Below are 56,907 nucleotides of genomic sequence, written 5' to 3' on the forward strand. Positions count from 1 at the left end.
GGTCAACGTCAACGGCGGGGCCATCGCGCTCGGCCACCCGCTCGGCGCGACCGGCGCGATGATCCTCGGCACCGTCATCGACGAACTGGAGCGCCGCGACCAGCAGTTCGGCCTGGTCACCCTCTGCGTCGGCGGCGGCATGGGCGTCGCGACGATCGTCGAACGCATCTGACCGTTCTGCCCCGGCCACCCCTGCCTACGGAGAAGACACCGACATGACCGAGAGCACCACCATCCGCTGGGAACAGGACGAGACCGGCGTCGTCACCCTCGTCCTCGACGACCCGAACCAGTCCGCCAACACGATGAACCAGGCCTTCAAGGACTCCATCGCGGCCGTCGCCGACCGCGCCGAGGCCGAGAAGGACTCCATCCGCGGCATCATCTACACCTCCGCCAAGAAGACCTTCTTCGCCGGCGGCGACCTCAAGGACATGATCAAGGTCGGCCCGGAGAACGCCCAGGACGCCTTCGACGCCGGCAACGCCATCAAGGCCTCGCTGCGCCGCATCGAGACCCTCGGCAAGCCCGTCGTCGCCGCCATCAACGGGGCGGCCCTCGGGGGCGGTTACGAGATCGCCCTCGCCTGCCACCACCGCGTCGCCCTCGATGCCCCCGGCTCCCGCATCGGCCTGCCCGAGGTCACCCTCGGCCTGCTCCCGGCGGGCGGCGGCGTCACCCGGACCGTACGCCTCATGGGCATCGCGGACGCCCTGCTCAAGGTGCTCCTCCAGGGCACCCAGTACACCCCGCGGCGGGCCCTGGAGAACGGCCTGGTCCACGAAGTCGCCGCCACCCGCGAGGAGATGACCGAGAAGGCCCGCGCCTTCATCGACGCCCACCCGGAGTCCCAGCAGCCCTGGGACGTCAAGGGCTACCGGATCCCCGGCGGCACCCCGTCCAACCCCAAGTTCGCCGCCAACCTCCCCGCCTTCCCGGCCAACCTGAAGAAGCAGCTCGCGGGCGCGCCCATGCCCGCCCCGCGCAACATCCTCGCGGCGGCCGTCGAGGGCTCCCAGGTCGACTTCGAGACCGCCCTGACCATCGAGGCCCGGTACTTCACCGAGCTGGTCACCGGCCAGGTCTCCAAGAACATGATCCAGGCGTTCTTCTTCGATCTCCAGGCCGTCAACTCCGGCGCCAACCGGCCGGGGGGCATCCCGGAGCGCCCGGTCCGCAAGGTCGCCGTGCTCGGCGCCGGGATGATGGGCGCGGGCATCGCCTACTCCTGCGCCAGGGCCGGCATCGACGTCGTCCTCAAGGACGTCTCCGCCGAAGCGGCCGCCAAGGGCAAGGCCTACAGCGAGAAGCTGCTCGCCAAGGCGCTCTCCCGGGGCCGTACGACGGAGGCGAAGCGCGACGAGCTGCTGGCCCGGATCACCCCCACCGGCGACGCGGCCGACCTCGCGGGCTGCGACGCGGTGATCGAGGCCGTCTTCGAGGACACGGCCCTCAAGCACAAGGTGTTCCAGGAGATCCAGGACGTCATCGAGCCCGACGCCCTGCTCTGCTCCAACACCTCCACGCTTCCCATCACGGTCCTCGCCGAGGGGGTCTCACGCCCCGTCGACTTCATCGGCCTGCACTTCTTCTCCCCGGTCGACAAGATGCCGCTGGTCGAGATCATCAAGGGCGAGCGGACCGGCGACGAGGCACTGGCCCGCGCCTTCGACCTCGTACGGCGCATCAAGAAGACGCCGATCGTCGTCAACGACTCCCGCGGCTTCTTCACCTCCCGCGTCATCGGCCAGTTCATCAACGAGGGCGTCGCCATGGTCGGCGAGGGCGTCGAGCCCGCCTCGATCGAGCAGGCCGCCGCCCAGTCCGGCTACCCGGCCAAGGTGCTCTCCCTGATGGACGAGCTGACCCTGACCCTGCCCCGCAAGATCCGGAACGAGACCAGGCGGGCGGTGGAGGAGGCCGGCGGCAGCTGGCCCGGGCACCCCTCCGACGAGGTCATCGACCGCATGGTCGACGAGTTCGGCCGCACGGGGCGCAGCGGGGGAGCAGGCTTCTACGACTACGACGAGGACGGCAAGCGCGCCGGCCTCTGGCCGGGCCTGCGCGAGCACTTCACCGGCAAGGCCGACGGGGACGTCCCCTTCGAGGACATGAAGGAGCGGATGCTCTTCTCCGAGGCGCTGGACAGCGTCCGCTGCCTGGAGGAGAACGTCCTCATCTCCGTCGCGGACGCCAACATCGGCTCCATCATGGGCATCGGCTTCCCGCCGTGGACCGGCGGCGTCCTCCAGTACATCAACGGGTACGAGGGCGGCCTGCCCGGCTTCGTGGCCCGCGCCCGGGAACTCGCCGAGCGTTACGGCGACCGCTTCCTGCCGCCCGCGCTGCTGGTGGAGAAGGCGGAGAAGGGCGAGACCTTCCACGACTGATCCGTCGACAGGTCCCGCCGCGGGCCGCGCCCCCCGTCACTCGGCGGTGAACGCGGCCCGCAGCTCCTGCTTCAACGACCGCTGGAACGCCGTCACCAGCGCCTGCACCACGATCGGTTGCATATCGGCGGAGAGCGACTTCATCGCCGCCACGTGCTCCGGATCGCCCTCCCGCTCCCGATAGGGGTTCCACACCTCGTCCCGGAACAGCCGGGTCATCTCCTGGGCGGCCGAGCGGGTGTGCTCCAGCAGAACGGTCCGCGCCGCCAGGATCGTCTCGTGCGCGATCGGCACGTCCAACAGCTCCACCCCGAGCCGCAGCAGCCCCAGATCCACCCGGTACGCCCCGCCGTCCGCATCGGGCCGGACCAGCACCCCCATGGCCGCCAGCCGCTCCACATCCGCCTCCGCCAGAGCCCGCCCGGCCCGCCGCTCCAGCTCGGCACGGGAGAAGTCCTCGGTCTGGTCCGGTGCCCAGGACGCGACCAGTGCCCGGTGGATCGCCAGGTCGTGGGCGCTCAGATCGGGCGGCAGCTGTTCCAGATAGCGTTCGATCGCCGCCAGCGTCATGCCTTGCTGCTGGAGCTCCTCGATCAGCGCCAGCCGCGAGAGGTGGTCCGGCCCGTAGTGTCCCACCCTGCGGGGGCCGATGACCGGGGGCGGCAGCAGGCCCCGGGTGCTGTAGAAGCGCACGGTGCGCACGGTGACCCCGGCGCGCGCCGCCAGCTCGTCCACCGTGAGCGTCGGCTCGTCGGTCCCCGTCGCCATCGCTGCTCCTCGCCGTCGAGCCCTGGTGTCGGACAGTGCTGGTGTCTCACCAACACTGTGAAAGTCTCCGGCACCATCGCCCCGCCGTCCACCCCGGGTGCGGTGTCAGTGGCGGCCCGTACGGTGAGGCCATGTCGGAGATCACGTACGTACGGGGGGACGCCACCGCGCCGCAGGGCAAGGGCGTCAAGCTGATCGTCCACGTCTGCAACGACCTCGGCGGCTGGGGCAAGGGTTTCGTCCTGGCCCTCTCCCGCCGCTGGCCGGAGCCCGAGGCCGCCTACCGGCGCTGGCACCGGGAGCGCGCGGGCAACGGCTTCGGGCTGGGCGCGGCGCAGTTCGTGCAGGTGGGTCCCTACCTCTGGGTGGCCAACATGGTTGGCCAGCGGGGCATGCGCACCGGCAGCAAGGGAGTGCCCGTGCGCTACGAGGCGATCGACGCGGCGCTCGGCGCGGTGGCCGTCCGCGCGGGCGAGCTGGGGGCGTCCGTCCACATGCCCCGGATCGGCTGCGGGCTCGCGGGCGGCACGTGGGCCAGGATCGAGCCGATCATCGAGCGACGCCTGATATCGGCCGGCGTGCCGGTGACGGTGTACGACCACGGCTGACCGGGCCGTCGGCGGCCCGCCGTCTCCGCTCCCTCGTCCCCGAGGGATCATGGGGGGAAGGGGGCGGGCAGCGCACGGCAGGCCCGCCGGGACCGCGGGAGCACCGGATGAGCAGCGCCGAGGACGTGCAGGGCCCCCGGGCCGGCGGACCGGAGGCGGCGCGGGGCCGGGACCCCGAGCCGCCCCCGCCCGGCGGGGTGCTCTGGAGCCTGTCCGGGGACATCCGGGCCCTGCTGATGCTGCCCGCCGCCCTGATGCTCCAGGTCGCCCACCCGGCCGTCGGTGCGGGCGTCGACGAACACTCCGTCTTCCGCACGGACCCCTGGGGGCGGGGCGAACGCTCGCTGCGCTCGCTCCAGCTCTGGGTCTACGGCGGCGCGGAGGCCGCCGAGGAGGGCCGCAGACTGCGGGTGCTGCACCGCACCATCCGGGGGACCGACACCCGGGGCCGCGCCTACCACGCCCTGACGCCCGCCACCTACGCCTGGGTGCACGCCACCGGCTTCCCGGTGTACCAGCACGCGGCCCGCTATCTGATCCGCCCCATGAGCCCCGCCCAGGAGCGCGCCCTGTACGCGGAGTGGCTCCGGGTCGGCCGGATCCTGGGCATCCACGACCGGGACATGCCCCGGACCATCGAGGACTTCTGGCCGTACTGGGAGAAGATGCTCGCGGGGGAGATCGAGGCGACCCCGGTCGTGCGGGAACTCGTCGCCACCGACCGGCCCGTCCCACCGCCGGACCGGGGGCCGTGGCTGTTGCGGATGGCGCTGCGGGCGCTGTGGCCGGTGCTGCTGCCGCCGCTGGCCCGCTTCCGCAGGTTCGTCACCATCGGGCTGATGCCGCCCGACGCCCGCGCGGCCATCGGCCTGCCGTGGTCCCCGGACCAGGAGAAGCGGCTGCGCCGGATGTGCGCGGTGCTGCGGGTCGTCGTCCCCGTACTCCCGGAGCGGCTGCGCTATCTGCCCCGGGCGCGAGCGGCCCGCGCCGCGTTCCGTTCCGCGGGCGGCGGCGCCCGCTCCGCCGAGGCGCGACGGAACGGCTGACGGCCCGCCGCTCCGACGCCCCGGGACAGCTCAGCGGTGGTCGTGACCCGTGGATCCCCGGCCGGCGCGATCGCCGTGATCGTGCACGCTGTTCGTCGCCGCGATCTTCTGCCAGGAGGCCGGGCGCTCGACCCGCGCCGCCGTCCGCGCCGACAGCGCGTTCCCGGCGACACCCGCGTCGGCCGCGGCCGGGGACGAGGGGCGCGACGGCTGGTAGAGCCAGGTGTCGAACAGCGCCGCGAGCGGCTTGCCCGAGACCCGCTCCGCGTACCGGACGAAGTCGCCCACGTTCGCGTTGGCGTGCGCGTGCTCGGCGGGCCAGCCCTTCAGCAGCTCGAAGAAGGTGTCGTCGCCGACCTCGTCGCGCAGTGCCTGGAGCGCCAGCGCGCCCCGGTCGTAGACGGCGATGTCGAACTGGTTGTCCGGGCCCGGATCGCCCGGCCTCACCTTCCAGAACGGGTCGTCGGCCGGGTGCTGGGCGTACGTGTAGTCGGCCAGCTCCCGCGCGGTGCCCTCGCCCTCCTTCTCCGACCAGAGCCACTGGCTGTAGCGGGCGAAGCCCTCGTTGATCCAGATGTCCTTCCAGCCGTCGACCGACACGCTGTTGCCGTACCACTGGTGCGCGATCTCGTGGACGACGACCGACACGTTGGCGCCGTTCGCGAACTGCCTGGGGCTGTAGAAGGGCCGGGTCTGGGTCTCCAGGGCGAAGCCGCTCGTCACGTTGGGCACGTATCCGCCGAGCGCGTTGTACGGGTAGGGGCCGAACACCCCGGTCAGCCACTCGGCGACCTCGGTGGTCCGCTCGACGCTCGCGCGGGCCGCACCGGCGTTGGCGCCGAGGTCCTTGCTGTAGGCGTTCAGCACCGGCAGGCCGTCGGCGGTCCTGTCGGTCGTGATGGCGAACCTGCCGACGGCGAGCGTCGTCAGATAGGTCGCCTGCGGCTTGTCGGAGCGCCAGTTGAAGCGGGTCCAGCCCAGCTTCGAACTCTGCGACCGGAGCTCTCCGTTGCTGATCGCCTGGGTGCCGTCCGGCACGGAGACCGAGATGTCGTAGGTCGCCTTGTCCAGCGGGTGGTCGTTGCTCGGGTACCACCACACGGCCGACTCCGGCTCCTGCGCCGCGACCCCGCCGTCCGGGGTCCGGGCCCACGCGGTCCAGCCGTTGATCTTCAGTTCGGACGGCTTCCCGGCGTACCGGACGACGACGGAGACGTCCTTGCCCCGGGCCAGGGGAGCCGCGGGGGTGACCTCCAGTTCGTGGTCGCCGCTCGTGGCGAACCGGGCCTTCCTGCCGTTCACCCGCACCTCGGAGACGTCGAGTCCGAAGTCGAGGTTGAAGCGGGACAGCTCCTGCGTGGTGGTGGCGAGGATCGTCGCCGTGCCCTCCAGTAGGTCGGTCGTGGGCTGGTACTTCAGCCGCAGGTCGTAGTGGGAGACGTCGTAGCCGCCGTTTCCGGCGGCCGGGTAGTAGGGGTCGCCGATTCCCGGGGCGCCGACGGTGCCCGGTGAGGCCACTGCCGGGATCGCCAGCAGAAGGGTGGCGGCCAGTGCGCTGGGGACGATGAATCTGCGGTGCACGCACACTCCACATGGTCGGGTCGGATGTTCTTCCGACCGGTCGTCACGAGGCTATGCACGGGGCGGAGCAGGACGGGCCGTTCCTGGTGCCCCTGTCACACGATCGCCATTCCGTCGTCACGGACATCCCCCGCGACAGCGGTGATCGACCCCTGTTGCCCGGGAGTTGACCGGGGTAACGTCCGCACATTGCCGACAGCCGGACGGGCGTCACGGCGCCCGCCCCCCCCATGTTCCGGAGGCCGCTGATGACCCCTCGCATCGCTCGTGCGCTCCGCATGCTCAGCCCGCACCCCTGGCTCGCGCCGGTCCCGGCCCCCGCCGGGCCGATGCCCGTGCCCGCGCGCCGCGGGGCGAAGGCGGTGCGCCGGACGGCGGTGGCCGCGGCGCTCGCCGGCCTGGCCCTCCCGTTCGCCATCGCACCCGCCGAGGCCGCGCACCGCCCGCCGCGCACCGGGTTCGAGACGAGCGAGGGGGCCCGCTGGACCGGTGAGGCGGAGGAGCGGTCCTTCCTCGCGGCGGTGGACCGGGAGAGCGACCGGGTCTCCGTGGAGCGCGTCGGCACGACCGGTCAGGGCCGCCCGCTGCGGCTCGTCCGCGTCGGCCGGGAACACCCCGGGGCCACCACGGTGCTCCTGATCTGCAGCCAGCACGGGGACGAGCCCGCCGGACGCGAGGCCTGTCTGACCACCCTCCGCGACCTGGCGTTCGCCGAGGACCGGGCGACCCGCGCCTTCCTGGCCCGTACGACCCTGCTGGTGCTGCCCACGGCCAACCCCGACGGACGCGCCGCCGACACCCGCGGCAACGCCGACGGGGTCGACGTCAACCGCGACCACATCGCCCTGGAGACCGCCGAGGCGCGGGCCGTCGCCGCCGTCGTACGCGACGAACGGCCCCACGTGATCTACGACTTGCACGAGTACGGCGCGACCCCGCCGTACTACGACAAGGACCTGTTCGCCTTGTGGCCGCGCAACCTCAACGTCGACGACCGCGTCCACGACGTCTCGCACACCCTCTCCGAGCGGTACGTCCGCCCCGCCGCGACGGCGGGCGGTTACAGCAGCGGCCACTACGGCATCTGGACCGACCCGGCCACCGGCGAACCGGTCAAGCAGGTCGCCGGAGACGGCCAGGAGCGGATCCTGCGCAACACCTCCGGCCTCAAGCATGCCGTGGGACTGCTCATCGAGTCCCGGATCGACGCCCTGAGCGACGCGGAGAAGGCGGATCAGGCGCTCAACCACCGGCGCCGGGTCGAGTCCCAGAAGACCGCGCTCGGCGGCCTCTTCACCTTCACCGACGAGCAGCGCGCCCGGCTCCGGACGGCCACCGCCCTCGCGCGCCTCACCGGCCTCGCCGACCGGGGGCCCGTGTACCTCGGCGGCGCCGACAACGACCCGGCCGAGCCCGCCGAGGTCCTCGCCGACCCGCCGTGCGGCTACCGGCTGGACGCGGCCCAGTACGCGGCGGTCAAGGACGAGCTGGCCCTGCACGGTGTCACGGTCCGACCGGAGGCGAGTGGCGCGTTTGTGCCCTTGCGTCAGTCGGCTCGGCGACTGATTCCGCTGCTCCTCGATCAGCGGGCGACATATCACCTCACAAACGGTCAAGCTAGAACTGCTTGTTGATCCTTCGAGATCCGGGGCAGGTGTGGTACTGCCTACGGAGAGCGTTTTTCAGACTCGGTGAAAGGTGCCATTAGTGTCCCAGGACGACCAGACGACGGACGGGCGGGAAGCGCTGTCTGTCACGGCTGACCTTCCACCCGAACCGGTCAGCGCCAGGACCCCCACCACCGACCGGGTGGTGTTCGGCGTCGCCGCCGTCCTCACGCTCGCCTTCGTCGTATGGGGGGCGACCGCCACCGATTCCCTGGAGAGCGTCTCCAGCAATCTGCTCGACGGGCTGATCCACAACGGCGGCTGGGCCTTCATGCTCGCCGCCACCGGCTTCGTCGTCTTCGCGCTGTGGCTGGCCATCAGCCGGTACGGCAAGATCTGCCTGGGTCAGGAGGGCGAGGAACCGGAGTTCCGGACCATCTCCTGGGTCGCGATGATGTTCAGCGCCGGAATGGGCATCGGCCTGATGTTCTACGGGGTGAGCGAACCGCTCGCCCACTTCCGTACCCCGCCGCCCGGCACCGACCCCGCCGACGCGGCCGAGGCCATGCAGACGGCGATGGCCACCACGCTGTTCCACTGGACGCTGCACCCCTGGGCCATCTACGCGGTCGTCGGGCTCGCCATCGCCTACAGCGCCTACCGGCGACGCCGGCGGCAGACGATCAGCGCCGTGTTCGTGCCGCTGATCGGGGAGCGGCACGCCTACGGCGGTTTCGGCCGGTTCATCGACATCCTGGCGATCTTCGCCACGCTGTTCGGCTCCGCCGCCTCCCTCGGTCTCGGGGCGCTCCAGATCGGCAGCGGCTTCCAGGAGCTGAACTGGATGGAGAAGACCGGCACCGGTCTCCTCATCGCGATCATCGCCGTCCTGACGGTCTGCTTCGTCCTCTCCGCGGTGTCCGGTGTGGAGAAGGGCATCCAGTGGCTCTCCAACACCAACATGGTGCTGGCGCTGCTCCTCGTCCTGTTCGTGTTCGTCGCCGGACCCACGATCTTCGTGCTGGACCTCCTGCCCACGTCCCTCGGCGCCTATGTGAGCGATCTGGGACAGCTCGTGGGCCGCACGGAGGCGACCGGCGGCGGTGACGTGGCCGACTGGCTCGGCAGCTGGACGGTCTTCTACTGGGCCTGGTGGATCTCCTGGACGCCCTTCGTCGGCATGTTCATCGCCCGCATCAGCCGGGGCCGGACGATCCGTCAGTTCGTCGGCGGTGTCATCCTCGTGCCCAGCACCGTCAGCCTCATCTGGTTCGCCGTCTTCGGCGGCTCCGCCATGAAGCTCGACGAGGCGGGCAAGCTGGCCGGCGCGGACACTCCCGAGGCGCAACTGTTCGGCGTCCTCCAGGAGTTCCCCATCGCCACGGTGATGAGCATTCTCGTGATGATCCTGGTGGGCATCTTCTTCGTGTCCGGGGCGGACGCCGCGTCGATCGTCATGGGCACGCTCTCGCAGAAGGGCGTGCTGGAACCGGGCCGGTGGGTGGTCATCTTCTGGGGCGTCGTCACCGGCGCCGTCGCCGCGATCATGCTCCTCATCGGGGACGGTCAGGGCGATGCGCTGGCCGGGCTCCAGAACCTCACCATCCTGGTCGCCGCCCCGTTCACCATCGTGATGCTCGGCATGTGCGTGGCCCTGATGCGGGACCTGCGCAAGGACCCGCAGATCGTCCGCCAGGAGTTCGGCGTGGAGGCCGTCGAGTCCGCGGTGATCGAGGGGCACGCCAAGTACGACGGCGACTTCGAGATCCGCATCGGCCCCGGGACGACGACCGTCACGGACGAGCGCCACGGGCCGGACACCACCGGATCGGGCTCCACGGCCACGGAGAAGCGCCCCTCCGACTGACGGGCGGGCCCGCCCGCACCGGAGCCCGCGACCGCACCCAGGTCGCGGGCTCCGGTACGCCGTGTCCCGGGCCGCCGGCCGGCAGGCCCGCGCGGACCGCTTCGCGGGCCCGGTCGGTCAGCCGACCAGGGCCGCCGCCGCCCGCGCGCACCCCCAGGCCACGGTCACGCCCGCGCCGCCGTGCCCGTAGTTGTGCACCAGCAGACCGCCGCCCGGCAGCTCCTCCGTCCCGATCCGCACCCCGGCCTCCCGCGCCGGACGCAGCCCCACCCGGTGCCCGAGCACCCGGGCGCCGGCGATCTCCGGCCGGATCCGCGCGCACCGCGCCACGATCTCCCGAGCCGTGCCCGGGTCGGGCTCGGTGCGCGGATCGTCCGCCTCCGCCGTACCCCCCAGCACCAGCCGGCCCGGCTGCGGGAAGAAGTACGTCGTCGCGGCCGACGCCGGATCCGCCTCGGTGTACCACTCCTCGATCCCCGGGTTCTCCACCGCGACCAACTGCCCCCGCACCGGCCGCACCCCGGCGTCGGGCACCAGCTCGCGCGCCCCGAGCCCCGTGCAGTTCACCACCACCGGGCTCCGCTCCGCCGCCTCCGCGAACCCCGTCACCGCCCGCCGCTCCACCGCACCGCCGGCGGCCGCCAGCCGCCGCTCCAGCCACGCCAGGTGGACGGGCATGTCCAGCAGCGGCAAGGTCACCCGCAGCCCTTCGGGCACCTCCACGGCGTCCCTCAGCCCGGCCGACCAGGCGCCCAGCGCCGCGAGCCGCTCCCCGCCGTGCAGCCCCGCCACCCGCCGTACGCCGGTCTCCCGCGGGGCGCCCGACAACTCCTCGTAGACCGCCAGCGTCGCCAGCGCCCAGTCGCCCACCCGCTCGGCCGGCTCGATCCGGTACGGCCACCACAGGGCCCCCGCCACCGCCGACGTCGTCGCCCCGGCCGGATCGCGCGACCAGACCCGCACCCGCAGCCCGCGCTCCGCCAGCGTCACGGCGGTGGTCAGACCGACGACCCCGCCGCCCACCACGATCACCTCGGCCATCACGGTCACTCCTGTCCTCGGTACGGGCCCGTCGCTGCCCGGACGCTAACCGAAACCGGAAACCCGGGGCCAGGGGCGCGGGGAGACGGGCACGGAGCGGCGGCGACTAGGATCGGCACCCTGATGACTGCCACTCTCGTCGCCAAGGACCTCGCCGCCGGACACGGCGACCGCACACTCTTCGCCGGGCTCGACCTCGTCGTCGCCCCGGGGGACGTGATCGGTCTCGTCGGAGTCAACGGCGCCGGCAAATCCTCGCTGCTCCGGCTGCTCGCCGGCCTCGACCGCCCGGAGGAGGGCGAGCTGCGGCTCTCCCCGCCCACCGCCACCGTCGGCCACCTCCCGCAGGAGCCCGAGCGCCGCGACGGTGAGACGGTGTCCGCGTTCCTGGCCCGCCGCACCGGCGTGGCCGACGCCCAGCGCACGATGGACGAGGCCACCGAGGCCCTGGTCGCGGGCGCCCCGGGCGCGGACGACGCGTACTCCGAGGCCCTGGAGCGCTGGCTCGCCCTCGGTGGCGCGGACCTGGAGGAGCGGGCCGGGCAGATCGCCGCCGAACTGGGCCTGACCGTGGGCCTCGACCGGCCCATGACCGCGCTCTCCGGCGGACAGGCGGCCCGCGCCGGACTCGCCTCGCTGCTCCTCTCCCGCTACGACGTCTTCCTGCTCGACGAGCCCACCAACGACCTCGACCTCGACGGCCTGGAGCGGCTGGAGCGCTTCGTCTCCGGCCTGCGCGCGGGCACCGTCGTCATCAGCCACGACCGCGAGTTCCTGATGCGCACGGTCACCAAGGTGCTGGAGCTCGACCTCGCCCAGCAGCAGATCAACCTGTACGGCGGTGGCTACGCGGCCTACCTGGAGGAGCGGGAGACCGCCCGCAGGCACGCCCGGGAGGGCTATGAGGAGTACGCGGAGAAGAAGGCGTCCCTCGAAGCGCGCGGCCACATGCAGCGCTCCTGGATGGACAAGGGCGTCAAGAACGCCCGGCGCAAGGCCACCGACGGCGACAAGCTCGGCCGCAACGCGCGCAGTGAGGCCAGCGAGAAGCAGGCCGCGAAGGCCCGGCAGACCCAGCGCATGATCGAACGTCTCGACGTCGTCGAGGAGCCGCGCAAGGAGTGGGAGCTGCGGATGGAGATCGCCTCCGCCCCGCGCTCCGGATCCGTCGTCGCCACGCTGCGCGAGGCCCGCGTGGTGCGCGGTGGCTTCTCCTTCGGACCCGCCTCGCTCCAGATCGACTGGGCGGACCGGGTCGCCATCACCGGGGCCAACGGCGCCGGCAAGTCCACGCTGCTCGCCGCCCTGTTGGAGCGGCTGCCGCTGGACTCCGGGAGCGCCGTGCTCGGTTCGGGCGTCGTCGTCGGCGAAGTGGACCAGGCCCGCAAGCTGTTCCTCGGCGCCCAGTCGCTGCTGGAGGCGTTCTGCGCGGCGGTGCCCGACACCGAACCGGCCGAAGTCCGCACCCTGCTGGCCAAGTTCGGCCTCCGCGCCGACCATGTGACGCGCCCGGCGACCAGCCTGTCCCCGGGGGAGCGCACCCGCGCCGCCCTCGCCCTGCTCCAGGGCAGGGGAGTCAACCTCCTGGTGCTCGACGAGCCGACGAACCACCTGGACCTGCCCGCCATCGAGCAGTTGGAGGCGGCGCTGGAGACGTACCGGGGCACCCTGCTGCTGGTCACCCACGACCGGCGGATGCTGGAGGCGGTCCGCACGACCCGCCGCATCGAGGTGGCCGACGGCCAGGTCAAGGAAGTCTGAGCGGAGTCACGGGGGTGGGGCGGGCCGCACGGCCCGCCCCACCCGCCCCGTTCAGCGTCCCCGCCCGCCGCCCTGCCTCGGGTCGGTCAGCCCGGCCCGCCGCAGCGCGTCCGCCATCGCGCTGTTGGCCGGAGCCGGGGCCCCCTGGCCCTGCCGCGACCCGCCACCGCCGCGCCGGTCCCGTCCGCCGCCGCCCTGCCGGCCCTGGCCGCCACCGGAGCCCTGCCCCTGGCGCTGCTTCGGGGGACGGCCGCCCCGCTCGCCGCGGCCCTGCTGCCCGCCGCCGGAGCCGCCGCCCGCGCCGGGCTCGTCGTCGAGGCGCAGCGTCAGCGAGATCCGCTTGCGCGGTACGTCGACGTCCATGACCTTGACCTTCACGATGTCCCCGGGCTTCACCACGTCGCGCGGGTCCTTCACGAAGGTCTTCGACAGCGCCGAGACGTGGACCAGGCCGTCCTGGTGGACGCCGACGTCGACGAACGCGCCGAACGCCGCGACGTTCGTCACGACGCCCTCCAGCACCATGCCCGGCTCCAGGTCGCCGAGCTTCTCGACGCCCTCCTTGAAGGTCGCCGTTCGGAAAGCGGGCCGGGGGTCGCGCCCCGGCTTCTCCAGCTCCTTGAGGATGTCCGTCACGGTCGGCAGCCCGAACATGTCGTCCACGAAGTCCGCCGCGCGCAGTGCCCGCAGGGCGTCCGTGTTGCCGATCAGCGAGGCCACCTCGCCCCCCGCCGTCCTCCCCATCCGCCGCACCACCGGATAGGCCTCGGGGTGCACGCTGGAGCCGTCCAGGGGGTCGTCGCCGCCCCGGATCCGCAGGAAGCCCGCACACTGCTCGTACGCCTTCGGGCCGAGCCGCGCCACGTCCTTGAGGGCCTTGCGGGACCGGAAGGGGCCGTTGGCGTCCCGGTGCGCGACGATGTTCTCGGCGAGCCCCGAGCTGATGCCCGACACCCGGGAGAGCAGCGGCGCGGAGGCGGTGTTGACGTCCACGCCGACCCCGTTCACACAGTCCTCGACGACCGCGTCCAGCGAACGCGACAGCTTCACCTCGGACAGGTCGTGCTGGTACTGGCCGACGCCGATCGACTTCGGGTCGATCTTCACCAGCTCGGCCAGCGGGTCCTGGAGCCGCCGCGCGATGGAGACCGCTCCGCGCAACGACACATCCATGTCGGGCAGTTCCTGCGAGGCGAACGCGGAGGCGGAGTAGACCGAGGCGCCCGCCTCCGAGACCATCACCTTGGTGAGCTTCAACTCCGGGTGCTTGTCGATCAGTTCACCGGCGAGCTTGTCCGTCTCACGGGACGCGGTGCCGTTGCCGATCGCGATCAGGTCGACCGCGTGCTCCTTCGCGAGGTGCGCGAGCTTCGCCAGCGCCTGGTCCCACCTGTTCGCGGGCACGTGCGGGTGGATCACATCGGTGGCCACCACCTTGCCGGTGGCGTCGACGACCGCGACCTTCACCCCCGTACGGAAACCGGGGTCCAGGCCCAGCGTGGCGCGGGTACCGGCCGGGGCGGCGAGCAGAAGGTCGCGCAGGTTCGAGGCGAAGACCCGCACCGCCTCGTCCTCCGCCGCCGTGCGCAGCCGCAGCCGCAGGTCGATGCCCAGGTGCACCTGGATCCGGGTCCGCCACGCCCACCGCACGGTGTCGCCCAGCCACTTGTCGCCCGGGCGGCCCCGGTCGGCGATCTCGAAACGGCGGGCGATCATGTTCTCGTACGCGGACGGGCCGGGCTTCTCGGCCGCCTCCGGCTCCTCCGGCTCCAGCACCAGGTCGAGCACGTTCTCCTTCTCGCCGCGCAGCATCGCGAGCACCCGGTGCGAGGGCAGCGCGGTGAACGGCTCGGCGAAGGCGAAGTAGTCGGCGAACTTCGCGCCCGCCTCCTCCTGGCCCTCGCGGACCTTCGCCGCGAGCCGGCCGCGCGTCCACATCCGCTCGCGCAGCTCGCCGGTCAGGTCGGCGTCCTCGGAGAACCGCTCGGTGAGGATCGACCGGGCCCCGTCCAGGGCGGCGGCCGCGTCCGCGACGCCCTTGTCGCCGTCCACGAACGCGGCGGCGGCGGCGAGCGGATCGACCGAGGGATCGCCGAGCAGACCGTCCGCCAGCGGTTCGAGCCCGGCCTCCCGGGCGATCTGCGCCTTCGTCCGCCGCTTCGGCTTGAACGGCAGGTAGATGTCCTCCAGGCGGGCCTTGGTCTCGGCGGCCCGGATGGTCGCCTCCAACGCCGCGTCGAGCTTGCCCTGTTCCCGTACGGAATCGAGGATCGCCGTACGCCGCTCCTCCAGCTCCCGCAGATACCGCAGCCGTTCCTCCAGCGTGCGCAACTGCGCATCGTCGAGGGATTCGGTCGCCTCCTTGCGGTAGCGCGCGATGAACGGCACGGTCGATCCGCCGTCGAGCAGCTCGACGGCCGCCCTGACCTGTCGCTCACGTACGCCGAGCTCCTCGGCGATCCTGCCTTCGATGGACGTCGTCACGGTTTCCCGACTCGCCTTCTCGTACTGGCTGTGCTGGTCGTGCCCGGTCGCGCCGAGCACGTTCTTGCCTGCCGGGGGTGTCTCCCCCCGGGTCTGCATTGTGCCGGGTGGCCGGGGGCCGTGTCGCGTGACCTCGGCGGACACGCCCGGAGCCGCGGCGGCGCCCGCGGCGGCTCCGGGCGGTGCGGGGTCAGCCCCGGCCGGTCGCCGAGGCCGGGAACGCCCCCGCGGCGGCGGCCGTGAAGAGGAAGCCGCGCCCCAGTTCGGTGAGCCGCTCCACACCCTCCGCGCCCAGGTGCTCGTACGGGGCGGTGTCCAGGCGGTCCGTCGCCTCCTCGATCTCCGCGCGCAGCGCCGTCCCCGCCTCGGTCAGCGCCAACTCCTCGCCGTCGGCCAGCAGTCCGCGCTCCCGCAGCCGGTCGCACCCGGCCTCCCAGTCGGTGCGCCGCCAGCCCCGGGAGGACAGGATCCAGCGGATCGCCATGCCCTTGCCGGTGGCGGTGTGGCTGACGAGCGACTCCAGCGGGTCCAGGCCGGCCGCGAGCAGGACGGCGAGGTGGGCGTCCCCCCGGTGCTCGCGCAGCAGGGTCGCGGCGTGCCAGAACGCCAGGTGCGGCTCCTCGGGAACCGGCAGATCCGCGTGCGCGGCGTACAGCGGGCGGGCGTGCGGGGTGCAGGCCTCGGTGGCGCGCAGTGCGAGCCGGGCCGCCTCCGCCATCGCGTCGGAGGCGATGACCTCCTCGCCGAGCAGCCGTCGCAGCGTCGTGTCCGCCGCCCGCAGCCGGGCCCCGAGGACCACGTCGGGAGAGGCGGTCTCCCAGACGGCGGGCACATGGCGGGCCACCAGCGCGGGATTGAAGTTGTAGAAGGTGGCGCCGACCGTCCCCGCCCCGACCGCGCCGAGCGCGGCGGCCCGGGTCGCGAAGTAGACGGCGCTCTGGTCCTCGATGCCTATCTTCGCCATCTCGGCGCCGAGGTCGGGGGAGAAGAAGAGGGAGGAGTGCAGGGGGTTGACGGCGTTGTGGCAGCGGCGCTCCGCGCGGGCCGGGAGATTACTCATACCGGCACGTTACCGACTGGTCGGTACGGCGCGGAACCCCGAGGGCGGAACGGTCTTCCCGGCAGGCCCAGCGTAAGGGGTCGGGCGGGGGCCGGGGGCGGCTGATGGCAGGAAAGGTGGGGTACCCGTCATTGCGGCCACCGTCGCCCACCGCCCAGGATGACGGGTGTGAAGCAGCGCAGCGTGCTCGTCGTCCTCTTCGACGGCGTCCAGAGTCTCGACGTCACCGGCCCGATGGAGGTCTTCGCCGGAGCCTCCCGGGCGCCGGGCGTCTCCTACGGTCTGCGGACCGCCTCGCTCGACGGGGCCCCCGTCCGGGCCACCAGCGGCCTGACGCTGATGCCGGACGGAACTCTGGCCGACGCGCCCGCCCCGCACACGCTGCTGGTGCCCGGCGGGCACGGCACCCGGGGAGCCCACCCGGAGCTGATCGGCTGGCTGCGGGAGCACGCGCCGCGCGCCGAGCGGCTCGTCTCCGTGTGCACCGGGGCGCTGCTGCTGGCCGAAGCGGGACTGCTGGACGGACACCGGGTCACCACCCACTGGAACCACTGCGAGCAGCTGGCCCGCGACCACCCGGCCGTCCGGGTCGACCCCGAACCGATCTTCGTACGCGACGGGAGGCTCGCCACCTCGGCGGGCGTCACCGCGGGCATCGACCTCGCCCTCGCGCTCGTCGAGGAGGACCACGGGCGGGACCTCGCGCTGAACATCGCCCGGCACCTCGTGGTGTTCCTGCGCCGCCCCGGCAACCAGGCCCAGTTCAGCGCCCAGCTCTCCGCCCAGACCGCCCGGAGCGAACCGCTGCGCGAGGTCCAGCACTGGATCACCCAGCACCCGGACGGCGACCTCGGGGTCGACGCCCTCGCGGCCCGCGCCCGGCTCTCGCCCCGGCACTTCGCCCGCGCGTTCCGGGCGGAGACCGGCACGACCCCGGGGCGGTACGTCGAGCGCGTCCGCCTGGAGCACGCCCGCCGGCTCCTGGAGGACACCGCCGACGGCGTCGAACGGGTGGCCCGCGCCAGTGGCTACGGCACCCCGGAAGCCATGCGCCGCGCCTTCGTGAAGACCCTCGCGACGGGCCCGGCCGAGTACCGCCGCCGCTTCCGCGGCCCGGCGCCTCGCACCTGAACCCACCGTCCGACCGCGTCACCGCAATCGAGAGGCAGCTCCCGTGCAGATCGCCGTTCTGATCTTCGACCGTTTCACCGCTCTGGACGCGGTGGGCCCGTACGAGATCCTCAGCCGTGCGCCCGGCGCCGAGCCCGTCTTCGTCGCCGAACGGACCGGCCCCGTCCGCAATGACAGCGGGAGCCTCGCGCTCGTCGCCGAGAAGACCCTCGCCGAGGTGCCCGCCCCGGACCTGGTGATCGTCCCGGGCGGCCCCGGCCAGAGCGACCAGATGGAGAACGAGGCCCTGCTCGGCTGGCTGCGCTCGGTCGACGCCACCAGCACCTGGACGACCTCCGTCTGCACCGGGTCGCTGCTGCTGGCCGCCGCCGGGCTCCTGAAGGGCAGGAGGGCCACCTCGCACTGGCTGGCGCTGGAGGCGCTGGAGCGGTTCGGCGTCGAGCCCACCGGGGAGCGCGTCGTGCTCGACGGCAAGTACGTCACCGCCGCCGGGGTCTCCTCCGGCATCGACATGGGGCTGACCCTGCTCGGCCGGATCGCGGGCGACGACGCGGCGCGCTCGGTGCAACTGCTCACGGAGTACGACCCCCGGCCGCCCTACGACTGCGGTTCGCCGGAGAAGGCCCCCGCGGCCCTGGTCGAGGAGTGGCGGGCCAGGAGCCGCCACATCACCCGGTAGCGCCCGGGGTCCAGGTGAACCGCGGCGCACGCCGCTCCAGGAAGGCGGCGACGCCCTCCGCGGTGTCGCCGCCGCCCCGCGCCTCGGCGGCCCAGTGGGCGTCCCGGTCCGTCCGGCCCGTGGCGAACTCCTTCGCCGCGGCCTGCGTGAGCAGGGACCGGGACGCCAGGACCCCCGCGTACTCCTCGACCCGCCCGTCGAGTCCGCCCGCGGGCAGCACCTCGTCGACCAGCCCGGTGCGCAGCGCCCGTTCCGTGCCGATCAGCTCGCCGGAGAACAGCAGGTGCTTGGCCGTGGCCGGGCCGACGAGGGAGACCAGCCGCCGGGTCGAGGAGGAGGGGTAGACGATGCCGAGCTTGGCCGGGGTGACCCCGAAGGAGGCCCCCTCCTCCGCGAACCGCAGATCGCAGGCCGCCGCGAGCTGACCGCCGCCGCCCACGCAGTAGCCGCGCACCGCGGCGAGCGTCGGCAGGGGGAACGCGGCGAGCGCTTCCTCGGCCGCCACGGCCAGCCCCTGGGCGGTCTCCGCGCCCTCCCGCAGCGCGGAGATGTCGGCGCCGGCGCAGAAGGTGTTCCCGGCCCCGGTCAGCACCAGCGCCCGCACCGATGGATCGGCCGCGAGGCGCTCCAGCAGCTCCGGCAGACTCCGCCACATCGCGGTGGTCATCGCGTTGCGCTTGGCCGGGTTCGCGATCACGACCGTGGCGACGCCGCGCTCGACGGAGGTGATCAGGCGGGGTTCCGTGGGCTCCATGCGCCGGATGCTATCCGGAGGGTTCGAACCTATGATCAAGAAGGGGTCGCGGGGCGGGCACGCACCGTAAGGAGTCGTCGATGAACGAATCCACCGCCGAGGGCCGGAAGCTCAGCCGAGGTTTCGGCTGGCTCGTGCTGCTCGGCACACTCCTGGTGATCGCGGGCGTCATCGGCCTCGTCTACACCGGCGTCGCCACGCTCACCTCCATGCTGCTTTTCGGGTGGCTGCTGCTCGTCGGCGGCCTGGTCGGGCTGCTGCACGCGATCGAGTCACGGGGGACGAACTACTTCTGGCTGGCCGTGGTGGTCGCGGCCCTCAACATCGCCGCGGGCGTCGTCGTCATCAAGCACCCCGAGGGCACGGCCGAGGCGCTGACCATGTTCGCCGCCCTGCTCTTCCTGACCGGCGGGGTCTTCCGGCTGGTCGGCAGCGTCGTCGTGCGCGGCCCGCAGATGGGCTGGACGCTGCTCCAGGGAGCCTTCGGGCTGCTGCTGGGCCTGCTGGTGCTGTTCGACTGGCCGCACAGCAGCCTCTACGTCCTCGGCTGCTTCTTCTCGCTGGCGCTGCTGTTCGACGGCCTCGGCCTGATCGCCATCGGCGTGGGCGGCCGGCGCATCGTCAGCATGGTCTCGGAGCGGTTCGACGAAACTGCCCCGACCCCGGACAAGCCGATCAAGTCACCAGAAGACGAACGGAAGTAGTCCCTGGGCCGCCAAGGTGACGCATGTTTGGTCAAACAGCGCCGATACCTGGCTACTTCCGATCAGTGACACGGTCCGGAGCAGACCATTCCCAACACTCTTTACTCGACGGTCAGTGCAGTGCGAGTGAGAGCTGGTGCCGGACGATGGAGAGCCTCGGGAGTGCCCCCGCCGACCCCGTGTCGTACGAGGGGGTGTGGCGCTTCACCGCCTCCGCCGTGGACGCGTCCGTGCCGAGCGCCCGGCACGCCGTACGCGACCTCCTCGACCGGCAGGGCGTGCCGATCGAGGACGACATCCTCCAGGGGCTCCTGCTGATCGTCTCGGAGCTGGTCACCAACGCCGTCAAGCACGCGGCGCTCCTCTCGCCCGAGCTGGCCGTGGAGGTGGCCATCGCCGCCGACTGGGTCAGGGTCTCGGTCGAGGACAACCACCCGTACCGGCCCACCGCGCTGGAGACGGACTACGCGCAGACCGGCGGCCGGGGCCTGCTGCTGGTCAAGGTGATCACCGAGGAGGCCGGCGGCACCTGCGACGTCGAGCACACCGCCGGCGGCGGGAAGATCATCTGGGCGGCGCTGCCGTTGAAGACGCAGCTCTGACCGCCCCGTACGGACACGAGCGGGGGTTCACCAGCCCGCGGAGGGGCCCGTCAGCTCACGGATCGCCGGCCGTGCCGCGTCCAGCACCGTCATGAACCACGCCGAGAACGGCGCCTTCGCGTGGCGCTCCGCGAGCTCCGCGGCCGTCACGAAGGCCGTCTCCCCGACCTCCTCGGGGTCCGGCTTCGGCGCCGTCTGCGCCAGCCCCACGAACAGGTGGTTGAACTCCTGCTCCACCAGCCCCGACGCGGGGTCCGGGTGGTTGTAGCGGACCGTTCCGGCCTCGGCCAGCAGCGACGGGGAGAGCCCGAGTTCCTCGTGGGTGCGCCGGGCGGCGGCCGCGAACGGGGCCTCGCCCGGGTAGGGGTGGCCGCAGCAGGTGTTCGACCAGACGCCGGGGGAGTGGTACTTGCCGAGTGCCCGGCGCTGGAGCAGGAGCCGCCCCTGCTCGTCGAAGAGGAACACGGAGAACGCGCGGTGCAGCTGCCCGGGGGCCTGGTGGGCCGCCAGCTTCTCCGCGGTGCCGATCGTGGTGCCGTTCTCGTCGACCAGTTCGAGCATGATCGCTTCTGCGGTGCCGTTCGACGAGCTGTGCGTCGCGGTGGCTGGTGTGGTCGGCATACCCATCCTTCGCTTTGGTCCCCGGCCTCGTGCGCCGGGCCCCTGGAGTCCGGTCAAGTCTGCCGTACAAAAGCCGCTTGTCCGCACTGCGGGTCCGGGCATGTCCGGCCCGCCGCGCCCCGGGCGCGCGGCGGGCCGGACGGGCCGTCAGACCCCGAAGGCCGCCGGATAGCGGATCAGGCCCGCCGGAACAGGGACGGAGTCGTCCAGGACCAGGGCCATCATCGCCTCGTCCGGCACCGCGAAACCTGGCCGGATTCCGTACCGCGAGGCCGGTACGAAACCGAAGCGCGGGTAGTACGCGGGATGACCGAGCACCAGCACCAGCGCCTCACCGCGCACCCGGGCGGCGTCCAGCACCGCCCGCACCACGGCCTGCCCCGCACCCTGCCGCTGGTGGGCGGGAGAGGTGGCCACCGGGGCCAGGGCGAGGGCCGGGGCGTCGCCGACCCGGCAGCGGGTGAGCAGCGCGTACGCCGCGAGCGACCCGTCCGGGGCCTCGGCGACGTGGCTCAGCCCGGGGAGCCAGGCCTCGGCGTCGGCCCGCAGGGCGTCCACGAGGTCCGCCTCGTCCCGGGTGGGGAACGCGGCGGTGTTGACCGCGTGCACGGCCGCCCGGTCCGCCGGCGTCTCCCGGCGGGTCGGCCACCGGGGATCGGCGGGGCGCAGCACATACGCGGCGTAGCCGTACTCCGTGCCGTGCGCCCGCCGCACCGCCAGCTCCTCACGGGTGGCCGCGAGCGCCCACTCCATGCCGGGAGCCCCCGGGTCGGCGCTCGCGACCCGCTCGGCGAGCGGCGCGTAGTACGCGTCCCAGTCGCTCTCGGGCTGGATCAGCACGGCGTCGACCGTGCAGCCTGCGGCGACGGCCGCCGCGGTGGTCTCCGGCAGGGTGCGCAGGGAGCCGTTGCGGTCCCAGAAGTCGCGCGCCCCGGCGGACGGCGCGTCCGTGGTCCAGACGCACTCGGAGATCATCATCGCGCCGCCCGGGGCCAGCAGACGCTGCCAGTCGCGGACGGCGGTGTCGAACCCGACGCAGTACGCGGAGCCCTCGGCCCAGATCAGGTCGAAGGATCCCGCGGGGAACGCGGGCCCGGTGAGATCCCCCATGTCCGCCCTGACGGTACGGACGCGATCGCCGAGGCCACGGGCCGCGGCCGCCTCGCGCAGCTCGTCCAGGAACGGCTGGTGGAGGTCGACCGCGGTCACCTCGGCGCCCGCCTCGGCGGCGAGCAGCAGGGCGGCCCGGCCGGGACCGCAGCCCAGGTCGAGGACGCGCGGGCGGTCGGGCAGCGGGCCGACGAGAGCGAGCAGCCGGCGCGTGGTCGCGTCGGAGCCGGGGCTCTGCCGGGGAAGACGGTGGTGCAGGGTGAAGAACGCCTCGGTGCGCGAGGCGTCGTCCGTGTGGTCGGTCAACGTGGGAACCCTTGGTGTGTGAGGGCTCCGACCCGATCCGGGATGAAGCGGACCTAGCCGGAAACCCGGGAGATGAGGAAGGACCGATTGCCGCGCCGGGTAGGCGTCGTCGCGACCGTCATCAACCTCAGCTCCTCTCGAAAGGGCCCCGGTGCCACCGGGTTCCGCTCCACCGCGAGACTCGAACGTCTCAGCGAAACCACCTTAGCACCGGCCCGGCCCGCACCCCCGGGGCCTCAGTGGCAGAGCCGCGCCTCGTGCTCAGCGTGACCGCTCGGCTCCAGCTGGAAGGTGCAGTGCTCCACGTCGAAGTGGTCACCGAGACAGCCCTGCAACTCGTGCAGCACCTTCTCGTGCCCTATCGAGTCCAGCATCTCCTGGCGCACCACCACATGGGCGGAGAGCACCGGCATCCCGGAGGTGATCGTCCAGGCGTGCAGGTCGTGGACGTCCAGGACCCCGGGCAGTGCCGTGATGTGGGCCCGCACCTCCGCCATGTCCACGCCCTTGGGCGCCGCCTCCAGCAGCACGTTCAGGGTCTCCCGCAGCAGCTTCACGGTCCGGGGGACGATCATCAGCCCGATGACCAGCGAGGCGATCGGGTCGGCGGGTTGCCAGCCGGTCGCCATGATGACGCCTGCCGAGACGATCACGGCCAGCGAGCCCAGGGTGTCGGCCAGTACCTCCAGATAGGCGCCCCGGACGTTGAGGCTCTCCCGCTGCCCGCGCATCAGCAGGGAGAGGGAGACCATGTTGGCCACCAGGCCGACGAGGGCGAAGGCGATGGCGAGACCGCCCTTCGTCTCGGCGGGGGTGATGAACCGCTCCACCGCCTCGAAGACCAGATAGGCGCCGACGCCGAGCAGCAGCAGACAGTTCGCGAGCGCCGCCAGGATCTCCGCGCGGGCGAAACCGAAGGTGCGGTTCGGTCCGGCCGGACGGTTGGCGAAGTGGATGGCAAGCAGCGCCATCCCGAGCCCCAGCGCGTCGGTGGCCATGTGGGCGGCGTCCGCGATCAGGGCCAGCGAGTCGGAGAGCACCCCGCCGACGATCTCCATGACCATCACGCTCAGCGTGATCGCCAGGGCCACCCGGAGCCTGCCCCGGTACGCGGCGGCCGCCGTGCCCGTCGGCGGCGGCCCGCCGTGCGTGTGCCCGTGATCGTGGCCAGCCCCCATGCGAAACGCCTCCAGGTCCGTGCGACGGCGCCGGGCGGAACCGCCCCGACCCGGCCAGTGAACTACGGGCGGGGGGTATCGGGCAACACGGCACTGAACACCGTTGTCATTGGCCCTGACCTGCGGAAACGTTCCGCAGGTCAGGGCGTTGACCCGATCGTCGACGCCACGCGCGGACGGTCACCGGCGAGCCTCGGGATGGCTCAGGCACCAGCCCTCCCAGGCCGACTCGACCATCTCGCGCACACCCCGCCGGGCCGTCCAGCCCACCTCCCCGGCGATCCGCGCGGCCGAGGCCACCGCCTTCGGCGCGTCACCGGCCCGGCGCGGCTCGACCACCGGCTTCACAGCGCTGCCCGTCACCTCGCGGATCACGTCCGCCATCTCCCGTACCGAGACGCCCTCGCCCCGGCCGACGTTCAGCGTCAGATCGCCCGCGCCCGCCCCGTCCAGCCGCCGCGCGACCGCCAGGTGCGCCTCCGCCAGATCGGCGACGTGGATGTAGTCACGCACGCAGGTGCCGTCCGGCGTCGGGTAGTCGTCGCCGAAGATCCGGGGGGCCTCGCCGCGCGTCAGCCGCTCGAACATCATCGGCACGATGTTGAAGACCCCGGTGTCCGCGAGCTCCGGGGCGGCGGCGCCCGCCACGTTGAAGTACCGCAGACAGGCGGTCGACAGTCCGTGGGCCTTCCCGGTGGCCCGCACGAGCCACTCACCGGCCAGCTTGGTCTCGCCGTACGGGTTGATCGGGAGGCAGGGCGTCTCCTCCGTGATGAGGTCCGCGTCCGGTACGCCGTAGACGGCCGCCGAGGACGAGAAGAGGAAGCGCCGCACCCCCGCCGCGACCACGGCCTCCAGCAGGACGGCCAGTCCCGCGACGTTCTCCCGGTAGTACAGCAGCGGCTTCTCCACGGACTCGCCGACCTGCTTCTTCGCCGCGAGATGCACCACACCGCCCACCGCGTGCTCGGCCAGCACCCGGTCGAGCAGGGCGCGGTCGGAGGTCGAGCCCGTCACCGGGGTCACGTCCCCGGGCAGCCGGTCCGCGATGCCGCTGGAGCCGTCGTCGAGCACCACGACCCGCTCGCCCGCCGCCACCATGGCCCGCGCCACGTGTGCCCCGATGTAACCCGCCCCGCCGGTGATCAGCCACGTCATGACCGCCACCCTAAGGCCCCGCCGTTCGGATCACGCCGGGCCCGCGTGCCCCCCCCCGCACTCCGGCGGCGCTCCCGCGGCCCGACCCCGCGGTTTGTGGGCCGGGCCCCCGATCGATGATGATGATCGCCAACGCCGCCCGGGCCCGCGGGTCCACCCGTACAGCGCGCAAACGGGCGGTGAACTCGGTCTTCCGTTCATCCGATAGCCTCAGCCGACACGCCGCCGGCCCGCCTCGGGGCCGTGCCGCCGTGTGTCGTCCACGTCAGTGCCAAGGAGTGAGTTCGTCTGTCGACCGCCATTCTCACCGGTACGCCGGTACCCGGGTCGTCGCTCGCGGACGATCTGCGGTCCCTGGGCTTCGACGTGCAGACCGCCGCCGACGCCGCTGACGCCGCGGCCCTTCTCGCCGCCGTCCCGGCAGGCCGCCGGGTCGCCCTCGTCGACCCGCGTTTCGTGGGCCACGTCCACGCCCTGCGGCTCGGTCTGACCGACCCGCGCTTCCCCGCCGCCACCGTCCCCGGCGCGCTCACCGCCCAGCCCGAGGCGCGCGGCGCCCTGCTGCGCGCGCTGCACCGCACCACGGCGGCCGTCGGCGCGGGCGCCCCGGTCGTCGAACCGGACGCCGACCCCGCGCCCGAGGACCGCACGGTCCCCGGCCGGATCGCCGTCGCGCTGGAGGCCGAGGGCACCCCCGTGCAGCGCCCGGCCCTCGGCTCGCTGGTCGCGGCCGTGCCCACGGACCCGGAGCAGCAGGCCGCCGCCGAGGCGGGCCTCGCCTCGGTGGACGACGAGGCGGTACGGCTGCGCAACGCGGTGAAGGCCCACGACGGGTTCTTCACCACCTACTGCATCAGCCCCTACTCCCGCTACATCGCCCGCTGGTGCGCCCGCCGGGGCCTCACCCCGAACCAGGTCACCACCGCCTCCCTGATCACCGCGCTCATCGCGGCGGGCGCGGCGGCCACCGGCACCCGGGGCGGCTACATCGCCGCCGGAATCCTGCTCCTGGTCTCCTTCGTCCTGGACTGCGCCGACGGGCAGCTCGCCCGCTACTCCCTCCAGTACTCCACGATGGGCGCCTGGCTCGACGCCACCTTCGACCGGGCCAAGGAGTACGCGTACTACGCGGGGCTCGCGATCGGCGCCGTACACGGCGGCGGAAGTGACGATGTATGGGCCCTCGCCCTCGGCGCGATGGTCCTCCAGGCCTGCCGCCATGTCGTGGACTTCTCGTTCAACGAGGCCAACCACGACGCGGTCGCCAACACCAGCCCCACCGCGGCCCTCTCCGACAAGCTCGACAGCGTCGGCTGGACGGTCTGGGCGCGCCGGATGATCGTGCTGCCGATCGGCGAGCGCTGGGCCATGATCGCGGTGCTCACCGCGCTCACCACCCCGCGCATCGTCTTCTACGCCCTGCTCGTCGGCTGCTCCCTGGCCGCCTGCTACACCACCGCCGGCCGTCTGCTGCGCTCGCTGACCCGCCGGGCCGACCGCACCGACCGCGCCGCGCGGGCCCTCGCGGACCTCGCCGACTCGGGACCGCTCGCCCAGGCGGTCGCGAAGGTCGCGCCGGGCCTCCCGGGCACGTTCACGGCCCCGGCCGTCGCCCTGCTCGGCACGCTCGTCATGATCGGCGGGGCCCTCTTCCTCCCCTACGGCAGCCTGCTCACCCTCGCCGCCGCCGCGGTGTACGTACTGCTCTCCGGCCTCGCCGTCGCCCGCCCGCTCAAGGGCCCGCTCGACTGGCTCGTACCGCCGTTCTTCCGGGCCGCGGAGTACGTCACGATCCTCGTGCTGGCGGCCCGCAGCGACGTCCCGCACGCCGTTCCGGCGGCCTTCGGGCTGGTCTCGGCCGTCGCCTACCATCACTACGACACGGTGTACCGCATCCGCGGAGGCACCGGCGCACCGCCCCAGTGGCTGGTGCGGACGATCGGGGGACACGAGGGCCGCACCGCGCTGGTGGCCGTCCTCGCCGCCGTACTCACCCACACCTCAGGTTTCACCACGGCCCTGACCGCGCTCGCGGTCGCCGTGGCTCTGGTGGTGCTCGTGGAGTCCATCCGCTTCTGGGTGTCCTCCTCGGCGCCCGCCGTACACGACGAAGGAGAACTCGCATGATCGGCCTCGTACTGGCAGCCGGTGCAGGACGACGTCTGCGCCCCTACACGGACACGCTGCCCAAGGCGCTCGTCCCTGTCGACGGCGACAAGACGGTCCTCGACCTCACGCTCGCCAACTTCGCCGAGGTCGGACTCACCGAGGTCGCGATCGTCGTCGGCTACCGCAAGGAGGCCGTCTACGCCCGCAAGGCCGAGCTGGAGGCCACCTACGGCCTCACCCTCACGCTGATCGACAACGACAAGGCCGAGGAGTGGAACAACGCCTACTCCCTCTGGTGCGCCCGTGACGTCATCAAGCGCGGCGTGATCCTCGCCAACGGCGACACCGTGCACCCGGTCTCGGTCGAGAAGACCCTCCTGGACGCCCGCGGCAAGGGCCAGAAGATCATCCTCGCCCTGGACACCGAGAAGGTCCTCGCCGACGAGGAGATGAAGGTCATCACCGAGGAGGGCAAGGGCGTCCAGCGCATCACCAAGCTGATGGACCCGGCCACCGCGACCGGGGAGTACATCGGCGTCACCCTCATCGAGGCCGAGGCCGCCGAGGAGCTCGCGGACGCGCTGAAGACCACCTTCGAGCGCGACCCCGACCTCTACTACGAGGACGGCTACCAGGAGCTCGTGAACCGCGGCTTCACCGTCGACGTCGCTCCCATCGGCACCGTGACCTGGGTCGAGATCGACAACCACGACGACCTCAAGAAGGGCCGGGAGATCGCGTGCCAGTACTGACCCGGCTCATTCCGTCCCCGGTCGTCGTCGACATCCGACGCGGCGCCATGGACGATCTGGCGGGTCTCCTGGCCGATCAGCGGATCTCCTCCTCGGGCAAGCTCGCCATCGCGATCAGCGACGGCTCCGGGCGCGCCCTCAAGGAGCGGCTCGCCCCGGTCCTGCCGGGCGCCGACTGGTATCCGGTCTCCGACGGCACGATCGACTCGGCGGTGAAGCTCGCCGACGGCATCAAGGGCAACCGGTACGACGCCGTCGTCGGCCTCGGCGGCGGCAAGATCATCGACGTGGCGAAGTACGCCGCGGCGCGGGTCGGGCTCCCCATGGTCGCCGTCGCGACGAACCTCTCGCACGACGGCCTGTGCTCGCCGGTCGCCACGCTGGACAACGACAACGGGCGCGGCTCCTACGGGGTCCCCACCCCGATCGCCGTGGTCATCGACCTCGACGTGATCCGCGAGGCGCCCGCCCGCTACGTCCGCTCCGGCATCGGCGACGCGATCTCCAACATCTCCTGCGTCGCCGACTGGGAGCTGGCCCACGAGGTCAACGGCGAGGAGATCGACGGCCTGGCGGCTGCCATGGCCCGCCAGGCGGGCGAGGCCGTGCTGCGCCACCCCGGCGGGGTCGGCGACGACGCCTTCCTGAAGGTGCTGGCCGAGGGGCTCGTGCTCACCGGCATCTCGATGTCGGTCGCGGGCGACTCGCGCCCGGCGTCCGGCGCCTGCCACGAGATCAACCACGCCTTCGACCTGCTCTACCCCCAGCGCGCGGCCAGCCACGGCGAACAGGTCGGTCTCGGCGCGTGCTTCGCCATGCATCTGCGCGGTGCCCGTCAGGAGTCCCTCCTGATGGCATCGATACTGCGCCGCCACGGTCTGCCGGTCCTGCCGGAGGAGATCGGGTTCAGCGTCGACGAGTTCGTGAAGGCCGTCGACTACGCGCCGCAGACGCGTCCGGGACGCTTCACGGTCCTGGAGCACCTCAACCTGTCCACCGACCAGATCAGGGACGCGTACGCCGACTATGCGACGACCATCAGTAGCTGAACTCCGTCCGGTCGTTCACCCCCCGGGGGTGAAGGACCGGCGCAGCGGCGAGCACTGGGCCGGGCGCATGTACATGCGCGAGATCTCGCTGCGCGTGGACCGCTACCTGGTCAACACCCGCGTCACGCCGAACCAGGTCACGTACGTGATGACGCTGGCCGGGGCCCTGGCCGCACCGGCGCTCCTGGTGCCGGGCGTCTGGGGCGCGGTGCTCGGTGTGGTGATGGTCCAGCTCTACCTGCTGTTCGACTGCGTGGACGGCGAGCTGGCCCGCTGGAAGAAGCAGTACTCGCTCAGCGGGGTCTACCTGGACCGGGTCGCCGCCTACCTGTGCGACGCGGCGGTGCTCGTCGGCCTCGGCCTGCGCGCCGCGGACATCTGGGGCGAGGGCCGGATCGACTGGCTCTGGGCCTTCCTCGGAACGCTGGCCGCGCTCGGCGCGATCCTCATCAAGGCCGAGACGGACCTGGTCGGCGTGGCCCGCCACCAGGGCGGGATGCCGCCGGTGAAGGAGGCGGCCTCCGAGCCGCGCTCCTCGGGCATGGCGCTGGCCCGCAGGGCCGCCGCCGCGCTCAAGTTCCACCGGCTGATCCTCGGCATCGAGGCCTCGCTGGTGATCCTCGTGGCGGCCGTCGTGGACGCGATCGGGGGCGACCTCTTCTACACCCGCCTGACCGTGGCGGTCATGGCCGGCATCGCGCTGCTGCAGACCCTGCTGCACCTGGTGTCCGTCCTGGCGTCCAGCAGGCTGAAGTGACCCCTCCCATGAAACTGGGCGCGGTGATCATCACCATGGGCAACCGCCCGGACGAGCTCCGCGCCCTCCTCGATTCGGTCACCGCCCAGCACGGTGACCGGATCGAGGTCGTGGTGGTCGGCAACGGCGCCCCGGTCCCCGACGTGCCCGCCGGGGTGCGCACGGTGGAGCTGCCCGAGAACCTGGGCATCCCCGGCGGTCGCAACGTCGGCATCGAGGCGTTCGGGACCCGCGGGGCGGACGTGGACGCGCTCCTCTTCCTGGACGACGACGGGCTGCTCCCGAACCGGGACACCGCCGAGCTGTGCCGGCAGGCGTTCGCGGCGGACCCGAAGCTCGGGATCGTCACCTTCCGGATCGCCGACCCCGACACCGGCGCCACCCAGCGGCGCCACGTGCCCCGGCTGCGGGCCGCCGACCCGATGCGCTCCTCGCGCGTCACGACGTTCCTCGGCGGCGCCAACGCCGTACGCACCAAGGTCATCGCCGAGGTCGGTCCGCTGCCCGAGGACTTCTTCTACGCCCACGAGGAGACGGACCTGGCCTGGCGGGCGCTGGACGCGGGGTGGATGATCGACTACCGCGCGGACCTGGTGCTGAACCACCCCACCACCGCCCCGTCCCGGCACGCGGTCTACCACCGCATGGTCGCCCGCAACCGGGTCTGGCTCGCCCGCCGGAACCTGCCCGCCCCCCTGGTCCCCCTCTATCCGGGGGTCTGGCTGCTGCTGACCCTGGTGAGGCGTCCCTCGGCGCCCGCGCTGAAGGCGTGGTTCGGCGGATTCGGGGAAGGCTGGACGACCCCCTGCGGGCCCCGGCGCCCGATGAAGTGGCGTACGGTGTGGCGGCTGACGAGGCTGGGCCGACCTCCGGTCATCTGAGAGGCTTTCCTCTGAGAGCATGAGGCGTATTTTCTTTCCGGAACCTGTCCGCCTGAGCCGCGCCCGCGACTGGCTGCGCGTGAAGACGAGAGTTTCAACTTGTGAGTGACACGACCCACGACGGTGGGGTAGCCCTCGGGACCCCGCCGTCCGCCGACGAGGGCCTCGACGCGGCCCAGCTGGCCGCCAAGTACGGCCTGACCGTGAGCGGCGCCAGGCCGGGGCTGTTCGCGTACATGCGACAGCTCTGGGGACGACGCCACTTCATCATGGCCTTCTCCCGGGCGAAGCTGACCGCGCAGTACAGCCAGGCCAAACTGGGCCAGCTGTGGCAAGTGGTCACACCTTTGCTGAACGCCTGTGTCTATTACCTGATCTTCGGGCTGATCCTGGGGACCAGGGAGGGGATTCCCCACGACGTCTTCGTACCGTTCCTGGTCACCGGCGTCTTCGTCTTCACCTTCACCCAGAGCTCGGTGATGGCGGGCGTCCGCGCGATCTCCGGGAACCTCGGACTGGTGCGCGCCCTCCACTTCCCCCGGGCCTCGCTGCCCATCTCCTTCTCGCTCCAGCAGCTCCAGCAGCTGCTGTTCTCCATGATCGTGCTGGTCGCGGTCGCCGTCATCTTCGGCAGCTACCCCTCGCTTTCGTGGCTGCTGGTGATCCCCGCCCTGATCCTCCAGTTCTTCTTCAACACCGGCCTGGCCCTGATCATGGCGCGGCTCGGCTCCAAGACCCCCGACCTCGCGCAGCTGATGCCGTTCGTCATGCGGACCTGGATGTACGCCTCGGGCGTCATGTTCTCCATCCCGGTGATGCTCAAGGACAAGCCGGCCTGGATCGCCGACGTGCTCCAGTACAACCCCGCGGCGATCTACATGGACCTGGTCCGCTTCGCCCTGATCGACGGTTACGGCTCCGAGAACCTGCCGGACCACGTCTGGGCCGTCGGCCTCGGCTGGGCCGTGCTGTTCGGCGCCGTGGGATTCGTGTACTTCTGGAAGGCAGAGGAACGGTACGGCCGTGGCTGAGGACAACGCACAGGGGCGCATCCCCACGGTGATCGCCGACGACGTGCACATCGTGTACCGCGTCAACGGCACGGGCGGCGGCCGGGGCAGCGCCACCGCCGCGCTGAGCCGGATGATGCGGCGCGGCAAGGGCGAGCCGCGCGGCGTGCGGAAGGTGCACGCCGTGCGCGGCGTCTCCTTCACCGCCTACCGCGGCGAGGCCATCGGGCTCATCGGCACCAACGGCTCCGGCAAGTCGACGCTGCTGCGCGCCATCGCCGGGCTGCTGCCGACCGAATCCGGTCAGGTGTACACGGACGGTCAGCCCTCGCTGCTCGGGGTGAACGCCGCGCTGATGAGCGACCTGACCGGCGAGCGCAATGTCGTGCTCGGCGGTCTGGCGATGGGCATGAGCCAGGACGAGATCCGTCAGCGCTACCAGGACATCGTGGAGTTCTCCGGCATCAACGAGAAGGGCGACTTCATCACCCTGCCGATGCGGACGTACTCCTCCGGCATGGCGGCACGGCTGCGCTTCTCGATCGCCGCGGCCAAGAACCACGACGTCCTCATGATCGACGAGGCGCTGGCCACCGGTGACCGCAAGTTCCGCGTCCGCTCCGAGGAGCGGATCCGGGAGCTGCGCAAGGAGGCGGGCACCGTCTTCCTCGTCAGCCACAACAACAAGTCGATCAGGGACACCTGCGACCGCGCGCTGTGGCTGGAGAAGGGCGAACTCCTGATGGACGGCCCCACCGAGGAAGTCCTCAAGGCGTACGAGCGCGAAACGGGCAAGTAGCCCGAACGTTCGCCGCGGCCCCCGCCGGACCGGTCCGGCGGGGGCCGCGCGGTGCCCGGTGCCGTGCGGACCGTCCGCAGGAGGGCCCCGGGGTGATCTCCTCCCGGCGGATGACGTCAATTGCGCCACGCGCGGGGAAGGTTGACGGGGACGGCCGGGAAGCGGCGGTGGGCCCTCCACCCCGCCGATCCCCTGTGAGCTGTACAACGTAAGCTGTAGTGGTGCTGATTCACGGCAAGTAGGGCGATACGCCCCGGCACCGGCCACTCTGTCGCAAAGCACTCGGAAGGCTGAGCGGCGTGTCCGAAAAGGGTTGTTTTGGGTCAGCAGTGTAGAACGGGAGATGTGACGGCAATGACGGAAGATCTCCAGCTCCGGCGTGGTCTCGCCGTCCCCGCGCCGGGCGGTCCGCAGTGACCTCGACCCCCGAGACGCGCATCGGTGACGCCACCCTCGGCAAGGCCGCGGACGAGAACTTCCCCGTGGCGCCCTTCTTCCTGCCCCGGGCCTGGCGCGGGGACCTCATGGCGGTCTACGGCTTCGCCCGGCTCGTCGACGACATCGGCGACGGCGACCTCGCCCCCGGCGGCGCGGACGCCCGCCACCTCGGCCTGGAGCCGGAGCAGAGCGACGACCGCCTCGCCATGCTCGACGCCTTCGAGGCCGACCTGCACCGGGTCTTCGCCACCACCGGCGAGGAACCGCGCCACCCGCTGCTGCGCGACCTGCGGCCCACCGTGCGGCGCCGGGCCCTCACGCCCGAGCCCTTCCTCGGCCTGATCGAGGCCAACCGCCAGGACCAGAAGATCCGCCGCTACGCCACCTACGCCGATCTCGCCGCCTACTGCGAGCTCTCGGCCAACCCCGTCGGCCGCCTGGTCCTCGCCCTCACCGGCACCACCAGTCCCGAACGCGTCCGCCGCTCCGACGCCGTCTGTACCGCGCTCCAGATCGTCGAACACCTCCAGGACGTGGCCGAGGACCTGGAACGTGACCGGATCTATCTGCCCGCCGAGGACATGGCACGCTTCCGGGTCGCCGAAACCGACCTGGCCGCACCCTCCGCCGGAGCCTCCGTGCGCGCCCTGATCGCGTACGAGGCCCAGCGCGCGAGCGAGCTGCTCGACGAAGGCCCCCCGCTGGTGGGCAGCGTCGACGGCAGGCTCAAGCTGCTCCTCGCCGGATTCGTCGGGGGCGGTCGCAGCGCGCTCACGGCGATCTCGGCCGCGGGCTTCGACGTACTGCCCGGACCGCCCAAGCCCACCAAGCCCAGCCTGCTGCGCGAAGTGGGAACCGTCTTGCGAAGAGCGCGTGGAGAGAGGTGAGCCGGACCGTGGAGGGACAGACGACGTACATGTCGCCGCCGGTGCAGGCCGCATACAGTTACTGCGAGGCCGTCACCGGACAGCAGGCCCGTAACTTCGCCTACGGCATCAGGCTGCTGCCGTACGAGAAGCGGCAGGCCATGTCGGCGCTGTACGCCTTCTCCCGTCGTGTCGACGACATCGGCGACGGGGAGCTGGACCCGGAGACCAAGCGGACCCGGCTGGAGAGCACCCGCGAACTGCTGGAGCGGATCCGCAAGGAAGCGGTCGACGAGGACGACACCGACCCGGTGGCCGTCGCGCTCGCCGACGCCGCCCAACGGTTCCCCCTGCCGCTCGGCGGGCTCGACGAGCTGATCGACGGCGTCCTGATGGACGTCCGGGGCGCGACCTACGAGACCTGGGACGACCTGAAGGCCTACTGCCGGTGCGTCGCCGGAGCCATCGGACGCCTCAGCCTCGGCGTCTTCGGCACCGCGCCGGGCGCGCGCGGGGCCGAACGCGCCGCCGAGTACGCCGACACGCTCGGCCTGGCCCTCCAGCTCACCAACATCCTGCGCGACGTGCGCGAGGACGCCGGCAACGGGCGCACCTACCTGCCCGCCGACGACCTGGCCAAATTCGGCTGCTCGGCAGGGTTCCACCGGACCACCCCGCCCCCCGGGTCCGACTTCGCGGGCCTCATCCACTTCGAGGTCCGCCGCGCCCGGGCCCTGTTCGCCGAGGGCTACCGCCTGCTGCCGATGCTCGACCGCCGCAGCGGCGCCTGCGTCGCGGCGATGGCCGGGATCTACCGCCGCCTCCTCGACCGGATCGAGCGCGACCCCGAGGCCGTGCTGCGCGGGCGGGTCTCGCTGCCCGGGCACGAGAAGGCCTACGTCGCGGTGCGCGGCCTGTCCGGACTGGACGCCCGCCACATCGCGAAGCTCACCGGCAGGGGGCGAGCCTGATGCGCCCGCGCCACTTCGGCTCCCGGGCAACCCTCCGGTGGCCCGACGCGTCACTCACTGCGACGATCTCCAGGGTGAGGGCCCGGCAGAGCACACCGACCCGGCGAGAGGGGCACGCATGAACGACGAGAGCCCGCGCCCCGTCGCCGTCGTCGTCGGCGGCGGCCTCGCCGGCGTCACCGCGGCCCTCCGCCTCGCCGACGCCGGACTCGACGTGACCCTCCTGGAGGGACGGCCCCGCCTCGGCGGACTCGCCTTCTCCTTCCAGCGCGGCGACCTCACCGTCGACAACGGCCAGCACGTCTACCTGCGCTGCTGCACCGGCTACCGCTGGTTCCTCGACCGGATCGACGCCGCCCACCTGGCCCCGGTCCAGGACCGCCTCGACGTGCCCGTGCTGGACGTCGGCCGGGCCGCCGGGCCGCGCCTGGGGCGGCTCCGCCGCACCGGCCTGCCCGTACCGCTGCACCTGGCCGGCGGTCTCGCCGCCTACCCCCACCTCTCGCTCGCCGAGAAGGCGGGCGTGGGCCGCGCCGCCCTCGCGCTCGGCCGCCTGGACCCCGCCGACCCCGAGCTCGACCGGGTCGACTTCGCGACCTGGCTGCGACGGCACGGCCAGTCGCAGCGCACGATCGAGGCCCTCTGGGACCTCGTCGGCGTCGCCACGCTGAACGCCACCGCCCCGAACGCCTCCATGGCGCTGGCGGCGAAGGTGTTCCGGACCGGCCTGCTCTCCGAACCCGGCGCGGCCGACATCGGCTGGGCCACCGTGCCGCTCGGCGAACTGCACGACACCCTCGCCCGCAAGGCCCTGGACACCGCCGGCGTCCGCACCGAACTGCGCGCCAAGGCCGGCTCCCTCACCCGCACCGAGGACGGCCGCTGGAACGTCGAGACGGCGGGGGAGCGGATCACCGCCGACACCGTCGTCCTGGCCGTGCCGCAGACCGAGACCCACGACCTGCTGCCCGCGGGCGCGCTGGACGAGCCGGAGCTGCTGCTCGACATCGAGAACGCGCCCATCCTCAACGTGCACGTCGTCTACGACCGCAAGGTGCTGCGCCGGCCGTTCTTCGCCGCGATCGGCTCCCCGGTCCAGTGGGTCTTCGACCGCACCCACTCCTCGGGCCTCCAGGGCCCCGGGCAGTACCTGGCGGTCTCGCAGTCGGCCGCCCAGGACGAGATCGACCTGCCCGTCGCCGAACTGCGCTCCCGCTACCTGCCCGAGCTGGAGCGGCTGCTCCCCGCCGCCCGCGGCGCGGGCATCCGCGACTTCTTCGTCACCCGGGAACGCACCGCCACCTTCGCGCCCGCCCCGGGCGTCGGGCGGCTGCGCCCCGGCCCCCGCACCCGGCTGCCCGGTCTCCAGCTGGCGGGGGCCTGGACCGACACCGGCTGGCCCGCGACGATGGAGGGTGCCGTGCGCAGCGGCGCCGGTGCCGCCGACGCGGCCCTCCACGACCTCGGCCGCCCCCCAGGACATCCGCTGCAGGAGGCGGCATGAGCAGTACCACCGGAACAAGAGGAGAGTCTGTGACCCCGGCGAATCCGGCTTTCGACACCGTGGCGGACACCGCGGACGTCACCGCGCTTCTGGAGCGCGGACGAGCCCTGTCAGCGCCGGTCCTGCGGGCTGCCGTGGGCCGGCTCGCGCCGCCCATGGACACCGTCGCCGCCTACCACTTCGGCTGGATCGACGCGGAGGGGCAGCCCTCGGACGGCGACGGAGGCAAGGCCGTGCGCCCCGCGCTCGCCCTGCTGTCGGCCGAGGCGGCGGGCGCCCCCGCCGAGGCCGGCGTCCCCGGCGCGGTGGCCGTCGAACTCGTGCACAACTTCTCGCTGCTGCACGACGACCTGATGGACGGCGACGAGCAGCGCCGCCACCGTGACACCGTGTGGAAGGTGCACGGCCCCGCCCAGGCGATCCTGGTCGGCGACGCCCTCTTCGCGCTCGCCTACGACCTGCTGCTGGAGCTCGGCACGGTGGAGGCGGGCCGCGCGGCCCGCCGGCTGACCACCGCCACCCGCAAGCTCATCGACGGGCAGGCCCAGGACATCTCCTACGAGCACCGCGAACGGGTCACCGTCGAGGAGTGCCTGGAGATGGAGGGGAACAAGACCGGCGCCCTGCTGGCCTGCGCCGTCTCCATCGGGGCGGTGCTCGGCGGCGCCGACGACCGCACCGCCGACACCCTGGAGGCGTACGGCTACCACCTCGGCCTCGCCTTCCAGGCCGTCGACGACCTCCTCGGCATCTGGGGCGACCCGGAGGCCACCGGGAAGCAGACCTGGAGCGACCTGCGCCAGCGCAAGAAGTCCCTGCCCGTCGTCGCGGCGCTGGCCGCGGGCGGCGAGGCCTCCGACCGGCTGGGTGAACTGCTCGCCGCCGACGCCAAGAGCAACGACTTCGACAGCTTCTCCGAAGAGGAGTTCGCCGCCCGCGCGGCCCTCATCGAGGAGGCCGGCGGCCGTGAGTGGACCGCCCAGGAAGCGCGTCGTCAGCACGCGATCGCCATCGAGGCGCTGCACGCCGTCGACATGCCCCACCGGGTGAGGGAACAGCTCACCGAGCTCGCCGACTTCGTGGTGGTACGAAAGAGATGACAACGCTTCGCATATGACTCGCAGTCGCCGGCCGGCGCCCCTCACCGGGCGTCGGCCGACGGTGACCCCAGCACAGCAGAGAACCGACTGCACGTAAGGGGAAGCTCATGACAGCGACGACCGACGGATCGACCGGGGCCGCGAACCCCTCCGAGGCCACGGCCCACGATCCGACCGACACGACAACCGCCGCGGACGACCTGACCGTCGCCGCGCGTCGGGCCGCGGAACGCTCGGTGGAGCACCTCCTCGGCAGACAGGACGAGCAGGGCTGGTGGAAGGGCGACCTCGCCACCAACGTCACGATGGACGCCGAGGACCTGCTCCTGCGTCAGTTCCTCTCCATCCAGGACCCCGAGACCACCCGGGCCGCCGCCCTCTTCATCCGCGGCGAACAACTCGGCGACGGCACCTGGAACACCTTCTACGGCGGCCCGGGCGACCTCTCCGCCACGATCGAGGCGTACGTCGCCCTGAGACTGGCCGGGGACCGCCCCGACGAACCGCACATGGCCCGCGCCGCCGGCTGGATCAGGGACCAGGGAGGCATCGCCGCCGCCCGCGTCTTCACCCGCATCTGGCTGGCGCTGTTCGGCTGGTGGAAGTGGGACGACCTCCCCGAGCTGCCGCCCGAGCTGATGTTCTTCCCCAAGTGGGTCCCCCTCAACATCTACGACTTCGGCTGCTGGGCCCGGCAGACCATCGTGCCGCTCACCATCGTCTCCGCGAAACGCCCGGTGCGCCCCGCGCCCTTCGCCCTGGACGAGCTGCACACCGACCCCGACCACCCCAACCCGCCCAGGAAGCTCGCCCCGCCCACCAGCTGGGACGGACTCTTCCAGCGCCTCGACAAAGGGCTGCACCTCTACCACAAGGTCGCCCCGCGCCCGCTGCGCCGCGTAGCGATGAATCTGGCCGCCCGCTGGATCATCGAGCGCCAGGAGAACGACGGCTGCTGGGGCGGGATCCAGCCGCCCGCCGTCTACTCGGTCATCGCCCTGCACCTGCTCGGCTACGACCTCGACCACCCGGTGATGAAGGCGGGCCTGGCCTCGCTCGACCGCTTCGCCGTCCGGCGCGAGGACGGCGCCCGCATGATCGAGGCCTGCCAGTCGCCCGTCTGGGACACCTGCCTCGCCACCATCGCGCTCGCCGACGCGGGACTCAGACCCGACCACCCCGCCCTGGTGAAGGCCGCCGACTGGATGCTCGCCGAGGAGATCACCAGACCCGGTGACTGGTCGGTCCGGAAGCCCGAACTCGCCCCAGGAGGATGGGCGTTCGAGTTCCACAACGACAACTACCCGGACATCGACGACACCGCCGAGGTCGTCCTGGCGCTGCGCCGGGTGCGCCACCCCGACCCCGCCCGCCTGCAGGCCGCCATCGACCGCGGGGTCCGCTGGAACCTCGGGATGCAGTCCCGCAACGGGGCCTGGGGCGCGTTCGACGCCGACAACACCAGCCCCTTCCCCAACCGCCTGCCCTTCTGCGACTTCGGCGAGGTCATCGACCCGCCCTCGGCCGACGTCACCGGCCACGTCGTGGAGATGCTCGCCGTCGAAGGCCTCGCGAGCCACCCCCGTACCCGCGAGGGCATCGAGTGGCTGCTCGCCGAACAGGAGGCGTGCGGCGCCTGGTTCGGCCGGTGGGGCGTCAACTACGTCTACGGCACCGGCTCCGTGGTGCCCGCCCTGATCACGGCCGGGCTGCCCGCCGGGCATCCCGCCATCCGCCGCGCCGTCGCCTGGCTGGAGTCCGTCCAGAACGACGACGGCGGCTGGGGCGAGGACCTGCGCTCCTACCAGGAGGAGAAGTGGATCGGGCACGGCGAGTCCACCGCCTCCCAGACCGCCTGGGCGCTGCTCGCCCTCCTCGCGGCGGGCCGCCGCGACACCCGCCCGGTCGCCCGCGGCGTCACCTGGCTGACCGAGGCGCAGCAGGCCGACGGCTCCTGGGACGAGCCCTATTTCACCGGGACCGGCTTCCCCTGGGACTTCTCCATCAACTACCACCTCTACCGCCAGGTCTTCCCGCTCACCGCACTCGGCCGCTATGTGCACGGCGACCCGTTCGCCGACCGCGCGATGGCCGCCGAGGGGGCCTGATGGGCGATCCGAGACGGGCCGGGAGCCCCGTGACGCCCCTGCTGGTCGCCTGCGCCCTCGGCATCGAGCAGGTGGCCCTGCGCAGCGGCAGGGGCGCCCCGGGCCCGGTACGGGTGCTGCGCACCGGGATGGGCCCCCGGGCGGCGGAGGCGGCCGTGGCGCGCCTCCTGGGGCCCGGCGGGATCCCCGACGCCGCCGTGATCGCCTCCGGCTTCTGTGCCGGCCTCGCCCCGGGGATGCACCCCGGGGACCTCGTCGTCGCCGCGGAGACCCGGGACGCGGACGGCACCACGCCGTGCACGGGCACCGGCGTCCTGGTCGCCGCGCTCGCCAGGGCCGTACCGGACCGCAGGGTCCACACCGGCCCGCTGACCGGCTCCGACCACGTCGTGCGGGGTGTGGAGCGGGCCGCGCTGCGGGCGGAGGGGGCCATCGCGGTGGACATGGAGTCCGCCGCCACACTGCGCACCGCCCTGTGCCACGGACCCCGTCCGGTTGCGGCCGTCCGGGTGGTCGTGGACGCTCCAGAGCATGAGCTCGTCCGTATCGGCACGGTACGCGGTGGAATATCGGCGTTCCGCGTTCTTCGTGCCGTCCTTCCGGCTTTCTACGAATGGCACCGATCCTTACTGCTCCCCAGGAGGTGAGCCAGATGGCCATGCCGCTCCGTCAGTCCATCAAGGTCGCGACGTATCTCTTCGAACAGAAGCTCCGCAAGCGTGAGAAGTTCCCGCTGATCGTCGAACTGGAGCCGTTGTTCGCCTGCAACCTCGCCTGCGAGGGGTGCGGGAAGATCCAGCACCCGGCCGGTGTCCTGAAGCAGCGCATGCCGGTCGCCCAGGCGGTGGGCGCGGTGCTCGAATCCGGCGCCCCCATGGTCTCCATCGCCGGTGGCGAACCGTTGATGCACCCCCAGATCGACGAGATCGTGCGCCAGCTGGTCGCGAGGAAGAAGTACGTCTTCCTCTGCACCAACGCGATGCTGATGCGGAAGAAGCTCGACAAGTTCACCCCGTCCCCGTACTTCGCGTTCGCCGTGCACATCGACGGACTGCGCGAACGGCACGACGAGTCGGTCGCCAAGGAAGGCGTCTTCGACGAGGCCGTCGCCGCGATGAAGGAGGCCAAGCGGCGCGGCTTCCGCGTCACCACCAACTCCACCTTCTTCAACACCGACACCCCGCAGACCATCATCGAGGTCCTCAACTACCTCAACGACGACCTGCACGTCGACGAGATGATGATCTCTCCCGCCTACGCCTACGAGAAGGCTCCCGACCAGGAGCACTTCCTCGGCGTCGAGCAGACCCGCGAGCTGTTCAAGAAGGCCTTCGCCGGCGGCAACCGGGCCCGCTGGCGGCTCAACCACTCGCCGCTGTTCCTGGACTTCCTGGAGGGCAAGGCGGACTTCTCGTGCACCGCCTGGGCCATCCCCAACTACTCCCTCTTCGGCTGGCAGCGCCCCTGCTATCTGATGAACGACGGCTACGTACCGACGTACCGGCAGCTCATCGAGGAGACCGACTGGGAGAAGTACGGCCGCGGCAAGGACCCGCGCTGCGCGAACTGCATGGCGCACTGCGGCTACGAGCCCACCGCGGTGCTCGCCACCATGGGGTCCCTCAAGGAATCCCTGCGCGCGGCGCGGGGGACCATCAGCAGCAACCGCTGAGGCGGTGTCCGACGAGGTACGGCCGGCCGCCGCGGTCTCCCGGGGCGGCCGGCCGCCATGGCGCAGCAGACCCGAAGGGAAGAGCGGGCGATGACGGACGGCGGATCCCAGGGCTTCGACCTGGCTCGGCTCCTCGCCGAGCGCGGGGCCGAACGGTACGACCTGCACACGCGCCACCTCAACCACCAGCTGCCGCGCATGCTGCGCACCATCGGCTTCGACAAGGTCTACGAGCGGGCCGAGGGCGCCTATTTCTGGGACGCGGAGGGCGACGACTACCTCGACATGCTCGCCGGGTTCGGCGTCATGGGCCTGGGCCGCCACCACCCCGTCGTCCGCCGGGCCCTGCACGACGTCCTGGACGCCCAGCTGGCCGACCTCACCCGCTTCGACTGCCAGCCGCTGCCCGGACTGCTCGCCGAGAAGCTGCTGGCCCACAGCCCGCACCTGGACCGCGTCTTCTTCGGGAACAGCGGCACGGAGGCGGTCGAGACGGCGCTGAAGTTCGCCCGCTACGCCACCGGGAGGCCCCGGGTCCTCTACTGCGACCACGCCTTCCACGGACTCACCACCGGCTCCCTCTCGGTCAACGGCGAGAGCGGCTTCCGCGACGGTTTCGCCCCGCTGCTCCCCGACACGGCCGTCCCGCTCGGCGACCTGGACGCGCTGCGCCGCGAGCTGAAGCGGGGTGACGTCGCGGCCCTCGTCGTGGAGCCCGTCCAGGGCAAGGGCGTGCACGCCGCGCCGCCCGGCTATCTGCGCGGGGCGCAGGAACTGCTGCACCGGCACAAGGCGCTCCTGATCGTCGACGAGGTGCAGACGGGCCTCGGCCGGACCGGGGACTTCTACGCCTACCAGCACGAGGAGGGGGTCGAGCCCGATCTGGTGTGCGTCGCCAAGGCGCTCTCCGGCGGCTATGTGCCCGTCGGCGCGACCCTCGGCAAGGACTGGATCTTCCGCAAGGTCTACTCCTCGATGGACCGGGTCCTCGTCCACTCCGCGAGCTTCGGCTCCAACGCCCAGGCGATGGCGGCCGGGCTCGCCGTTCTGACGGTGATGGAGGACGAGGAGACCGTCGCCAACGCCCGGCGCACCGGTGACCTGCTGCGCGAGCGGCTGGCGGCCCTGGTGGACCGCTACGAGCTGCTGCACGAGGTCCGCGGGCGCGGGCTGATGATCGGCATCGAGTTCGGCCGGCCCGCCTCGCTCAAGCTCCGCGGCCGCTGGACCATGCTCCAGGCGGCCCGCAAGGGCCTCTTCGCGCAGATGGTCGTGGTGCCGCTGCTCCAGAAGCACCGGATCCTCACCCAGGTCTCCGGCGACCACCTGGAAGTGATCAAGCTGATCCCGCCGCTGATCATCGGGGACGCCGAGGTGGACCGCTTCGTGACGGCCTTCACGGCCGTGATGGACGACGCGCACAGGGGCGGCGGACTGATGTGGGACTTCGGCCGGACGCTGGTCAAGCAGGCCGTGGCCCAGCGCTGAGCGGCTCCCGCGCGCGAGCCGAGGGGAATTGCCTCTGAGGCAAGTTATTTGCCTCAGAGGAAAGATCCTGGCCCAATGGAGGCATGAACCCTCCGGACGAAGGGGTGCCGGACGAGCTCCCCGGCGTCGCACCCCGACTGCGCGACCTGCGCCGCGATCGCGGTCTCACCCTGGAGACCGCCGCCGGCCGGGCCGGACTCTCCCCGGCCCACCTCTCCCGGCTGGAGACCGGCCGCAGGCAGCCGTCGCTGCCGATGCTGCTGGGACTCGCCCGTATCTACGGTACGACGGTCTCCGAACTGCTCGGCGAGCAGCCGCCCGAACGGGACGCGATCGTCCGCGGCGGCGGCTTCGAGGGGGCGGAGGCCGACGGCTGGATGTACCGGCAGGCAGGCGGGTCCGGCCGCGCGATGCAGGCGCTGCGGGTACGCGTCCCGTACGGGGCCCAGGGCGACCTGGTCCGGGTCCATCCCGGCGAGGAGTGGCTGTACGTCCTGGAGGGGCGGCTGCGGATCGGGCTCGGTGACACGGTCCACGACCTCGAACCCGGCGACAGCGCCCACTTCGACTCGCTCACCCCGCACCGGATCGCGGCGGTCGACCGCTGCGGCGCGGAGCTGCTGTTCGTCCACTCCCTGCTCCAGAGCCCCGCCGCCGAGCTGTGCCTCGGCAACGCCCTGCACGCGCGCTGACCGGCCGCCCCGCCGGTTCCACCCTTCGCTCCACCGGCCGCGAGGCCGACAGAGAGGACCGTCATGTCCGATTCCGAGCACTACGACCCGCTGGGTCCCGGCCGCCGCGAGAACGAGGACCCGCAGGAGAAGCGGATGCCGCGCGGTGTCATCATCCGGCTTTTCGCCTACCTGGTGGCCGGCCACGTCATCGCGGGCTTCCTCTACCTGCTCTTCGTGGTGGCCGGGAGCAAGTGACGGCGGCCGGAGTACCGCCCGACCCGGACGGGTCGCCCCGTCCGGGTCACCCCTGGTCGAGCAGGCGCTCGCGCAGCCGCTCCCGGGTCTCGGGGGAGAGCCCCAGCCCCTCCGACAGGTAGCTGTCCGTCGTTCCCCAGTTCTCCTCGATCGTGGTGAAGGCCGCCGCGAGGTAGTCGGGCCGCGCCCCGAAGAGCGGGTCCAGCAGCTCCAGCACCTCGGGCGACATGCCGGTGCCGGACGCGTCGGAGCGCTTCACGGCGTAGCGGCGGTGGAGGTCGTTGGACTTGAGGTAGTCCTCCTCGATCGCCTCCCGCTCGACGCCGACCGCCAGCAGCGCCACCGCGATCGAGAGGCCGGCCCGGTCCTTGCCCGCCGCGCAGTGCATCAGGGCGGGGACGCTGTCCTCGGCCAGGGAGTGCAGCACCCGGCTGTGCTCGGCGGTGCGGTCCGTGATCGTCGCGCGGTACATCCGGACCATGCGGTCGGCGCCCTTGCCGTTCGCCAGGACCGAGCGCAGCTGCTCGATGTTCCCGTCTCTCACCAGCCGCCAGAACTCCGCGCCGTCGGCCGGGTCCGAGAGCGGAATGCTGACATTGCGGACGCCGGTCAGCTCGATGTCGAACCCGTCGAGCCGGTGGTCGGCGGAGTGGCGGAAGTCGAAGATCGTGTGCAGCCCGAGCCCGTCGAGGAAGGTCGCGTCCTCGGCCGTGGCGTGCGCCAGGTGGCCGCTCCGGTAGAGCCGCCCGAAGGCGGTGCGCCGACCGTCCGTGGTGGGGAGCCCGCCCACGTCGCGGAAGTTGCGGACTCCGGTCAGTACGGTCTCCGTCGGCGGGACCTGCGGCACCTGTTGCGTCACGGTGGCTCCTGGGATCTCGGGCGTCGGCGCGGCTCGCCGGCGAGGGCGTTCCCGTGACGATACGACATCGATTCATCGGAAAAGCATCATGGTCGCGCGCCCCGGTGCGGGGTGGGGGGCGGTCGGGGTGATGGTGTGTCAGGGGTGCGGGCGACCCCATGTCCGTATTGGTGCATTTCGCAGAACATGCCCCGCTAATGGGGGAGATGGCATTCCGGAGGTGAGCGGGATCATAACCGTGACGGACCGTGGTGAGCGTGCCCCGGCGCATTCCCGTTGCCCGCACGGAAATCCAAGATCCGTAATCCACGGAGTGTGACGGGAAATTCGGGCCGCTGCCGAATCGATGATTCCGATGCGCAACCGATGGCTTGTTCCGCTCGTCCTCACTCGTTTACGGTCGCCGCAATCCGGACGGACCGCCTAATCCTGCCGCCGCCCGGAATTCGCACCCACCCACTCACGTGTGGCAGGAGCGGGGGAACCAGGTAAGCCGCCGATCCGGAGCGATCCGGACCGGCTCGGGGTGAAGTCGCCGCAACGCGACCGGGCATCTCCAGCCCGAACCCGACAGCTCACCTCGCAGGCGCCGGAGAGGAACTTCCCATGCCCGCAAAGGGTAAGCACCGCCGTCCGAAGTCCGGCCCGATCTCCCGCGGCGTCCTCGTCGCGGGCACCGGCGGCGCCGCACTCGCCCTCCCGCTCCTCGGCGCCACCGTCGCGAGCGCCGCGGACCAGGCGGCTCCGGCCGCGAAGCCCGCCGCCGCCTCGGTCGCCGCCGCGCACACCGCCCCGGCCGCCGCCCCCGCCGCGTCGAAGGCCGCCCCGAAGACGTACGCCGTCGTCTCCGGCGACTACCTGGCGAAGATCGCCGCCGAGCACCAGCTCAAGGGCGGGTGGGAGAAGCTGTACCAGGACAACCGCTCCACCGTCGGCGAGAACCCCAGCCTGATCCACCCGGGCATGAAGCTGACCCTCGGCGCCAAGGGCTCCGCCCCGGCCGAGAAGCCCGCCGCTGCCGAGGCCGCCCCGAAGAAGGCCGCCCCGAAGAAGGCCGCCCCCGAGAAGGAGGCCCCGAAGGCGGACACGGTCTCCGCCGACGACACCGAGGGCTCCGCCGCGGCGGGGACCGGCTCCTCCGAGGCCACCGGCTCCGGCTGGTCCGCCCCGCTGGCCAACGCCAACGTCACCACCCAGTACCGGGCCTCCGGCGCCAGCTGGTCCAGCGGCTACCACACCGGCTCGGACTTCCAGGCCGCCTCCGGCACCCCGGTCCTCGCCATCGGCCCGGGCACCGTGGTCTCGGCCGGCAACAGCGGCTCCTACGGCAACGAGGTCGTCATCAAGCACGAGGACGGCATGTACTCCCAGTACGCCCACCAGTCCTCGCTCAACGTCTCCGTCGGCCAGACCGTCACCGGCGGCCAGCAGATCGGCCTCTCCGGCTCCACCGGAAACTCCACCGGCCCGCACCTGCACTTCGAGGTCCGCACCGGCCCGAGCTACGGCTCGGACGTCGACCCGATCGCCTACCTCCGCCAGCACGGCGTCTCCGTCTGACCGAGTACGGCGAGAAGTGTCCGAGGGGCGGTGCGCGGCGGCGCACCGCCCCTCTCCTTATTCCGGCTTTACCAAAAACTGACCGGGTGGTCTATCTCACCACCCGTCAACCCCGTATTACGGTCGCGTAGGTCACATCACGCGATGCAGGATAAGTGCTTGTGGCAGACGATTCGAGAAACAACCAGCAGCACACCATCGGGTCGTACGCGGCGATTGGCGACAGTTTCACCGAGGGCGTCGGCGACCCCGGCCCCGGCGGAACCTATCTCGGCTGGGCGGACCGCTTCGCGGTGCTCCTGGCCGACCGGCTCCCGGCCCCCGAAGGGGCGACCGGCCCCGAGGACTCCCCGCACGGGTACTTCCGCTACGCCAATCTCGCCGTACGAGGACGCCTCCTCGACCAGATCGTCGAGGAGCAGATCCCGCGCGCCAAGGAACTGGCCCCCGACCTGGTCAGCTTCTGCGCGGGCGGCAACGACATCATCCGGCCCGGCACCGACCCCGACGACCTCGCCGAGCGCTTCGAGCGGGCGGTCGCCGACCTGAGCAACGCCGTCGGCACGGTCATGGTCACCACCGGCTTCGACACCCGGGGCGTTCCGGTGCTGCGCCACATGCGCGGCAAGATCGCCACGTACAACGTCCACCTCCGGGCCATCGCGGACCGCTACCACTGCCCCGTGCTGGACCTGTGGTCGCTGCGATCCGTGCAGGACCGGCGCGCCTGGGACGCCGACCGGCTGCACCTGTCGCCCGAGGGCCACACCCGCGTGGCGCTGCGCGCCGCCCAGGTCCTCGGCCACGACGTGCCCGCCGACCCCGACCAGCCCTGGCCGCCGCAGGCCCAGCGGAGCCCCTTCGACGCACGGCGCGACAACATCCAGTGGGCCCGCGAGTACCTCGTGCCCTGGATCGGCCGGCGCCTGCGGGGCGAGTCCTCCGGCGACCACATCGAGGCGAAGCGCCCGGACCTGCTGCCCCTGTAGCCGGTCTCAGGGCTCCAGCAGGGGCAGCGCACGCCGGGACGGGCCCGGCACCACGAGCCCGTCCGGCGGCGTGTCCGCGCCCCCGGGGTGTGCGGCCGGTATCCGCTCCAGGACGCCGCCCGCGAACACGTCGTACAGCGGCAGCGACTCCAGGTGCACATAGCCGATGTGGCAGTCGCAGACGGCGAGCGGGCAGGCCCGCGGTCCGAGCGCCCGGCGGTAGCTGCCGTCGTAGAGACTGCCCAGCTCCGCCTTGACGAAGTGACAGCGCCGCACCGTGCCGTCGCCGTCCACCGAGATCACCGACTCACCGGTCCGGCAGGGCAGTCCCGCCGAACGGTGCGGGTGACGGCTGTAGGGGAACAGCGGATCCAGTTCCGTCCACCGCGCCGCCTCCTCGTCGGTGTACGTGCGCCCCTCGGCGGCGTTCACCCAGAGATAGACCTCCCCCGGCAGGTCCGACCGCAGCCGCCGCGCCTCGTCGAGGTGTTCGTCGAACCCCACCACCCCCACGCTGAAGCGGATCTTCTGCGCGGACAGCTCGCGACACTTGCCCAGGAACCGCTCGTACGGTGTCTGCCCCGGGTGGTACGTGCACCAGAGCGCGATCCGCTCCGGATCGGCGTCCGCCAGCCAGTCCGTACGGCCGCTCAGATTCGTCTGGATCGCCACCCGCCGGATGTGCGGCAGCCGGGAGAGCTCGGTCAGCGCCCGCCGGTACCAGGAGCGCACCAGGCCCTCGCCCCACGGGGTGAACAGCACGGACAGCCGGTCCCCGGTCTGCTCGGCCGCCCAGCGGGTGAACCGCTCCAGAGCCTCCCGGTCCGACGTTAGCTGCGCCCGGCTGTCCCGCCGCTTGGCGAACGGGCAGTACGGGCAGTCGTAGTCGCAGGAGGCGAGCGGCCCCCGGTAGAGAATCGTCAGGTCCACGGCCCCGTCACTTCCGCTCGTACGCGGCCATCGCGGCCCGCACCCCGGGGGAGAACAGCGCGGGACCCAGCGCGTCGGAGTGCGCGAGGCCCGACGGGGACAGCCTCAGCAGCCCGTCCGGCGCCGACGCGTCCAGCCAGCCCCGGGCCGCGAACCCCGCCAGCTCGGCCGGGAAGTCCGCGCCCGGATCCGTGCCGAACCGGGCCCGGTAGTCCGCCACCGGCAGCCCCGCCGCCTGGAGCAGCGACTGCAGCAGATGCCGCCGGCGCGCCTCGTCCGCGTCCACGTAGCGGCCGACCTCGGCCCGGGAGAAGTCCTCGGTGGCGGTGAAGCGGTCGATGATCGACCGGATCTCCCGCATCTCCACCGCGTAGTCGAAGGAGTAGTGGAGGGCGGAGGTGTACGAACGGGCGCCGCAGCCCAGACCGATCATGCCGTCCGTCTGGCAGGCGTAGTCCTCCGGGCCCTCCTGCTCACGCGGGGCGTCGGCCCGCCGGAACATCCGCATCGACACCTGCTCGTAGCCGTGCGAGAGCAGGTGGTCCCGCCCCACCGCGTACAGCCGCAGCCGCTGCTCGTCCCAGGCGGCGTCCTCCAGGGCCCGCGCCTCGGGGCCGGTCACGGCCGGGCCGAGGCGGTGCAGACCGGTGAGCGGGCGCACGTACAGCGGATAGAGATACAGCTCCTCCGGCCGCCAGGCCAGTGCCGCGTCCAGTGAGGCGAGCCAGCTGCGCTCGGTCTGCCCGTCGATGCCGTAGATCAGGTCGATGTTCAGCACCGGGATCCGGGCGTCCCGGATCCGGCCCAGCGCGGCCTCCACATCGGCGCGGCGCTGCGGACGGACGGCAGCCCGCGCCTCCTCGTCCACGAAACTCTGCACGCCGATGCTGATCCGCGTCGTGCCCCGGTCGGCCAGCACCGCCAGCCGGTCGGCGGTGGCGGTGGCGGGCGAGGTCTCCACGGACAGCGGCACCGCGCCCAGGTCGGCGCCCATCCGCTTCTCCGCCGTGTCGCAGAGCCGCTCCAGCTCCCCGGCGGTCAGGAACGTCGGCGTGCCGCCGCCGAACGCCGCCGCGGCGAACCGCACCGGCTGCTCGTCGCCCAGCGCGTCCCGCACGGAGTCGGCCTGCCGCTCCAACGCGTCCAGATAGCGCGTCGTCAGCTCCTCGGGCGCGCCGATCCTGGTGAAGAGGTTGCAGAAGCCGCAGCGGACCTCGCAGAACGGTATGTGGAGGTAGAGGGAGAGCGCGTCCTTCGGCTCCGCCGCCCACAGCGCCCGCAGGGACGGGCGGTCCTCCAGCGGACGGTAGGCCGTCTTGTGCGGATAGGCGTACACGTAGCTCTCGTACGGCCGGACTGCGGGCGGCGCGGGGGTACCGGCGGTGACGGTCATCGGGCGGCCCCCGGTCCGAGCGGTGCGGGTGGTTCGAGGAAGAAGTGGGCGTAGGGGACGGTCCAGACGGCGGGGTGGCCGAGCCGGTGGCCGGTGTAGCCGTCGTCGCCGTAGGCGGTGCCGTGGTCCGAGCAGACGATCGCGAAGCACCGGCGACGGCTGCTCGCCGCGGCGAAGAGGCGGCCGATGTGCCGGTCCACGTACTCCAGGGCCGCCGCGTGGGTGGCCCTGGAGTCGCCGGCGTCCCGGGTCGCCCCGGGGAGGTGGAACCAGTTCGGCTGGTGCAGGGCGGACACGTTCACGAAGAGGAACAGCCGCTGCTCCCGGGGGAGCGCCGCGACGACCCGCTCCGCCCGGGCGACCTGTTCCTCGAACGAGGTGGGCGAGGCGACGCCGAAGCCGGGCTCCCAGTGACTCTCCTGGAACAACCCGGGCAGCACGGAACCGAGCGGCCCCCGGCGGTTGAAGAAGCCGACCCCGCCGACGCACACCGTGCGGTAGCCCTCGGCGGCCAGCCCCGACACCAGGTCCGGCGTGTCGAACACGAACGTGCCGTCCGCCGTCGTCTCACTGCCCGCGAACCGCGCCGCGAACAACCGGGGATGCGGCCCCGGGGATGCGGGCGTCGGGAGGAAACCGGCGAACATCGCCTGGTGCGAGGCGTAGGTGAAGCTGCCCGGAGCGTGCCGCTCCTCCCAGCCGCCGCCGGGCAGGTGCCGGGCGAGGTTCGGGATGCGCCCGGCGGCCGCCAGCTCGACGGCGACGTCGTACCGCAGGGTGTCCAGGGTGACCAGCAGCAGATCGTGGCTGCCCACGACCTCACCCATGTCGGGCCGGCCGAAACCGTCGGGCGGCGAGGGCGTGTCGGGGTCAGGAAGAGGTGACGGCACGGTGGTTCCTTGCTCGGTCCAGTACGGCGGCGACCTGCGCCGCGTAGGTGGTGAGGCCCTCGGCGCCGCTGCCCGGCAGACCGGTCAGTCCGGGCAGCAGATCGCCGAAGGCGTTGACCTCGCCGACGGCGAAGCGCCGCCAGCCGGCCGTGGGCAGGAGGTCGACGCCCACGCAGGGCGTCCCGGGGAAGCAGGCCGCCGCCCGCTCGCACATCGCCAGCGCCTCGCGCCAGCAGCCGCCGGCGGCCGCGACGGCGGCCCGGACCTCGTCGAGGTCACCGCGGGCCCCGCCCAGATGCAGATTGGTCATGGGGCTCGTGCTCGTCCGCACGACGGCGTGCGTCGCCCGGCCGCCGACCACCACGATCCGCAGGTCCGCGGCCCGACCCCGCTGGGACGCCTTCGGCAGCCAGCGTTCGATGTGCAGCCCGTCCGGGGCCAGCGCGTCCACGACCGCGCCGACCTCCGCCTCCGAGGTGTAGCGCCGCACCCGGAGCGAGTTGAACAGCCGGCCCGAAGCGTCCCGCTCCACGGAGGTGCTCGCCCGGACCCGTCCGGGACCCGCCGTCTCCACCGCCAGCACGCCGGAGGCGGAGGAGCCGTGCGCGAGCTTCACGAAGGCCCGGGGCATCCGGTGCTCGCGCAGCAACTCCCGCACGTCGCACCAGCCCCGCACCGGGGCCGCCCCCGGACCGGAGGTCGGCGAGGCGGGCACGGGGACCCCCGCCCGGTCGAGCAGCCCGTGGCACAGCCGCTTGTCGAAGAGGACGGCGATGTCACCGGGGGAGCCCAGCACCTCGGAGCCGGCGGCCGAGGCGGCCCCCGCCACCGTGTCCACCGCCGCGGTGAAGCGCGCGTACCACCGGGCCGAACCCTCCACCCGGGTCGGATCGTCCACCCCGCGGAGCAGCCGTTCCACCTCGGCGTCCTCACCGGGCGAGTCGATCCGTACGCTCTCGCCCGCCGCGAACACCGCCTCGCCGCGCAGCACACGGAGCCAGGGCACCACCCGGGCGGGCGGCAGCCCGGCGGAGCGCACGGCCTCCTCGAAGAAGGCGACCCGGCGGTTCTCCGGATTGCCGACGACGGCGAAGCGCGGCACCGGACCGCCCCCGCCGCTACTCACTGACCGCGACATAGCGTTCCGGTTCGTCGTCCTCGTCGTCCGGGTCCGCGTAGTCGTCCTCGGCCTCACCGGCCTCCACGACGGCTGGGGCGCACGCGGCCCGGACCCGGTCCAGCACCGGCTCGGTGAGGTAGTGGTGGCGCAGGTCGAGCGTGGCCAGGTGGCTCAGCGGCTGCCCGTTCACCAGGGCCTCGCCGCCCGCGTCGCTCAGGGTGCCCATCGACAGCGCCAGGGTCTCCAGTTGGGCGACGACGGGCGCGGAACCCACCGCGACGGCGATCTCGTCCTGGATCTCGCTGTTCTGCAGCCCCAGATGGCGCAGCCGGGGGAACACGCCGCCCGACAGGAGGGGCCGGATGTCCTCGACCGTGGCGTCTCCGCCGTACCAGGAACTGCCGAACCACAGGTCGAGCCGCTCCAGCGCGGGCAGCTCGCTGGCGGCGACCGACCGCACCAACGAGCCGGGCAGACCGCCGGACTCGAAGCGCAGCGACGTCAGCGCCGCATGGCGCAGCGGGCGCAGCCCCAGCCCCTCCTGGCCGCAGCCGCGCACGGCGAACTCCTCCAGCAGCGGCAGCGCTTCGAGCACCGGGGTGACGTCGCACATCCGCAGCCAGGACACCTCGCACTCCTCGCCCACCACATCGGCGAGGAAAAGGCCGCGCAGGGCCGGGAAGCGGTCCGCGTGGGCGACGATCAGCTCCATCACCGGGGCGAACGGCGTGTAGTCCTGACGCCACCAGGGGCCGATGAGGAGCGCCCGGACCCGGGTCGTGTCCACCGTCTCCAGGAACTGCTCCCACAGGGCGGGGAAGTCCACGTCCTCGTCGTAGGCGCACTCCAGCCGCCAGGCCACGGAGTCGGCGGCGGGCGGCGTCGCCCCGGAGGACGGGGTGTGGACCGGCAGTCCGTGGAAGCGGTCGAGGTGCTGGATGCCGAGATGGGTCATGACGCCTACTCCGAGACGGCGGTGTAGCGGCCCTCGGCGCCCCGGTCGCCCCAGGGTTCGCGCTTCTGGGCGAGATCGACCCGCACGCCGTGCGGCTCCAGGGCGCCTCGGACCCGCTCCGCCATCGCGTCGGTGAGGAAGTGGTGGTGGAGATCGAGGAGTTCCAGGTGGGTCAGCGGCTGTCCTTCGAGGAGGGCGGCTGCCCCTTCGTCGCCCAGCGTCCCGTTCGACAGGTCGAGCACCCGCAGCTGGGCGACGACCGGGGCCGAGGCGACGGCCGACGCGATCTCGTTCTGGATCTCGCTGTTGCGCACGCCGAGGTGGTTCAGCCGGGGGAAGCGGGTGCCCGCGAGCAGCGGAGCGAGGTCGGTGAGGTTGGTGTTGCCCTCGTAGGCGGACACACCGAGCCAGAGGTCGAGCCGCTCCAGCGCGGGCAGTTCGCTGTCCAGCACACCCCGCACCACCTCGGCGGGCAGACCGCCCGCCTGGACGGTCAGCGCCCGCAGCCGCTCGTGCTTGGTCGGCGGGAACACCAGCTCCGATCCGCCGCGCACGCCGAACTCCGTCAGCCCGGGGAAGGCGGCGAGCAGCACGGTCACGTCGGACTGCTGGATCCAGGTGATCTCGGCCTGCTCGGCCTCCAGGTCCCCGACGAACACCGCCTCCAGCGAGGTCAGCCGGTCGGCGGCGGCCATCACCAGACCGATCGGCACGGAGGAGGTCTCCTCGTACGCCTCGCCCCACTGACCGATGACCAGGGCCCGGACACCGGCCGGGTCGACCTGCTCCAGGAAGTCGGCGAACTCCTCCTCCCAGGGCCGGTCGTCGTCGTACGGGTCGACGGAGACACGCCAGGCCACGGCGTCCGCGGCGGGCCGGGGGCCGCCTTCGGACGTGTGCTGGAAGTCGACGACCGGAAGGCCCCCGAACTCGTGCAGATGCTGCGCACCGTACATGGCCCTGAACTCCTGATCCTGGGGACGGCTGATGTCCGCAAGGTTTATCAAGCCGCACTGACAACGCCGCGACCGGGACCCGTCCACGACGGTCGCACCGGCTCGTTGTCAGACCCTGCCCGTAGCGTTTTTCGCATGGTCGGCACAGCGGGTGCCGCTACCGAGGGGAGACGTCTGTGTACCGCCAGGGCGATGTACTGATCATGGAGTTGGAGGAGTCGGCGGTGCCCGCTCCCTTCCTGGAGGCCCCGGGCGAACTGCGCGACGGGCGGGGGCGGCTGGTGCTCGCGCTGGGGGAGGTCACCGGACACGCGCACGCCGTGCAGGGCCCCGGCCGGCTGATCCGGGAAGCGGGCCGGTTCGGCCCGATGCTGCTCCATCTTCCCGAGGGCGGGCGGGTGGTGCACGAGGAGCACGCGGTGATCCCGCTGCCCAAGGGCTGGTTCCGCGTCGTGCGCCAGCGGGAGTACGCCCCCGGCGCGATCCGCGTCGTCGCGGACTGACCGCGCGGCCATGCCGGAGCGAGCAGGGCTTTCCAGAACGAGCACGGCTTTTCGGAGCGAGCACAGCAGGGGACGGGGACAACCGATGCAGAACGTGAATTCCTGGCGGAGCGTGGCGGCGGCGACCGGCCGGGCGGACCGGGCGGCGGCCGAGGCCGGAGTGCGGCGTGCCTATCGCACCGCGGGCCTGGCCGAGCCGGACCGGATCATCTGGGCCGCGTCGCCGCGGGCCGCCGTCGAAACGGTGGAGAAGCTGGCGGACGCCGGACGGTCGGTGCGCGAGGAGGTCCGGACCCGCCCATGGGCCGAGGAGCGCCGCCGGATGTACGACGAGCTGGGGCCGGCGGGCTGGGCGGCGCTCTGGTCCGCCACCGGGGCCCAGCTGTGGGAGACCACGGGCGCACTCGCCGAGCGGATACGGACCGGTGTCGTCGCGGACCTGGCCCCGCGGCCCGGGGACGAGAGCGCCGTGCGGCTGGTGCTCCTGGACGCCGTGCTCGGCCAGCACGACGCGGCCTGGCTCGCCGCCTTCGACGGGCGGGGCGAGCGGCTGAGGGGCCTCGCCGAGGTGGCCCGCAACGCAGGCTGGTGGTGGCCCTACGAGCACGCCGTGGTCATCACCGAGCGGCCCGACGTCCTCCACCGCGACGAGGCGGGCCGGCTCGACCACGGCGAGGGACCGGCCCTCGCCTACGGGGACGGGTTCGCCCTCCACGCCTGGCGCGGCATGCCCGTTCCCGCCGCGTTCCTGGACGAGCTGTCCTCCCTCACACCCGAGCGGATCCGCGCCGAGGAGAACGCGGAGCTGCGCCGCGTGATGCTGGAGTACTACGGCTACGACCGGTATCTCACCGAGTCGGGCGCCGAGCCGGTCCACCGCGACGAGACGGGCATCCTCTGGCGCATCGCCCTCGCCGGCGACGAGGACGTGGTGATGGTCGAGGTGGTCAACTCCACCCCCGAGCCGGACGGCACGTACCGCACCTACTGGCTGCGCGTGCCGCCCGCCACCCGGACCGCGAAGGACGGGGTCGCCTGGACGTTCGGTCTTGACGGTGCGGCCTACGCACCGGTGCGCCAGACCTGACCAGGGGCGCGGTCGGGTCGGCGGGGCGGACGACGCGGTGCCCGGTGCGTGCCGGGCGTTCGCGCATGCCCACCAGCCGGGCACGACCGTCCGCGGGGCCCGTCCGTCAGCGTCCGTCAGCCGCGCGCGGACGGATCGGCGCCGTGGGGTTCGGCGTCCGGCGGACCGTTCAGCTCCGCCGGGTCGATGCCCAGCTCACGGGCGAGCGCCTCGTCGGTCCACCGCAGCATCGTGGCCCGTGAGAGCGGACCCGCGTACGAGGTGGTCTGCACCGCCATCCCGTCCAGCAGGGCGGTCAGCCGCCAGGCCGCCGACCGGGGATCCGCGCACCGGAACTCCCCGGCCGCGGCACCTTCCTCGATGACCTGGGCCAGTTCCGCCTTCCACTGCTGGTCGAGGTCGCCCGCGACCTCCCGGAGGGCGGGATCACGCAGGGCGGCGGCCCAGCCCTCGATCCACAGCCGCCACCCCTTGGCCTGCCCCGTCGGGGCGTACCACCGGACGGCCGTCCGCAGCCTGCGTACGGCGCTGGTGCGGCGGGCCAGCAGCTTGCGGAGATGGGCGAGATCGGCCTCGGCCGCGTACGCGAAAGCCGCCGCGACCAGCTTCTCCTTGGTCGAGAAGTGGTAGAGGACGAGCGCGTTGCTCACTCCCAGCACCGAGGCCACGTCGGCGATGCGCACGGACGAGACCCCACGGGCCTCGATCTGTCCGACGGTCGCCCGCAACAGCTCCTCACGCCGCTCCGCCACGTTCAACCGGACTCTAGCCACCGGGTCAGCCTAACCAATACGCCAGGTCAGCGACGGTGGTGCCGCGTCCGGCGGAGGCGACGGCGGATACGGCGCACCGGAATCCTCCGGACCGCCCGGACGTTGCATCCTGCATGACGCGCATCGAACCGGCACAGGAAGCACTGCTCCGTCTCTTCGCCGAGCACGACGGGGGAGTCCTCGTCACTCTGAAGCGGGACGGACGCCCCCAGCTCTCGAACGTCAACCACGCCTTCTACCCCGAGGAGCGGGTCGTCCGCGTCTCGATCACGGAGGGCCGCGCCAAGACCCGCAACCTGCGGCGCGACCCCCGGGCGAGCTACCACGTCACCAGCGACGACCGCTGGGCCTGGACCGTCGCCGACGGGACCGCCGAACTGACCCCGCCCGCAGCGTCGCCCGACGACGCCACGGTGGAGGCGCTGATCACGCTCTACCGGGACGTCCGGGGCGAGCACCCCGACTGGGACGACTACCGGCGGGCCATGGTCGAGGACCGCCGGGTGCTGCTCACCCTGCGCATCGACCACGTCTACGGGCAACCGCGTGGCTGACGTCGCCGACGGCCGGGCCGGTTGCCCCGTTCAGCATCTTCTGCGCTCGCCCTGTCGTACAGGCCGACCATAATGAGACGACACCGACTCCCTCAGGAGATGTTGTGACCGGCGCTGACTACTTGCTTCCGTTCCGCACGAAACTGCGCTCGATGCGGACCGAGTCCTTCGGGGCCGATCCGGCCGGAGCGCGGATGGAGCGCATCCGCCGCTCGCCCCATTTCGTCGACGGAGCCTTCCAGAACCCGGTGGGGGCGCGGACCAGGCCCTCCGGGTCCACCGTCGAGTTCGCCAAGATCTACTTCCACAAGGAACAGCGGGCCCGCAGAACGCCGACGGGCACCGTGCCCGTCCACGCCACGACCCTCGCCGATCTGGCGACGCCCCCCGCCAGCGGGCTCCGGCTGACCTGGATGGGCCATTCCAGCGTGCTGGCCGAGATCGACGGACGACGGATCCTGTTCGACCCGGTCTGGGGCGAGCGCTGTTCCCCGTTCCCCTTCGCCGGACCCAAGCGCCTGCACCCCGCCCCGCTGCCGCTGGCCGCGCTCGGGTCCGTCGACGTGGTCGTCATCTCCCACGACCACTACGACCACCTCGACCTGCCGACGATCCGTGCCCTGGCGGGCACCGACACGGTCTTCGCCGTGCCCCTCGGGGTCGGCGCCCATCTGGAGCGCTGGGGCGTCCCCCCGAACAGGATGCGCGAGCTCGACTGGAACGAGACCGCGACCGTCGCCGGAATCAGCCTGACCGCCACCCCCGCCCGCCACTTCTGCGGTCGCGGGCTCCGCAACCAGCAGCACACCCTCTGGGCGTCGTGGGCCGTCACGGGTCCCGAGCACCGGATCTACCACAGCGGGGACACCGGCTACTTCCCCGGCTTCCGGGACATCGGGGCAGAGCACGGGCCCTTCGACGCCACCATGATCCAGATCGGCGCGTACTCGGAGTACTGGCCGGACATCCACATGACCCCCGCCGAAGGCATGCGCGCCCACCTGGACCTCCAGGGCGGCCGCCCGCACGGCGTTCTCCTCCCGATCCACTGGGGCACCTTCAACCTGGCCCCGCACGCCTGGGCGGAGCCGGGCGAGTGGACCAAGGACGCCGGCGAGGAGGCCGGGCAGACGGTGGCGTTCCCCCGGCCGGGCGAACCCTTCGAGCCGGCGGGGAAGCTGCCGACCGCCGCCTGGTGGCGCGGGGTGTCCCAGCCGATCGCGCACCCGTGGCGGCGCCCGCGGGGCGCGGAGAGTGTGTCCGAGACGAGCAGGGGCGACATGGACTTCGCGGGCGAGCGGTGACTCCGGTTCGAGGACGGGCCCCGATGTGCCGTCCGCCGTCGGTCGCCCGCTTGTGACAGGACCGCGACAGACGCCCCGGACGGCGCTCCACTACGCTGACGCTCGAACCGGCGCGGGCCTCGACGGAGCGCCGATTCCCTTACGG

Annotated in this window: 51 protein-coding genes, 1 pseudogene and 1 riboswitch; of the genes and pseudogenes, 34 read left to right on the forward strand and 18 right to left on the reverse strand. The window is 72.5% G+C overall.

The genetic code is table 11. The features are described 5' to 3' along the window. Nucleotides 1–172: pseudogene (locus DTB53_RS19925) on the forward strand (acetyl-CoA C-acyltransferase); the annotation flags it as partial. A 43-nt stretch (nt 173–215) separates the two neighbouring features. Further along, nucleotides 216–2,390: a 3-hydroxyacyl-CoA dehydrogenase NAD-binding domain-containing protein gene (locus DTB53_RS19930; protein WP_003964882.1), complete on the forward strand. Its 2,175-nt coding sequence runs from the start codon at nt 216–218 to the stop codon at nt 2,388–2,390. Nucleotides 2,391–2,426: 36 nt separating this feature from the next. Here DTB53_RS19930 and DTB53_RS19935 read toward each other — a convergent pair whose 3' ends face one another. Next, nucleotides 2,427–3,158: a MerR family transcriptional regulator gene (locus DTB53_RS19935; RefSeq protein WP_012378227.1), complete on the reverse strand. Its 732-nt coding sequence runs from the start codon at nt 3,156–3,158 to the stop codon at nt 2,427–2,429. A 131-nt stretch (nt 3,159–3,289) separates the two neighbouring features. On the opposite strand from DTB53_RS19935, the gene DTB53_RS19940 reads away from it, so the two are divergent. Further along, the gene (locus DTB53_RS19940; protein ID WP_012378226.1) at nt 3,290–3,766 is read left to right on the forward strand and encodes a macro domain-containing protein; all 477 of its coding nucleotides are present in this window, start codon (nt 3,290–3,292) and stop codon (nt 3,764–3,766) included. 107 nt (nt 3,767–3,873) lie between these two features. Beyond that, nucleotides 3,874–4,812 (forward strand): oxygenase MpaB family protein, encoded by a 939-nt coding sequence (locus DTB53_RS19945; protein WP_012378225.1) that lies wholly within the window; start codon nt 3,874–3,876, stop codon nt 4,810–4,812. A gap of 30 nt (nt 4,813–4,842) precedes the next feature. Here DTB53_RS19945 and DTB53_RS19950 read toward each other — a convergent pair whose 3' ends face one another. Next, a complete protein-coding gene (locus DTB53_RS19950) occupies nt 4,843–6,393 on the reverse strand; it encodes a M1 family metallopeptidase (protein WP_012378224.1) in 1,551 nt (516 codons plus the stop codon). A gap of 248 nt (nt 6,394–6,641) precedes the next feature. Here DTB53_RS19950 and DTB53_RS19955 point away from each other — a divergent pair, with 248 nt between their 5' ends. Both DTB53_RS19955 and DTB53_RS19960 read left to right on the forward strand, forming a co-directional pair. Then, nucleotides 6,642–8,027: a M14 family metallopeptidase gene (locus tag DTB53_RS19955; protein ID WP_042495646.1), complete on the forward strand. Its 1,386-nt coding sequence runs from the start codon at nt 6,642–6,644 to the stop codon at nt 8,025–8,027. A gap of 73 nt (nt 8,028–8,100) precedes the next feature. Beyond that, nucleotides 8,101–9,867 (forward strand): BCCT family transporter, encoded by a 1,767-nt coding sequence (locus tag DTB53_RS19960; RefSeq protein WP_042495644.1) that lies wholly within the window; start codon nt 8,101–8,103, stop codon nt 9,865–9,867. A 117-nt stretch (nt 9,868–9,984) separates the two neighbouring features. Here DTB53_RS19960 and DTB53_RS19965 read toward each other — a convergent pair whose 3' ends face one another. Next, complete coding sequence (locus tag DTB53_RS19965; protein ID WP_003964876.1) at nt 9,985–10,908, reverse strand: FAD-dependent oxidoreductase; 924 nt, start codon at nt 10,906–10,908, stop codon at nt 9,985–9,987. A 123-nt stretch (nt 10,909–11,031) separates the two neighbouring features. On the opposite strand from DTB53_RS19965, the gene DTB53_RS19970 reads away from it, so the two are divergent. Continuing rightward, nucleotides 11,032–12,669 (forward strand): ABC-F family ATP-binding cassette domain-containing protein, encoded by a 1,638-nt coding sequence (locus DTB53_RS19970; protein ID WP_012378220.1) that lies wholly within the window; start codon nt 11,032–11,034, stop codon nt 12,667–12,669. 51 nt (nt 12,670–12,720) lie between these two features. Here the strand turns inward: DTB53_RS19970 and DTB53_RS19975 are convergent, their stop codons facing one another. Then, on the reverse strand, nt 12,721–15,153 hold the full coding sequence (locus DTB53_RS19975; protein WP_042498175.1) for a Tex family protein: 2,433 nt from the start codon (nt 15,151–15,153) through the stop codon (nt 12,721–12,723). 190 nt (nt 15,154–15,343) lie between these two features. Beyond that, nucleotides 15,344–16,213, reverse strand: coding sequence for an SCO6745 family protein (locus tag DTB53_RS19980; protein WP_012378218.1), 870 nt, complete (start codon nt 16,211–16,213; stop codon nt 15,344–15,346). Nucleotides 16,214–16,381: 168 nt separating this feature from the next. Between DTB53_RS19980 and DTB53_RS19985 the strand changes: the two genes are divergently transcribed. Both DTB53_RS19985 and DTB53_RS19990 read left to right on the forward strand, forming a co-directional pair. Next, nucleotides 16,382–17,344 carry a GlxA family transcriptional regulator gene (locus tag DTB53_RS19985; protein WP_042495640.1) on the forward strand — a complete coding sequence of 321 codons (963 nt, stop codon included), beginning with the start codon at nt 16,382–16,384 and terminating at the stop codon, nt 17,342–17,344. Nucleotides 17,345–17,387: 43 nt separating this feature from the next. Continuing rightward, nucleotides 17,388–18,023: a DJ-1/PfpI family protein gene (locus tag DTB53_RS19990; protein WP_012378216.1), complete on the forward strand. Its 636-nt coding sequence runs from the start codon at nt 17,388–17,390 to the stop codon at nt 18,021–18,023. Here DTB53_RS19990 and DTB53_RS19995 read toward each other — a convergent pair. Next, complete coding sequence (locus tag DTB53_RS19995; RefSeq protein ID WP_012378215.1) at nt 18,013–18,777, reverse strand: enoyl-CoA hydratase/isomerase family protein; 765 nt, start codon at nt 18,775–18,777, stop codon at nt 18,013–18,015. The two genes, DTB53_RS19990 and DTB53_RS19995, sit on opposite strands and share 11 nt — an antisense overlap. 80 nt (nt 18,778–18,857) lie before the next feature. On the opposite strand from DTB53_RS19995, the gene DTB53_RS20000 reads away from it, so the two are divergent. Both DTB53_RS20000 and DTB53_RS20005 read left to right on the forward strand, forming a co-directional pair. Continuing rightward, nucleotides 18,858–19,481 carry an HdeD family acid-resistance protein gene (locus tag DTB53_RS20000; protein WP_012378214.1) on the forward strand — a complete coding sequence of 208 codons (624 nt, stop codon included), beginning with the start codon at nt 18,858–18,860 and terminating at the stop codon, nt 19,479–19,481. A gap of 146 nt (nt 19,482–19,627) precedes the next feature. Further along, on the forward strand, nt 19,628–20,083 hold the full coding sequence (locus DTB53_RS20005; RefSeq protein WP_003964868.1) for an ATP-binding protein: 456 nt from the start codon (nt 19,628–19,630) through the stop codon (nt 20,081–20,083). 27 nt (nt 20,084–20,110) lie between these two features. On the opposite strand, the gene idi is transcribed toward DTB53_RS20005, so the two are convergent. The 4 genes from idi to galE all read right to left on the reverse strand — a co-directional run bounded on the left by idi (nt 20,111) and on the right by galE (nt 24,456). Then, a complete protein-coding gene (idi, locus tag DTB53_RS20010; protein ID WP_003964867.1) occupies nt 20,111–20,704 on the reverse strand; it encodes an isopentenyl-diphosphate Delta-isomerase in 594 nt (197 codons plus the stop codon). A 147-nt stretch (nt 20,705–20,851) separates the two neighbouring features. Further along, on the reverse strand, nt 20,852–22,120 hold the full coding sequence (locus DTB53_RS20015; RefSeq protein ID WP_012378213.1) for a bifunctional class I SAM-dependent methyltransferase/N-acetyltransferase: 1,269 nt from the start codon (nt 22,118–22,120) through the stop codon (nt 20,852–20,854). 236 nt (nt 22,121–22,356) lie between these two features. After that, the gene (locus DTB53_RS20020) at nt 22,357–23,298 is read right to left on the reverse strand and encodes a cation diffusion facilitator family transporter (protein ID WP_003964865.1); all 942 of its coding nucleotides are present in this window, start codon (nt 23,296–23,298) and stop codon (nt 22,357–22,359) included. Nucleotides 23,299–23,478: 180 nt separating this feature from the next. Next, nucleotides 23,479–24,456, reverse strand: a complete 978-nt coding sequence (gene galE, locus DTB53_RS20025) for a UDP-glucose 4-epimerase GalE (protein ID WP_012378212.1) — start codon at nt 24,454–24,456, stop codon at nt 23,479–23,481. Between the two features lie 366 nt (nt 24,457–24,822). On the opposite strand from galE, the gene DTB53_RS20030 reads away from it, so the two are divergent. The 17 genes from DTB53_RS20030 to DTB53_RS36880 all read left to right on the forward strand — a co-directional run bounded on the left by DTB53_RS20030 (nt 24,823) and on the right by DTB53_RS36880 (nt 42,889). Then, nucleotides 24,823–26,583 carry a DUF5941 domain-containing protein gene (locus tag DTB53_RS20030; RefSeq protein ID WP_012378211.1) on the forward strand — a complete coding sequence of 587 codons (1,761 nt, stop codon included), beginning with the start codon at nt 24,823–24,825 and terminating at the stop codon, nt 26,581–26,583. Next, entirely contained in the window at nt 26,580–27,317 is a 738-nt protein-coding gene (locus tag DTB53_RS20035) for a phosphocholine cytidylyltransferase family protein (RefSeq protein ID WP_003964862.1), read from the forward strand. The genes DTB53_RS20030 and DTB53_RS20035 overlap by 4 nt, the downstream gene beginning before the upstream one ends. Continuing rightward, the gene (locus tag DTB53_RS20040) at nt 27,305–28,366 is read left to right on the forward strand and encodes an iron-containing alcohol dehydrogenase family protein (RefSeq protein ID WP_003964860.1); all 1,062 of its coding nucleotides are present in this window, start codon (nt 27,305–27,307) and stop codon (nt 28,364–28,366) included. Before DTB53_RS20035 ends, DTB53_RS20040 begins: the two co-directional genes overlap by 13 nt. Then, nucleotides 28,344–29,123: a CDP-alcohol phosphatidyltransferase family protein gene (locus DTB53_RS20045; protein ID WP_075025138.1), complete on the forward strand. Its 780-nt coding sequence runs from the start codon at nt 28,344–28,346 to the stop codon at nt 29,121–29,123. The genes DTB53_RS20040 and DTB53_RS20045 overlap by 23 nt, the downstream gene beginning before the upstream one ends. Before the next feature lie 8 nt (nt 29,124–29,131). Further along, nucleotides 29,132–30,004, forward strand: a complete 873-nt coding sequence (locus tag DTB53_RS20050) for a glycosyltransferase family 2 protein (protein WP_172595283.1) — start codon at nt 29,132–29,134, stop codon at nt 30,002–30,004. 101 nt (nt 30,005–30,105) lie between these two features. Continuing rightward, the gene (locus tag DTB53_RS20055) at nt 30,106–31,035 is read left to right on the forward strand and encodes an ABC transporter permease (protein ID WP_003964854.1); all 930 of its coding nucleotides are present in this window, start codon (nt 30,106–30,108) and stop codon (nt 31,033–31,035) included. After that, the gene (locus DTB53_RS20060; RefSeq protein ID WP_003964853.1) at nt 31,028–31,813 is read left to right on the forward strand and encodes an ABC transporter ATP-binding protein; all 786 of its coding nucleotides are present in this window, start codon (nt 31,028–31,030) and stop codon (nt 31,811–31,813) included. The genes DTB53_RS20055 and DTB53_RS20060 overlap by 8 nt, the downstream gene beginning before the upstream one ends. 413 nt (nt 31,814–32,226) lie before the next feature. Next, the gene (gene hpnC, locus DTB53_RS20065; RefSeq protein WP_003964852.1) at nt 32,227–33,138 is read left to right on the forward strand and encodes a squalene synthase HpnC; all 912 of its coding nucleotides are present in this window, start codon (nt 32,227–32,229) and stop codon (nt 33,136–33,138) included. A gap of 29 nt (nt 33,139–33,167) precedes the next feature. Continuing rightward, nucleotides 33,168–34,088, forward strand: coding sequence for a presqualene diphosphate synthase HpnD (hpnD, locus tag DTB53_RS20070; protein ID WP_172595284.1), 921 nt, complete (start codon nt 33,168–33,170; stop codon nt 34,086–34,088). Nucleotides 34,089–34,206: 118 nt separating this feature from the next. After that, nucleotides 34,207–35,592 (forward strand): hydroxysqualene dehydroxylase HpnE, encoded by a 1,386-nt coding sequence (gene hpnE / locus DTB53_RS20075; RefSeq protein ID WP_012378207.1) that lies wholly within the window; start codon nt 34,207–34,209, stop codon nt 35,590–35,592. A gap of 29 nt (nt 35,593–35,621) precedes the next feature. Then, entirely contained in the window at nt 35,622–36,692 is a 1,071-nt protein-coding gene (locus DTB53_RS20080) for a polyprenyl synthetase family protein (RefSeq protein ID WP_030700471.1), read from the forward strand. Nucleotides 36,693–36,799: 107 nt separating this feature from the next. Continuing rightward, on the forward strand, nt 36,800–38,800 hold the full coding sequence (shc, locus tag DTB53_RS20085; protein WP_003964848.1) for a squalene--hopene cyclase: 2,001 nt from the start codon (nt 36,800–36,802) through the stop codon (nt 38,798–38,800). Then, a complete protein-coding gene (locus tag DTB53_RS20090; protein WP_012378206.1) occupies nt 38,800–39,447 on the forward strand; it encodes a phosphorylase family protein in 648 nt (215 codons plus the stop codon). The genes shc and DTB53_RS20090 overlap by 1 nt, the downstream gene beginning before the upstream one ends. A 5-nt stretch (nt 39,448–39,452) precedes the next feature. Next, entirely contained in the window at nt 39,453–40,472 is a 1,020-nt protein-coding gene (gene hpnH, locus DTB53_RS20095) for an adenosyl-hopene transferase HpnH (protein WP_003964846.1), read from the forward strand. Nucleotides 40,473–40,562: 90 nt separating this feature from the next. Next, nucleotides 40,563–41,960, forward strand: a complete 1,398-nt coding sequence (locus DTB53_RS20100; protein ID WP_042495631.1) for an aspartate aminotransferase family protein — start codon at nt 40,563–40,565, stop codon at nt 41,958–41,960. An 83-nt stretch (nt 41,961–42,043) separates the two neighbouring features. Continuing rightward, nucleotides 42,044–42,652 carry a helix-turn-helix domain-containing protein gene (locus DTB53_RS20105; RefSeq protein WP_003964844.1) on the forward strand — a complete coding sequence of 203 codons (609 nt, stop codon included), beginning with the start codon at nt 42,044–42,046 and terminating at the stop codon, nt 42,650–42,652. Between the two features lie 63 nt (nt 42,653–42,715). Beyond that, nucleotides 42,716–42,889, forward strand: a complete 174-nt coding sequence (locus tag DTB53_RS36880; RefSeq protein WP_003964843.1) for a DUF6126 family protein — start codon at nt 42,716–42,718, stop codon at nt 42,887–42,889. A gap of 46 nt (nt 42,890–42,935) precedes the next feature. Here DTB53_RS36880 and DTB53_RS20110 read toward each other — a convergent pair whose 3' ends face one another. Continuing rightward, complete coding sequence (locus tag DTB53_RS20110; protein WP_042495627.1) at nt 42,936–43,748, reverse strand: tyrosine-protein phosphatase; 813 nt, start codon at nt 43,746–43,748, stop codon at nt 42,936–42,938. A 443-nt stretch (nt 43,749–44,191) separates the two neighbouring features. Beyond that, nucleotides 44,192–44,352: riboswitch (cyclic di-AMP (ydaO/yuaA leader) on the forward strand. 2 nt (nt 44,353–44,354) lie between these two features. Here DTB53_RS20110 and DTB53_RS20115 point away from each other — a divergent pair. Together DTB53_RS20115 and DTB53_RS20120 are read left to right on the forward strand one after the other, a co-directional pair. Next, a complete protein-coding gene (locus tag DTB53_RS20115) occupies nt 44,355–45,308 on the forward strand; it encodes a M23 family metallopeptidase (RefSeq protein WP_003964841.1) in 954 nt (317 codons plus the stop codon). 161 nt (nt 45,309–45,469) lie between these two features. Beyond that, nucleotides 45,470–46,297 (forward strand): SGNH/GDSL hydrolase family protein, encoded by an 828-nt coding sequence (locus DTB53_RS20120; protein ID WP_042495625.1) that lies wholly within the window; start codon nt 45,470–45,472, stop codon nt 46,295–46,297. A 6-nt stretch (nt 46,298–46,303) separates the two neighbouring features. Here the strand turns inward: DTB53_RS20120 and DTB53_RS20125 are convergent, their stop codons facing one another. The 6 genes from DTB53_RS20125 to DTB53_RS20150 are packed head-to-tail and all read right to left on the reverse strand — an operon-like array spanning nt 46,304 to nt 52,541. Beyond that, entirely contained in the window at nt 46,304–47,227 is a 924-nt protein-coding gene (locus tag DTB53_RS20125) for an STM4011 family radical SAM protein (protein ID WP_012378201.1), read from the reverse strand. 7 nt (nt 47,228–47,234) lie between these two features. Then, a complete protein-coding gene (locus DTB53_RS20130; protein ID WP_012378200.1) occupies nt 47,235–48,620 on the reverse strand; it encodes an STM4012 family radical SAM protein in 1,386 nt (461 codons plus the stop codon). Next, nucleotides 48,617–49,447: an STM4013/SEN3800 family hydrolase gene (locus tag DTB53_RS20135; protein ID WP_012378199.1), complete on the reverse strand. Its 831-nt coding sequence runs from the start codon at nt 49,445–49,447 to the stop codon at nt 48,617–48,619. The genes DTB53_RS20130 and DTB53_RS20135 overlap by 4 nt, the downstream gene beginning before the upstream one ends. Nucleotides 49,448–49,490: 43 nt before the next feature. Beyond that, the gene (locus DTB53_RS20140; RefSeq protein ID WP_042495620.1) at nt 49,491–50,648 is read right to left on the reverse strand and encodes an STM4014 family protein; all 1,158 of its coding nucleotides are present in this window, start codon (nt 50,646–50,648) and stop codon (nt 49,491–49,493) included. Continuing rightward, nucleotides 50,629–51,585: an STM4015 family protein gene (locus tag DTB53_RS20145; RefSeq protein ID WP_012378197.1), complete on the reverse strand. Its 957-nt coding sequence runs from the start codon at nt 51,583–51,585 to the stop codon at nt 50,629–50,631. The genes DTB53_RS20140 and DTB53_RS20145 overlap by 20 nt, the downstream gene beginning before the upstream one ends. A gap of 5 nt (nt 51,586–51,590) precedes the next feature. Further along, nucleotides 51,591–52,541, reverse strand: a complete 951-nt coding sequence (locus tag DTB53_RS20150; RefSeq protein ID WP_012378196.1) for an STM4015 family protein — start codon at nt 52,539–52,541, stop codon at nt 51,591–51,593. A gap of 176 nt (nt 52,542–52,717) precedes the next feature. Between DTB53_RS20150 and DTB53_RS20155 the strand changes: the two genes are divergently transcribed. Beyond that, nucleotides 52,718–53,044: a DUF8820 family protein gene (locus DTB53_RS20155; protein ID WP_003964833.1), complete on the forward strand. Its 327-nt coding sequence runs from the start codon at nt 52,718–52,720 to the stop codon at nt 53,042–53,044. Nucleotides 53,045–53,129: 85 nt separating this feature from the next. Beyond that, nucleotides 53,130–54,131 (forward strand): DUF6745 domain-containing protein, encoded by a 1,002-nt coding sequence (locus DTB53_RS20160; RefSeq protein ID WP_012378195.1) that lies wholly within the window; start codon nt 53,130–53,132, stop codon nt 54,129–54,131. Nucleotides 54,132–54,247: 116 nt separating this feature from the next. Here DTB53_RS20160 and DTB53_RS20165 read toward each other — a convergent pair whose 3' ends face one another. Then, nucleotides 54,248–54,904, reverse strand: a complete 657-nt coding sequence (locus tag DTB53_RS20165; protein WP_012378194.1) for a TetR/AcrR family transcriptional regulator — start codon at nt 54,902–54,904, stop codon at nt 54,248–54,250. Nucleotides 54,905–55,017: 113 nt separating this feature from the next. Here DTB53_RS20165 and DTB53_RS20170 point away from each other — a divergent pair, with 113 nt between their 5' ends. Next, complete coding sequence (locus tag DTB53_RS20170; RefSeq protein WP_003964830.1) at nt 55,018–55,458, forward strand: PPOX class F420-dependent oxidoreductase; 441 nt, start codon at nt 55,018–55,020, stop codon at nt 55,456–55,458. A 104-nt stretch (nt 55,459–55,562) separates the two neighbouring features. Further along, nucleotides 55,563–56,762, forward strand: coding sequence for an MBL fold metallo-hydrolase (locus tag DTB53_RS20175; RefSeq protein ID WP_012378193.1), 1,200 nt, complete (start codon nt 55,563–55,565; stop codon nt 56,760–56,762). Nucleotides 56,763–56,907: the final 145 nt, after the last annotated feature.

It is taken from the genome of Streptomyces griseus (genome assembly GCF_900460065.1).
Lineage (GTDB): Bacteria > Actinomycetota > Actinomycetes > Streptomycetales > Streptomycetaceae > Streptomyces > Streptomyces griseus.

What these genes read in the sequence shown, in the direction of transcription:
- DTB53_RS19930 (WP_003964882.1), top strand. Translation starts at nt 216, where the DNA reads ATGACCGAGAGCACCACCATCCGCTGGGAACAGGACGAGACCGGCGTC.
- DTB53_RS19935 (WP_012378227.1), bottom strand. Translation starts at nt 3,158, where the DNA reads ATGGCGACGGGGACCGACGAGCCGACGCTCACGGTGGACGAGCTGGCG.
- DTB53_RS19940 (WP_012378226.1), top strand. Translation starts at nt 3,290, where the DNA reads ATGTCGGAGATCACGTACGTACGGGGGGACGCCACCGCGCCGCAGGGC.
- DTB53_RS19945 (WP_012378225.1), top strand. Translation starts at nt 3,874, where the DNA reads ATGAGCAGCGCCGAGGACGTGCAGGGCCCCCGGGCCGGCGGACCGGAG.
- DTB53_RS19955 (WP_042495646.1), top strand. Translation starts at nt 6,642, where the DNA reads ATGACCCCTCGCATCGCTCGTGCGCTCCGCATGCTCAGCCCGCACCCC.
- DTB53_RS19965 (WP_003964876.1), bottom strand. Translation starts at nt 10,908, where the DNA reads ATGGCCGAGGTGATCGTGGTGGGCGGCGGGGTCGTCGGTCTGACCACC.
- DTB53_RS19970 (WP_012378220.1), top strand. Translation starts at nt 11,032, where the DNA reads ATGACTGCCACTCTCGTCGCCAAGGACCTCGCCGCCGGACACGGCGAC.
- DTB53_RS19980 (WP_012378218.1), bottom strand. Translation starts at nt 16,213, where the DNA reads ATGAGTAATCTCCCGGCCCGCGCGGAGCGCCGCTGCCACAACGCCGTC.
- DTB53_RS19995 (WP_012378215.1), bottom strand. Translation starts at nt 18,777, where the DNA reads ATGGAGCCCACGGAACCCCGCCTGATCACCTCCGTCGAGCGCGGCGTC.
- DTB53_RS20000 (WP_012378214.1), top strand. Translation starts at nt 18,858, where the DNA reads ATGAACGAATCCACCGCCGAGGGCCGGAAGCTCAGCCGAGGTTTCGGC.
- DTB53_RS20005 (WP_003964868.1), top strand. Translation starts at nt 19,628, where the DNA reads ATGGAGAGCCTCGGGAGTGCCCCCGCCGACCCCGTGTCGTACGAGGGG.
- idi (WP_003964867.1), bottom strand. Translation starts at nt 20,704, where the DNA reads ATGCCGACCACACCAGCCACCGCGACGCACAGCTCGTCGAACGGCACC.
- DTB53_RS20020 (WP_003964865.1), bottom strand. Translation starts at nt 23,298, where the DNA reads ATGGGGGCTGGCCACGATCACGGGCACACGCACGGCGGGCCGCCGCCG.
- galE (WP_012378212.1), bottom strand. Translation starts at nt 24,456, where the DNA reads ATGACGTGGCTGATCACCGGCGGGGCGGGTTACATCGGGGCACACGTG.
- DTB53_RS20035 (WP_003964862.1), top strand. Translation starts at nt 26,580, where the DNA reads ATGATCGGCCTCGTACTGGCAGCCGGTGCAGGACGACGTCTGCGCCCC.
- DTB53_RS20045 (WP_075025138.1), top strand. Translation starts at nt 28,344, where the DNA reads ATGCGACGACCATCAGTAGCTGAACTCCGTCCGGTCGTTCACCCCCCG.
- DTB53_RS20050 (WP_172595283.1), top strand. Translation starts at nt 29,132, where the DNA reads ATGAAACTGGGCGCGGTGATCATCACCATGGGCAACCGCCCGGACGAG.
- hpnD (WP_172595284.1), top strand. Translation starts at nt 33,168, where the DNA reads ATGTCGCCGCCGGTGCAGGCCGCATACAGTTACTGCGAGGCCGTCACC.
- hpnE (WP_012378207.1), top strand. Translation starts at nt 34,207, where the DNA reads ATGAACGACGAGAGCCCGCGCCCCGTCGCCGTCGTCGTCGGCGGCGGC.
- shc (WP_003964848.1), top strand. Translation starts at nt 36,800, where the DNA reads ATGACAGCGACGACCGACGGATCGACCGGGGCCGCGAACCCCTCCGAG.
- DTB53_RS20090 (WP_012378206.1), top strand. Translation starts at nt 38,800, where the DNA reads ATGGGCGATCCGAGACGGGCCGGGAGCCCCGTGACGCCCCTGCTGGTC.
- hpnH (WP_003964846.1), top strand. Translation starts at nt 39,453, where the DNA reads ATGGCCATGCCGCTCCGTCAGTCCATCAAGGTCGCGACGTATCTCTTC.
- DTB53_RS20100 (WP_042495631.1), top strand. Translation starts at nt 40,563, where the DNA reads ATGACGGACGGCGGATCCCAGGGCTTCGACCTGGCTCGGCTCCTCGCC.
- DTB53_RS20105 (WP_003964844.1), top strand. Translation starts at nt 42,044, where the DNA reads ATGAACCCTCCGGACGAAGGGGTGCCGGACGAGCTCCCCGGCGTCGCA.
- DTB53_RS36880 (WP_003964843.1), top strand. Translation starts at nt 42,716, where the DNA reads ATGTCCGATTCCGAGCACTACGACCCGCTGGGTCCCGGCCGCCGCGAG.
- DTB53_RS20115 (WP_003964841.1), top strand. Translation starts at nt 44,355, where the DNA reads ATGCCCGCAAAGGGTAAGCACCGCCGTCCGAAGTCCGGCCCGATCTCC.
- DTB53_RS20130 (WP_012378200.1), bottom strand. Translation starts at nt 48,620, where the DNA reads ATGACCGTCACCGCCGGTACCCCCGCGCCGCCCGCAGTCCGGCCGTAC.
- DTB53_RS20135 (WP_012378199.1), bottom strand. Translation starts at nt 49,447, where the DNA reads ATGGGTGAGGTCGTGGGCAGCCACGATCTGCTGCTGGTCACCCTGGAC.
- DTB53_RS20140 (WP_042495620.1), bottom strand. Translation starts at nt 50,648, where the DNA reads ATGTCGCGGTCAGTGAGTAGCGGCGGGGGCGGTCCGGTGCCGCGCTTC.
- DTB53_RS20145 (WP_012378197.1), bottom strand. Translation starts at nt 51,585, where the DNA reads ATGACCCATCTCGGCATCCAGCACCTCGACCGCTTCCACGGACTGCCG.
- DTB53_RS20150 (WP_012378196.1), bottom strand. Translation starts at nt 52,541, where the DNA reads ATGTACGGTGCGCAGCATCTGCACGAGTTCGGGGGCCTTCCGGTCGTC.
- DTB53_RS20160 (WP_012378195.1), top strand. Translation starts at nt 53,130, where the DNA reads ATGCAGAACGTGAATTCCTGGCGGAGCGTGGCGGCGGCGACCGGCCGG.
- DTB53_RS20170 (WP_003964830.1), top strand. Translation starts at nt 55,018, where the DNA reads ATGACGCGCATCGAACCGGCACAGGAAGCACTGCTCCGTCTCTTCGCC.